Raw genomic sequence first — 57,671 nt, 5'->3', positions numbered from 1 at the left:
CCTCGAAGGGAACAATTGCATTGGTAACTGCGCCGCTGAGATCAAAATTGGAAAAAGTTAATGCCTGCTGGTGGGAATCGGATCTGGCGAGGTACAGCAGATCCTCTATGAGTTTAGTCATTCTTCCCGCCTCCAGTTTGATATTTCCAAGCCACTTGCCCTGGCTCTCTACGGTGTCACTGCGGTTGCCGAGGACTATATCCAGGTTCGTAGTTATAACTGCCAGTGGTGTGCGCAGTTCATGGGATGCATCTGCTACAAAGGCCTGCTGTTTTTCCCAGGCACTTATGATTGGTTTTAGGGATATGTTGGCAAGAAACAGGCTTATGATAAATACCAGTATGAGGCTTATTATACAGATCATGACTGATATCATTATTAGCCGGTGTAGTATTTCATTGTCGGAGGATCTGTCCATAAAGACTATTATGAAGCCATATTCTTTTGGAACTTTCAGATATCTTAGATTGTAGTTCTTATAGCTTATGCTGCCACTTGAATCACTGCTTTTAAAGATATTCGACAGTATGGCTTCATAGGAATTTTTATTGAGATTTGAGTTCTGAGATATTTCAATTATATTTCCACTGCTGTCCGTCTTCACAAAAAAACTTTCCATGGGGTTCATATTTCTGCTGTGAGGCTCAAGAGGAGGTATTTTATCCATTTCAGCTGTTTTAAGCATCTTTGTAAAGGATGAATGTGTGAAGCTCTTGTCCATCAGTATATATATTCCCGAAAATATAGTTATGAGTACCAGACTTGTAAGTATTAAATTAATTAAAACCAGTTCTATCTTCAATTTTTTAAACATGATCAAACCTCTTTCAGGCAGTACCCCATACCTCTTATTGTCTCAATTTTTACACTGCAGTTGATTTCCCTCAATTTTTTCCTCAAGTAGGAAAAATATACTTCTATATTGTTGTTCATCTCCACATTGGAATCAATGCCCCATACTCTGTCCAGTATTTGATCCTTTGTAATCACCTGGTTTTTATTTCGTGCCAGAAGTTCCAGAAGCTGGGATTCCTTTGCAGTGAGTTTCATTCTATTTCCATTGCATTCAATTTCACCTTTCATTGGATCGAAAATCAGGGAAGATAATTTTATATTGCCGTCCTGTATGAAATCCACGTGCCTTCTTCCAAGAGCCCTTATCCTGGCTAAAAGCTCTTCTGTAGAAAAAGGCTTTATCAGATAGTCATCTGCACCGTTGTCAAGGCCTTCCACTCTGTTGGAGATGGAATCCATGGCGGTTAGTATTATAACCGGAGTTTGAATTTTATTTTTTCTGATGTCTTTCAGTACATCTATGCCGTTTTTCCCGGGAAGCATTCTGTCAAGTATTATCACATCATATATTTGAGTTTCAGCCAATTCCTCCCCTTCGATTCCATCATAGGCCGCGTCTACACTGTAGTTGTTTTTTTTGAGAATATACACCAGGGCATCTGAAAGCATGACCTCGTCTTCAATTAAAAGCAATCTCATAATTTCACCTCTTTATAGTATGATTATACGATATGGCTTTCAAATTTTAAAGATGTATAGTTTGTTCAATTATTGATATTCAAATTTAATTTACATTTATTGTTGCTTTTTTAAGACTTTTTTAAGGTTAAAACTACAGAATTATAATAGATCAAATTCCTAGAAAACTGAGGTGAATAAAATGCAGCAAGATACTGTTTATTCTGTGGTGGTGCCCCTGTATAACGAGGAATTGGTGATAGATGAAAGTTATAAAAGACTTAAAGAAATTATGGATACCACCTCGGAGGGTTATGAAATCATATTTGTAAATGATGGAAGTCGGGATAGGACTCGTGAAAAGACGGAAAAAATATGCAGTACAGATAAGAATATAAAACTTGTTAACTTTTCCAGGAACTTTGGGCATCAGCCGGCTATAACTGCAGGTATGAGAGTTTCACAAGGAGAGGCGGTTATTGTAATAGATGCTGATCTCCAGGATCCACCTGAGGTCATACCTGAGATGATTGAAAAGTGGAAACAGGGATATGATGTTGTGTATGGAAAGAGGGCTAAAAGAGAAGGTGAATCTTTTTTTAAAAAACTTACAGCAGGAGTTTTTTACAGGCTTTTAAAGAGCATGACCAGTATTGACATTCCCGTGGATACCGGAGATTTCAGGCTTATAGACAGGAAAGTATGTGATGTTTTAAATTCCCTGCCGGAAAAAAACAGGTATGTAAGGGGACTTGTCAGCTGGATTGGATACAGGCAGACCTACGTGGAGTTTATAAGACAGGAAAGATTTGCAGGAGATACCAAGTATCCTCTTAAAAAGATGTTCAAACTGGCCTTTGACGGTATAACTTCTTTTTCCTACAAGCCCCTTGTAATGTCAGGCTATTTGGGGGGAATATCGTTTTTTATAGGGATAATCATGCTTATAATGGGCCTTATAAATTCTGCAGCTAAGGGCTTGGAGCTGATAAATTTTCAATTTCTAATATCCGTTGATCTGATTATGTTTGGAATTGTACTATTTTGTATAGGTATAATAGGCCAGTATATAGGACGTATTTTTGATGAATGCAGGGGAAGACCCAATTATATTATTGAAAACATAGTAAATAAAAGAGGTGAGTAGAAAAATATGAATCAGCTGATCAAAACCATGGATTCTATTTTCAATGGAAGACTTAAATTATTGAGCCGATTTTCTACCACCGGTGTGTTGAATACCATAATAGATTTTCTGGTATTTACCCTGTGTCAGAGTGTAGTTGGGTTATATTACACTGTAAGCCAGATCATAGGCTACAGCTGTGGGGTGATAAATAGTTTTGTATTCAATAAGAAATGGACTTTTCAATACGATAATCCGGATAAAAATATTGTCCGCGAAGTAATACAATTTGTTCTGGTAAATGTGTTATCTCTTTTTGTAACAGTTGTGCTTATGAAATTTTTGATAGACAGTTTTAATTTTAATGTATATGTATCAAAGGTAGTTATAACGCTTGCAGCCCAGGTGATAAATTTTGTGTCATATAAATTATGGGTGTTTAATTGAGGAGTGAAATTATGAAAAAGATAGAATTTACAAAAGAAAAACTTGCCTTATTTGAAGTAATGGCCGTATCTGCAGTATTGAATTTTGCAAATTTAGGTGTGGAAGGATACGGAAATGAATACTATGCAGCAGGTGTAAAAAGTATGCTCGTAAATTTCAAGAATTTCTTTTTTGTGGCCTCTGATCCAGGGGGATTTGTATCTATTGACAAACCTCCCCTGGGTTTTTGGATACAGACTTTATCTGCCAAGATATTTGGGTTCAGTGGATGGAGCATACTGCTTCCACAGGCTCTGGCAGGAGTAATATCCGTTGGGATTTTGTATTATATGGTTAAGAGATCTTTTGGAAAAGCTGCAGCCTTTATTTCTGCGCTGTGTCTTGCAATAACCCCTGTTTTTGTAGCAACCAGCAGGAATAACACTGTGGACAATCTTTTGGTGATGACGCTGCTTCTTGCCTGCATGTTTTTATCCAGAGCGGCAGAAAAAGGCAGATTTAAGTATCTTCTTATAAGTCTTGTCCTTGTAGGTGTGGGGTTCAACATAAAGATGCTCCAGGCCTATATGGTTATTCCTGCCCTGTATATTACTTATCTGATCTCTGCTGCCGCACCTTTGAAAAAGAGGTTAAAGCATCTTGTCATAAGTACTGTTGTACTTGCTGTAGTATCTTTTTTCTGGGCAGTTGTTGTGGATCTGGTTCCTGCTCAGAACAGGCCTTTTGTAGGCAGCAGTACTAATAACACCGTTATGGAGCTTATATTTGGACACAATGGACTTGAGAGGCTGAGCAGCAGCAGTGGAGGTATGGGCGGCGGACCTGGCGGAAACAGACAGGGAGGAAATATGGCTTACTTTCAGAGAAACAGAAATTCTTCAGATACGCAGAATGTGACCTCAGGAGCAAATGGAAGCGGCCAGGGCGGTGGAATGATGCAGGCACCGGGTGGATTCCCTGGAGGCTCCGGAGGCAGCTCTCAGGGCAGCAGCCAGCAAAATGGCAGTTCTCAGGGAGGCAGCTCCCAGAAAAATGGGGTGAATCCGGCACAGATGCCCCAGGGAGCAGGGCAGAATGGGGAAGGAATGCAGCAAAGACGGGGAAATGGCGGACCCGGCGGAAATGGTGGGCTTTCAGGAAATTTTGGCGGTCAGACTGAGGCTGGTATTACAAGATTGTTCTCCAAAAATGTGCTGTCCGATCAGATAGTGTGGTTCCTGCCTTTGTCCATATTGGGATTTATTGCAGCGGCAATAGTGGAAAAGCTGAGATTTCCTTTTGATAATAGAAGAAAATTGGATTTGGCATTGTGGATGCTGTGGCTTTTACCGGAATTCATATACTTCAGCTATACTAAAGGACTGTTTCACCAGTACTATCTGACAATGATGGCACCTCCTGCTGCAGCCTTGTCCGGCATAGGTCTTGTTTCTATGTGGAAGCTGTATAGGCAGGAAGGCGGAATAAAGGCGTGGCTGCTGCCGATATCCTTTATTGTAGAGGGAGCACTTCATCTGATGATGTTATCCTATTTCTATTCTTCCATACCTGCGGCAGCTAAAGGCATGATAATAGCTGCAGCTGTATTGAGCTTTGCATCCTCTGTGCTTCTTGTAATTTACAGGATAATAAAGAAGCATGATTTGAATCTTGGAAGAAATATAAATTTTGCAAAAGTACTTGCCAGCCTTGCTTTTGTAGGAATACTTGTAACACCTTTTCTGGGATCTGCAGCTGCTGTAACCCATGGCGTAAACGGGAGCATGCCTGCTGCCGGATTGGAGCTCTTGTCGAACACCGGATCCGGAAATTTCAGAATGGGGACTGCGGGAGGAAATAACAGCAGATATTCTAGTGAAAATAAAAAATTGATAGAATTCCTTGACAGCCATGTTAAAAATGAAAGATATGCTCTTGTGGCGTCCAGTTCCAACGCTGCTGCTGGCATGATAATCGAGAGCGGTAAAAGTATAATGCCTCTGGGAGGGTTCTCGGGCTCTGACAAAATACTTTCTTTGAATCAGTTCAAAGAGCTGGTGAAAAAGGGCGAAATAAGATATGTACTCACAGGTGGAATGGGAAGGGACTCACAGGATATAATGAGCTGGGTTCAGAAAAACGGCAAACTTGTTCCAGAAAGCCAATGGAAAAATACCACATCTACCGATACAAATGAAACCGGTGAAGCCAGGGAAGACAGCAGCGCAGAAAATGAGAATTTGGGAAAGAATGGATTTGGAGGAATGGAAATGAATTCCCAGCAGTTATATGATTTGAAAGGTACTGTAAAATAGTTTGTGTATATTAGTTGAATCTTTCTATAATAATGTTATAATTAAGTAAAATTTGATAATAAGTACGGGTTTGATATGATTGATTAAAAGGGAATCAGGTGAAAGTCCTGAGCTATCCTGTAGCTGTATTAGATGAATCTAATTTATATGAGCCACTTGGAAACTGGGAAGGCGTATTTTAGATGATGAATCTTAAGTCAGAAGACCTGCCTGTGCTTTGCACCTTTAACTCTACAGGCGATAGGGGGGGCTGTATATTAATGAGTTACTTTTACGGTAATGTGTAATTATATCTGATTGTAAATGATCCTTTTGCCAGCTTGGTTGAAAGGATCATTTTTATAAATGGAGGTGATAAAAATTATACAACTTATTGGAGTGAAAAGTGAATGTGATATTGAAATAAGGCAGAAGTTTTCCATTATACCGGCAAGGCTTGTAGACAAATTGAGGGACATATATGATGTTACAGGAAATGTGCTGATTTTAAGTACCTGTAACAGAACGGAGATATACGTGAACTCTGATTTACAGAGGGAAGATCTGATCTGTGCTGTATTTGATCGCCTGGGATGGGATAGAGAGCTTGAGAACTATATATTCTATGTAGAGGATAAAAATGCAATCAGACATCTCATGAAGGTGAGCTGTGGTTTTCATTCCAAAATTTTGGGCGAGGATCAGATATTGGGACAAATTAAAACCGCCTATAGTGCTGCTCTTAAAACTGGAACCATTAGAGGACAGCTTCAGAGGCTGTTCCAGAGTGCTGTAACCTGCGGCAAAAAATTTAAAAACACCTGTGAAATATATAAGATACCCGTATCGGTTCCTTCCATAGTGGTGAGAGAATCAGAAAAGAGAAAGATGAAAAAATATATGCTGCTGGGTTTTGGCGAAATAGGACAGCTTGTTCTTAAATATTTGAATTCTTTGAGTACGGAAATTGTATACGTGGCAGTTAGAAATCTGGATAAAGTGGACAAACTATATAAAAAATGCAGCTGGGTTAGATTTATAACTTTTGACCGGAGAAAGGACTATTATAAAGATGTGGACTGCATAATAAGCTGTACGTCTGCACCTCATACAGTAATTTCAAAGGATGAACTTCCTGATAAAAAATTGCTTATATTTGATCTGGCAGTGCCAAGGGATGTAGACAGGGATGTAATGACATTTTCAAATGTTGAGTTGTATGATATAGACCGTATAAGTGCTATTGATCAGAAAAATAAAATCATGAGAAAAGAAAAAATGGAAAAGTGCAGGAATATTATAGATGAGCACATAGATGAGTTTTTGAAGTGGCGGTCCCTGGATGAGATTTCTCCTGAAATACAGAAAATAAAGGAATTTGGCAGCCGGATATGTGAAAAGAGGATAAAGACCTTCAAAAATAAAAGATATACCAAGGACAATGAAAAACTTGTACAAACTATGATAGAGAGCACCGCCAAGGTGTATATAAATAGGGCCATAAAGGTTTTAAAAGAGGGAAAGCTTGAAGGCAGGGAAAAAGAATACATGAAACTTATAAATAAAATATTTTGTCAATGAGGAGGCAGATTAAAATGAGAAACGATGATATATTCAACGAGTCCAAATTATATATGCCCGGGGGAGTCAATAGTCCGGTGAGGGCCTTTAAGGATGTGCCGATGAATCCGCCTGTGATAAAAAGCGGCAGTGGGGCTTACATATACGATGAAGACGGAAATAAGTATATAGACTTTGTCTGTTCCTGGGGACCCATGATACTGGGCCATTGTGATGAAGATGTGGTGAAGGCCATAAAAGATACCAGTGAAAGGGCCATATCTTTTGGTGCCACTACAGAACTTGAACTTCAGCTTGCAAAATATATATGCACTACTGTGGATAATGTGGAAATGCTTAGAATGGTCAATTCCGGAACAGAGGCTACTATGAGTGCCGTGAAGCTTGCCAGGGGATATACGGGAAGAAATAGAATAATAAAGTTTGCCGGCTGCTATCATGGACATTTTGACGATTTTCTGGTGGAAGCAGGTTCTGGAGTTATGACGGAGGGTATTCCGGGAAGTGCAGGTGTGCCTGAGGACAGTATAAAAAATACTCTGGTAGCCCAGTACAATGATATTTCAAGTGTAGAAGATATTTTTAAGCAGCAGGGCAGTGACGTAGCTGCAGTTATAGTGGAACCTGTGGCAGGCAACATGGGTGTGATTCCAGGGGATGAGAATTTTTTGAAATCACTTAGAGCACTGTGTGATGAAAATGGGGCTCTTCTCATATTTGATGAAGTGATGAGTGGATTTAGGGTTGCCTATAAGGGTGCCCAGAGCATCTATAAAATAAAACCTGATCTTACAACTATGGCTAAGATCATAGGAGGGGGTCTTCCCTGTGGAGCCTACGGCGGAAGAAAAGATATAATGGAAAAGCTTTCGCCTCTTGGACCTGTGTATCAGGCAGGTACCATGTCTGGAAATCCCCTTGTAATGGCTGCGGGAATTACAACGCTGAGAAAGCTTCATGATCATCCTGAGTACTATGTACATCTCGAAAAATTGGGAAAGAAATTGGAAGATGGAGTGAGAAATATAGCTGAGCAGAAAAAACTGCCTGTAGTGATAAACAGGTGCGGTGCCATGTTTGCACTGTTTTTCACAGAGGATTCCAAAGTGAAAAATTACAGCGATGCCAAAAAATGTGATACAGGTATTTTTGCGAAATACTTCACCCATATGATAAAAAAGGGCATTTATGTTGCACCTTCACAATTTGAAGCTGTATTTTTGAATGTAAAACACACTGAAGAAGATGTTGACAGATTCCTGCAGGCATTTAATTCCTTTGAAATTTAAAATTGCATGTCTGCGTTGTCAAAGTGCAAATACCGGAAATCCACTAAATTCGGCATTTGCACTTTAATACAGTAGGTTTATTTTTTTATATGTCTTTTTCTTCTATGTCTTTCAGGTAGTCAATTAGATCTTCTCTCAAATCCTGTCTCTTTAGGGCATAGTATATGTTTGCTTCCAAAAATCCCAGTTTATCTCCGGCATCATATCTTCTGCCTTTAAAATTGTAGGCATACATGGGTTCTATTTTTGCAAGAGCTCTTAAAGCATCTGTCAGTTGTATTTCCCCGTTTTTATCCGGTATTGTCCTTTCTAGGATTTCAAATATTTTAGGAGTTGTTATATACCTCCCTAAAATTGCCATATTTGAGGGGGCTTCTTTGGCATCAGGTTTTTCTACCAGACTTTTTACTCTGTAAATTTTGTCACCTATTTTTGTCCCGTCTACGATGCCATACTTTGAAACTGCACTCTTTTTTACCGGCTGAACTCCTAAAATTGATCCTCTGTGCTTCTCGTAGCAGTCTATCAATTGCCTGAGGCAGGGTATTCTGTTGTCAACTATGTCATCTCCTAACATGACCGCAAAGGGTTCATCCTGTATAAAATTCTTAGCCAGACTTACGGCATGTCCTAGTCCTTTGGGTTCTCTCTGCCTTATATAATATATATCCACCATATTTGATATGTTTTGGACCAGCTTCAGCAAATCTGTCTTGTTGTTTTTCTCAAGCTCATCTTCCAGCTCAACTGATTTATCAAAATGATCTTCGATGGATCTTTTATTTTTACCTGTAATTATCAAAATCTCTTCAATTCCAGAAGACACTGCTTCCTCAACTATGTACTGGATAGTTGGTTTGTCTACTATAGGAAGCATTTCCTTGGGCTGTGCCTTTGTAGCTGGTAAAAATCTTGTACCCAATCCTGCTGCAGGAATTACTGCTTTTTTAATGTCCATATGAATGTTTACTCCTTTCCATACCTTTATTGGTTTCTCCTATATCAATTCTTGCCTTTTAATCTTAAAAAGTTCTTAAAAAACTCCTATCAAATGTAAATTGAATTTGAACAATGCCATTTTGTTTACAATTTGCTCACTATTGCCGGAAGTTGCTTGTCCCTGTCCATGAGCACTTTTACGAGATAGAAGAACAAAAGCACATTTAGCAGAGATATTCCGTCGGTTATTATGCTGTGGGAGTTGGAATTCATGCGGTTTAATGTTCCGAAGAGTATATAGTATATGTTGCCGTAGATGGTTATGGTATACCCCATGAGCAGTGTGAGGAATCTTTTATCCTTCAAGTATATAAATGCCAAAATGCACAGTGCAGTAGCTGGAAACAGATATCTTTCATGCATTCCTGTGGAAAAAGCAAAGACTCCAGAAATTTGAACAAGTGCACAGGAAAAGGCCAGGGTTCTGCTCTTCCGTCTGATATAAATTATCCAGGAAAGCACTGTAATTGTAATGATTGCGGCCAATCCCCAGATTTTATAACTGAATATTAGAAATGTATTTGAACTGTTTTCATAATTTGCTCCCATCAAGTTAAAGAAATTAAATCCGTTCACAGAAGCATAGGGGTATTCCGATATGGTATTTGAGTATAATTTAAAGATCCACATTATATTTTGGCTGGCGGAAAAGGGTATTATCACTGCTAGGGCAGTTATTCCGGCTGAAATTACCGATTTTATAAATATTTTCAAATCTTTTTTCCTTATGAGTTCAAAGAAAAGTACGGGAAGGAAGATGATTCCCTGGGGTTTCATAAGTACCGAGCTGGCAAAAAATACTGAAGAAAGTGCAGTTTTCCCTTCTGACAGCAGAAATAGTGAAAGTACAACGAGTAATGTAAAAAATGAATCCACCTGTCCCCACAGGGCCGAATCTATAAATACAGCCGGGCTGAAGATATAGAATATGCTTAGAAATACACTCATTTCTGCAGAAAGATATTTTTGGGCCAATTTGTATATTAGATAAGCTGTGGCCATATCCGCTGTTATTGAGGGCAGCTTCAGGAGCAGAATATAATATGGGTTTAATGAACTTAAACTTGCTGCTTTGCCTATAAAAAACAGTACGTATATATAGAGTGGAGGGTAGTCGCTGGAACTGGAATTTATGTAAAATTGAGAAAAATTGTTTGCAGCAGAAGACGCCCAGCTTTCAAACAGCCTCACATCTCCTCCGTATCCCTCCATAAAAGTCGACAATGTGATCTTGAGAAACAGACCCGTAAAGAGCATCGAAAAAATAAGCATTTTGGTATTTACAGATTTTATCTTCATATTTTTCTGTATGAAATTGCGATATATTACGATACACAGTGCAAGAAATACTGCCAGGTATACGGTGAGAAGCGGTGCAAACTTGTTATTTGAAGAATTAAATCCATTCTTACCGGAGTTTATCGTATTGTTGTGGTTATTCTGAGTGTTTGCATTGCTGCCGGGCGGCGTTTGCTTCACACTGTGGTTCCAGTTTTTATTTCCTGTCTGTCCATTTTGTCTATTAAATTGACTGAATTGTCCTGTCCTGTTTTGTGGATAGGAATTTGACTTGTAGTTTTTTACACTGTAGATGCATAGTAAAAATGATAATGACATTAAAAAAATTAGGATTATTTTCAATAGACTGTTTTTTGAAAAAATTTTTTTCATATATCTTGAAACTCCTTTCCTAAAATCTAGTATGGGAATATAATTATATATATCTTCTAGGATAAAGCTTAAAATAATCTTAAAAATAACCAGATGGTTGTTGATTCAGATTGATAGGACTAGCTTTCTTAACAGACTTGGGGGTTGGACAATTGGATAATTTAATATTTAGTTTTAACGTGATAATGCCTATATTTATTGTAATTGCACTGGGATATTTCATAAAGGAAGTAGGACTTATAGATGACAGGTTTATAAATACTGCTGTCAAATTTAATTTTAGAGTTGGATTGTCTACACTGCTTTTTGAAAATATATATGTCTCCAAATTGAGCGATATAGCCAACACTAAACTCATGATATTTGTATTTTTATGTATATTCGGTTCAGTATTGGTACTTTGGCTTATTGTACCGTTGTTTATTAAGGACAGGAAAAGGGCTTCTGCTGTGATACATACTATATATAGGAGCAATTTTGTGCTCCTTGGAGTTCCCATGGGAATGTACATGCTTGGAAAATCCCATATGGGACCTATTTCTCTTTTGCTGCCCATAGTCATTCCCACCTATAATTTTTTTGCGGTGCTGGTACTTGCGGCTTTTGACGAAAGAGGTGACAAAAGCGGTATAGGAAGTAAAATAAAGTATACTCTTGTGGGAATAGTGAAAAACCCGCTTATCATAGCATCGTTTCTGGGCATAGTCTTTCAGCTGTTTTCCATAAAACTGCCTTTGTTTATGGAAAGGGCTGTTTCCGATGTTGCTTCCCTTGGTACTCCTCTGGCCCTTATAACACTAGGTGCCCAGCTGGAATTTAAGAGTGTAAAGGAAAATTTGAAATACTCCATAACAGCTTCTGTGGGGAGGCTCATAGTAGTTCCCTGTATAGTTGTCACATTGGCGTTTTTAATGGGATTTAGAAAATATGATCTAGGTGCCATATTTATATTGTTTTCTTCACCTTCTGCTATTTCCTGTTATGTAATGGCTGAGGAAATGAATTCTGATTACAAGCTCACGGGAGATGTTGTGATCTTGACCACTTTTTTCTCAATGTTTACTATATTTATAGGCATATATCTGCTTAAAAGTCTGTCTCTTTTGTAGAATTTGAATAATTTTCCCTCGGTATGATATAATTTATGGTAAGTATGAGTAGGAGGAGAAACCTTATGGAAAAAATTGCACTTTTGACAGATTCTGCTTGTGACATAGATGATGAAACCATAAAAAAGTACAGCATAGAAATATTGCCTTTTAGGATTATATATAAGGATAGGGAATATATAGATAAAGTTGAGATCACTCCAAAAGAAGTATATGACAGCATGAAATATGAAATTCCAAAATCTTCTCTACCTTCAATAGACGATATGGAAAGTGTTTTTGACAGGCTGGAAAGGGAAAACTATACTCATGTGGTAGCTGTTACGATTTCCAGCGGACTTTCAGGTACATATAATGCTTTGAAAATGGTAAGCAAAAAACATAATAAACTGTCATCGTATGTTTATGATTCCAAATCCACTTCCCTGGGAGAGGGTATAGTTTTAAAAGAGTGTGGAAGGCTTTTGGATCAGGGCAGAAGTTTTAGTGAAATTGTAAACTGCATACCTGGGATAAAGAAGAGTATGCACTTTTTTTTCGTATTCGGCACTCTGGAGTATGCCAGAAAAGGAGGGCGTATAGGGAGACTGTCGGGTACAATAGGTGAGATTTTGGATATAAAGCCAATAGTGTACTTTGACGATGATCAGGGCATATGTTTTACCCGTCATAAGGTGAGGGGAAGGAAGAGATCTTTAAGTAAAATGATAGACATAGGTAATGATTTTTTAGCTAAATGCCCCTGCGACGTATATGTAGTTCACGGCAATGCCAGAGAAGAAGCCGAAAATATTTATAACAGGATTTCTGGACTTCCCAACGTGGAAAATATATACATGATAGGTCAGATAAGCCCTATAGTAGGTGTGTATTCAGGACCGGGAACTGTCGGTGTATGCTATGTAGAACGAAATGGGGAAAATCAGGTATATTGACAGGACATATCTAAATGATTATAATTAATAGCATAATTTAATATAAATCTTGAACTTATCAAGAGAGGTGGAGGGAACAGGCCCTTTGAAACCCGGCAACCAGTACGTCGTTGTATATTGGTGCTAAGTCCTGCAGCGGAAGCTGAAAGATGAGAATATATTTTGCGATTTTAAGTCTGAGGTATATCCCCAGACTTTTACTTTATTCTCAGATGTTATTTGATGTATTGATAATTTGAAAGGATGTGGCTGTAGTGCCTGAATTGAGCAGAAAATTAATTAATTTTACCGATTCTGTTATAAGAAGAATGACGAGAATATCGAACAAATATGGAGCAATTAATTTGTCTCAGGGTTTTCCTGATTTTGATCCTCCTAAGGAGATAGAGGAAGCACTTAAAATAGCAGCAGTCAAGGGACCTCATCAGTATGCCATTACCTGGGGCGCACAGAATTTGAGAGAAGCTCTTGCAGAAAAACAGTCCAGATTCATGGGACTTGACATAGATCCGGATACCCAGATTGTAATTACCTGCGGCAGTACTGAGGCTATGATGGCTTCTGTCATGACTGTCTGTGATCCGGGAGATAAGGTAATAGTATTCTCGCCTTTTTATGAAAATTATGCTGCAGATGCCATATTGAGCGGAGCTGAGCCAATATATGTTTCTCTTTATTCGCCTGATTTTTCTTTCAACAAGACTGAACTTGAAAATGCCTTTAAGCAAAGGCCGAAGGCCCTTATACTCTGTAACCCGTCAAATCCTTCAGGAAAGGTGTTTACACTTGAGGAATTGAAATTCATAGCCCGTCTAGCAGAAAAATATGATTCTTTCGTAATAACGGATGAAGTGTACGAGCATATTGTAATGGATCCCCATAAACATGTCTATTTTGCTTCACTTCCGGGAATGTTTGACAGAACCTTGAGCTGCAGCTCCTTTTCCAAGACTTATTCCATAACCGGGTGGAGAATAGGCTATGTTATAGGTGACGAGAGGGTAATAGAAAATGTGCGAAAAGTACATGATTTTCTTACGGTGGGGGCGGCGGCACCGCTTCAGGAAGCAGTTGTGGCCGGGCTTAAACTGCCTATGGAGTACTATGACTGGCTGAAGAATTTATATACGAAAAAGAGAGATTTGTTTCTCCAGGGATTGAGCGAGGCAGGACTTAAATATGTGAAGCCCCAGGGAGCTTATTATGTGCTCATAGATGTTTCGGAATTTAATGTAAAAAATGATTTGAAATTTTGTGAGTGGCTGGCAAAAGAAGTTGGAATAGGGGCGGTTCCTGGGTCAAGCTTCTTTAAAGAAGATGTGAATTATCTGATAAGGCTTCATTTTGCAAAGAAGGATGACACACTTTTAAAGTCCATTGAAAAGCTGAAAACCCTGAGGGAAAAAGCCAGATTTTATAAAGAGTAGTCCAGGTTATCCCCGTGAGTAATAAACAGAGTTCAAGGCTTAAATATCAAACCTCATCATCTGATATTTATGCTTTGAACTCTGTTTTTTTGTCGACTGTGAATTGTGCACTGTGCACTGTCAATTGTTCATTGTCAATTGTCAATTGAATAAATGTTGCAATTTTATTCTATTTGTTATATATTATATATAACAAATAGAATAGGAGGGTAGTTATGATAATTAAAATTGATTTTGAATCTGAAATGCCCATCTATGAACAGCTTAAAAGGAGTATTATAGAGGGAATAGCAGCTGGAGATCTGAAGCCGGGGGAAAGCCTGCCTTCTGTGAGACAGATGGCGGAGGATATAGGGATAAATTTGCACACCGTGAATAAAGCTTATAATATATTGAAATCTGATGGATACTTGAATATAGACAGAAGAACAGGAGCTGTTATAAATCAAAACTATCCTAAAAATAGTGAGGAATTTAATGAAAAGCTGGTGAGGGAATTGACCTATCTGCTGGCAGAAGCCTATTTGAGGGATGATAAATTGGAAGATATATTGAAATTATGTTCCGGTATATATCAAAAATACGATTTGCAAAATAAATAAAGGCAGGTGAATGTTAATGAAGGAAAATTTATTTTTATGTATATATTTGTGCTTTATATTTTTATTGATACTTGTCATCAACATGCTGACACCGAATTTTACCAGAAAGGAAATTGTATTTGGAGTAAGAATACCTGGAGATAAAATGGACAGTGCTGAAATCAAAGATATAAAAAGGCAGTTTATAAAAAATAATCTGATAATAGGGATTCCATTTATGCTGCTGTTTAGTTTTCTAAATTACAAATTCCTGAGTGCAGCTGTGATTTTGTTTACTGTTTTTGCCTTCGTCTTTATAGATTTTCTGGTATATATGATATCCAACAGGGCTGTTAAAGCTCTTAAATTGAAGAATTCCTGGTTTGAGGGAAAAAAGCAGGCTGTGGCAGTGGATGTAGGTTACTCCAGGGACAAGGGAAAAACTCTGGTATCGCCATGGTTTTTTCTGATTCCCGTATCAATAATTTTGATAAATATAATTTTGGGATATGCAAATTATGCACCTTTGCCCAATAGGGTGCCCACTCACTGGGATCTTTCAGGAAATATCAACGGTTATCAGACAAAATCCATATTTTTGATCTGGGAAATGCCTTTTACTGAAATGGCAGTGACTCTCATGCTTTTCATAGTGTATAAGATCATAGGCTGGTCAAAACAGCAGACAAATGTTTCAAACCCTGAAATTTCCGTGAAAAAAAACAGGAGATTCAGGAGAATATGGTCCATATACGCGGTGTTTTCTGCGGTAGCGGTGAATTTGATTTTGACTGTTGGAACCATTCAAATATTTGATATAATTGAAATTTCACACCTGTTTGTGCTCATTTTCACCATAGTCTTTGTCATATTTATAACTTTGATCAGCGTGGTGCTGTCTATAAAGATAGGACAGGGAGGAAGCAATATAGAAATAGGAAAACAGGACTCTGGGAAAATCGAATCTGAATTTACGGATAAAGATGATGATAATTTTTGGAAGCTGGCGAACACCATATATTACAACCCTGATGATCCATTCCTCTTTGTGGAAAAGAGGTTTGGCATAGGCTGGACAATAAATGCAGGGAGACCTGCAGGAATGGCCATATATATAGGTCTGATTGTATTTATAATAGCGGTTATAGGCTTTTCAATCTTTGCCCAAAATTAAAAACCGCCAATTGTGCATCATGAATTGTCAGTTGTGTATTGTGCGCTGTCAATTGCCCATCGTGCATTTTGTGCTGTCAGTTGTGCATTGTGCACTGTTCATTGAATAAAACTACCAGGGACGGTTATGTTCTAGCCATCCCTGTTCTTCCCAATATTTTTTATCAACAGCATTGAAGGTAAATTTTTTCTGGACAAAGCGCATAGCGTAAAAGAGGGCCTTTACTTTTAGGCTGGGTTTTACCTTACCGCATCTGTGCAGGATTTTATCGGATAATTTTTTTACATCCCCATGAATTTTTACTTTTTTCTTTTCACTTACACCCTCCCAGTCTACGGCGGCAACTGCCCTGCCGTAGGTAAATATCTTACCTGTTCCCCAGAAGGTCAAGCTGTCCACAATATCTTTAATTGTAGATTTCATTCCGCCGCCGGCAGCCGTTGAAATAACTAAGGCCATTTTGGAGAACATTGTCTTATTAGGACGGTGTACCATCCACTGAAAGCCGAAATGATCCAGTAATGTCTTCATCTGCCCGCTCACGTGAAATACATATACGGGACTTGTAAAAATAATTAAATCTGCTTTTTCAATTGCCTCTCTTATTGGATTGACTTGATTATAATGAGGACATGCTTTTTCACCTATAGTAAAACATGAACTGCATCCGCGGCAAAAATTTGGCATATCTTTTGGCAGAAAAAATTCTGTAATTTCACTTGTCTCCGGTTGTAGTCTTTCTAAAAATAGCTGGCAAATACTATAAGTACTTCCTCGATGTTCTGTACCGTATATCACTGCAATTTTCATAAGATTCTCCTTGTTTTATATATTGATTGATCTCAAAAACTATAAAGTGAGTTTACCAATATTACAGTTTAATTGCAAGCATAATTGTAAATTGTGTATTGTGAATTGTGAATTGGCAATGGTTGTGTTAGAATATTTTATATAATTAATCAAATATAATTTAAAATTATTGAGGTAGGGGGTAAAATAGGTGATATCTGATAAAATGAAGGAATATGTATCTAAAAGCTCCATAATAAGGGCTATGTTTGAGGAGGGAAAAAAGCTCTCTTCAATTTATGGAGAAGAAAATGTATTTGATTTCAGTCTGGGCAATCCCAATGTAAAACCGCCTGAATCTATAAGAGAGGCTGTATATGAAATATTGAGGGAAGAGCCTCCTAATTTAGTCCATGGATATATGAACAACTCCGGTTATGAAGATGTAAGGGCCAAAATTGCTGAAAATATCAACAAAAAATATAATGTGAAACTCACTAAAAACAATTTAGTAATGACCTGCGGGGCTGCAGGCGGATTAAATATTATTTTGAAAACTCTTTTAAATCCTGGAGATGAAGTTATTGTATTTTCGCCGTTCTTTGGAGAATATGAAAACTATGTAAAAAATTTTGATGGAAGGCTTGTCATTATACCCTCGGACAGTGAAACTTTTGAGCCCGATTTAAATGAACTTGAGGACAAAGTGAATTCCAGGACTAAAGCTGTAATAATAAATTCACCAAATAACCCGACGGGGGTTGTATATTCGGAAGAGCTCATTAAGGGCATGGCAGAAGTCTTGAATAGAAAACAGCAGAAGTTTAATACCAGTATATATTTGATTTCCGACGAACCCTATAGGGAAATAGTATATGACGGAGTGGAAGTACCCTATATATTGAATTACTACAGAAATTCATTTGTCGGATATTCTTACAGCAAATCACTTTCTCTTCCTGGAGAGAGAATAGGATATGTAGTCTGCAGCAGTGATGCAGATGATTTTGATAACATAATGCAATCTTTGAATGTAGCCAACAGAATCCTGGGATTTGTAAATGCGCCTTCACTGTTTCAAAGGGTCATTGCAAAATGTGTGGATTCAAAAGTGGATGTGAACATATACAAAAAAAATCGGGATCTTTTGTACAACCATCTTGTAAAAATAGGATTCTCCTGTGTCAAACCAGATGGTGCCTTTTATCTGTTCCCAAAATCGTTGATACCGGATGATGTTGAATTTGCACAGCGGGCAAAAAAATTCAATCTTCTTATAGTCCCGGGATCATCTTTCAAATGTCCGGGCTATTTCAGACTTTCTTACTGTATTTCATATGATAAAATAGAAAAATCACTGGATAGTTTTGATAAGCTAGGGGTCTGACCCCCTTCCAAAAAATGTCAGGGGGTCAGACCCCTAAAAAAGGGAGATAATTATTGTGAATGAGCAAAAAGAAGTTTGTGCTTTTATAAACTGTAATATAATTGATGGCAGATTTGAAAGCAATATGATAAATGAAGGTGTAATGCTAGTAGAGAATGTAGATGGTATAGGAAAGATAAAATCTCTGGGGAATAAAATGGAGGTTGGCATACCTAAGGACTGTAAGGTATTTGATTTAAAGAATAAATATGTGGTTCCTGGACTTATAGATGCTCATGTGCATCTTTTCGGGGATGGGAATCCTTTTACAGAAGAAGGTGTAAAGAGGACTCCGGATGAAAACCTAGAGTTCATGAAGTCATCTCTTGGAAAATATCTTCTCGAGGAGAACATGAAAAAAAATGCAATGGCAGCACTTCATGCCGGAGTGACTACTTTCCGAAGCGTGGGAGATCCACTTTACTATGATATAGAAGTTAAAAATGAAATGAAAAACGGCGGTCAAATTGGACCTGACATGTTATGTGCTGGACCTATGATATGCATAACCGGAGGGCATGGATATAAACTTGTATCTGAAGCTTCAGATTCACCCTGGGAAGGAAGAAAAAAGGTGAGAGAACATGTTTATAAGGGTACGGATCTTATAAAAATAGCTAGTACGGGCGGAGTTACCGATTCCAGGAAAATAGGCGAAGCAGGAAGAGTCCAGATGACCTATGATGAAATTGCGGCTGTATGTGATGAGGCCCATAGGGCAGGTCTGCTTGTGGCAAGTCACTGCCAGAGCACCAGAGGATTGAAGGAAGCTTTGAGGGCAGGAGTGGATACCATAGAGCACGGTGCTTCCATGGATGATGAAATAATAGAGCTTTTCAAACACAATCCTAAATCCTTGAGAGGCTACAGTGCTCTTATACCTACCTTTGCTCCGGCAATTTATACGTCGGAAATCAGCACTGAGTACACAAAGCTTGATGATGTGCAGTTTGCCAATGGCAGAATTATAAGGGATGAAATGACCAAAGGATTTAAAACTGCTATAGATGAAGGTATAAAAGTTGGACTTGGCACTGATGCAGCCATGCCTTTTGTAACCCACTATAATACCTGGAGAGAACTGCAGCTTCAGGTAAAATACGGCGGAGCCTTAAATGCACAGGCTATATATTTTGCAACTAAATCAAATTCTGAAATTCTGGGAATTGATAAAGAAGTTGGAACCCTTGAGCCTGGAAAATTTGCAGATTTTGTTATCCTGGATGGCAACCCTCTTGAAGATCTGAATTGTTTTGAAAAACCGCTGATGGTGGTTAAACGAGGAAATATTATAGATAATACAAGAGAGTATATAATACCTGAAGTGGAGAAGTTTGTAAAATAGGGTCAGACCCCCTGACAGAAAATGTCAGGGGGTCTGACCCTATTTTAATAAGTAAATACCATCTTGCCATCTCTCAGTGCAATTGGTTTTGACCACAGCCATGTGTTGGTAGTGCTGTCATCAAAATAGTAGAGTGCACCTTTGGTAGGATCGTAGCCGTGAAGCGCATCATAAGCTGCTTTTTTCGATTCCTCCGAGGCGGGTTTGTTTATCCAACCGTTCAATACAGGAGTGAATTGATAGTATCCACCTGATTTTTCATATATTACACCCTTTATAGTGGATGGGTATTTTGGATTGCGGACTCTGTTTAAAACTACAGCAGCCACACCGACCTTAGCTTTATAGGACTCGCTTTGTGCCTCTGCGTTTACCAGCCTTGCAAGTAGATCCAGGTCGCTTTGGCTGTAGGGTACTATAGCGGGAGGAGCTGCTCCTTTGAAGATGTACCCTGAAGGTATATTGAGCACCTGACCCGGATAAATATACTTGTCCACATTAGAGTTGGCGGCAATCAATGTATTTAAAGATATATTGAATTTTTTTGCTATTAAATAGAGAGTATCAGTAGCTTGTACAATATAAGTTTTCGAATTTACCTTTAAAATCTGATTTGGATATATGGTAGTTTGACTTAAATTGTTGTCTCTCATTATCGTATCCACACTGTTCTTGAACAACACGCCTATTTTAAATATAGAATCACCTGATTTTACTGTATAACTTGCTGCATGAACCTGGGTAAAAGATACAGCACAAAGAGATATTGCAAAAAGTATACTCCTCATTTTCTTGAAATGCATATTAGATTATCCCCCTTAATTTTGCCTACGGAGTTAGTTGACGGGTTCGGGACTGTGGGATACCCCTACTTTAAAAGAAAGATTCACCCCTAGATATTATCCCCCGCATTTCATCACTGAAATTTAGGCTTGTCTTGTTTGCTATTCTAACAGTATTTCCAGAAAATATCCATGTAAAATTAGTGGGAAACCTGGTAAATTAAACCAGGTTTTTAACATCTTAACTCTACAACTTAAATTCACCTATTGTCTTTGCAATATTCTGTGCCAGTGCTGCCAGGTTCTGTGATGAATCGGCAATACCTGAAGAGGCCTTGGTGACTTCTTCAACACTGCTCAATATTTCTTCAGATCCGGCAGCAGATTCTTCAGCTGTAGAAGCCGTATTTTCAACAGCTGAATTTATACCTGTCATCATTTCTTTCATTTGTTTTGAAGAAGTGTCCATGTGTTGTGACATGGTATTTATAAAATCAGCATCATTTTCATAGTGCACTCCCGTTTCCATCAGGAGGTTGTAATTGGGCTGGACGCTGTTTGACATGTAATCCAGAATCTCGTTGCCGCTGGAAGATAGATTTTTAAAAGCTGTCTCTACAGAAAGTACCATTTTATTTATACCCTCCACGGTATTGGAGGATTGTTCTGCAAGCTTTCGTATTTCCTCCGCCACTACTGAAAAGCCCTTTCCTGCTTCCCCTGCTCTGGCGGATTCGATGGCGGCATTTAATGCCAGCAGATTAGTCTGTTCTGCTATATTTCCGATTGTTTCCGACATGACTTTGACCTGTGAAACTGCCTCTCCCGCTTTTATAGCTTCTACGATTTTATTTTTTTTCTCATTGTATATGGCCTCTCCCTCTTTTATGCTCTGTGAGGCTTTTTCTTTTATATTTTTAGCACGTTCTTTTATCTCTGAAGAAGTTTTAGACGTCTTTTCAGCATCTCCCAGAAGGATGTCCACACTTTGTGCCATTTTCTGGGAAGATGTGCTTATCTGCTGGGTTACGCTGCTTAGATTTTGAGAACCCGTTGCTATATTTGCCGTAGACTCATTTACAGAATTCATCATTGAGGATATTTCTTCTGTAGATGCGGATAGTTCTTCGCTGGATGCACTCATTTCCTCAATGCTGTTATTTATCTGGCTGATTAAATCCCTTATATTATTTTTTGCATTGTTCAGATTGGTGGCGATATCTCCAATTTCATCTTTGCTGCTGGCCTTTAAAGACTGGCTTAAATCCCCCTTGCTTATTAAATCTGTAAAAGACAGTATCTTGTTGATTCTTTTTATGAGTCCGGCGGTGATCCTGTTGCCTAAAATTATTGCTGCAATTATTCCAATTAGAGTCAGAGCTATAATTGTATAGAAAGAAGTCCTGAATGTATTGTTAATACTTATATACTGCTTTTCGGCCTTTTCGTTTATAATTTTAATCAATTGTTCAATACTTTCAGTGAGTTTGTTTCTATAAGAAGCCGCCTGTTTGTTTAAAGTCATGGCATCATCGTATTTGTCCGAAGCCATGAGGTTTATAATATTATTGCATATGTTCAGCCATTCAGCCCTTTGCTTGTTTAAACTTGCCAACTGAGTTTTTTCCTCCGGTGTAAGATCTGATTTTTCATAAGTACTGATTATATTTGTATTTTGATTTTGTAATTCCTTCATAGCTTCAGCCGTATCTTTTACATTGTTTTTGTCCCTGCTTTCAACTAGATTTATTATCTCGAGGCGAAGCTTCATTGAATTGGCGTCAAATCTGTCTAAATTTTCTATAGATTTCAGATTGGCATTGTACAGTTCGCTGGATTTTTTATTTACCGTGTTTAAATTGATTGTGCCTATCATGCCTATTATTATGATAAACAAAGATGTCACTAGAAATCCTGTTAAAAGTTTTTTACCTATTTTTAGATCCTTGAACCATGTCATATTGATCCTCCTCTTTTTAGTTATGTGCAAAACCATGAACTCGTTTAAGAATACCTTACAACCTCAATTTTATATATGCCGTCTTGATTTTGCAATTAACTTAAATATAATTTAACAATAACTTAACTATAGTACCCATAATCATAACACTTTTAACTTACAAATTACACCTAAATTTTTCATATAACTACAAAAAATACTATAATATAGCTGTAACATAATTTAATTGCCGTAATACTATGTAATAAGAATTGTTTAGCTGTATCAAACCTTTGTTTTTATGTTACATAAAAACAAAGGAGGTGTTATATTGAGAAATTGGTGTATTCATTCCAGAAAAATTCCGATAAGTTTGAGACACTGCAAGTACCTGGGAGAAGGCCATAGTGGGCAGGTATACCTTATGCCCGATGGAAAAGCTTTAAAAATATTTAACAGTTCAGACAGCTGCAGGAATGAATATGATATATTAAAATCGGTAGAAAAAAGCAGGTATTTTCCGAAGGTTTATGAAGTCGGTAAGTATTATATTATAAGAGATTATGTAGGCGGAATGAATGTAGAAAAGTATCTGAAGAAATATGGACTGAGCAGGGAATTTGTCATAAAAGTGGCTGATTTGATAGACGACATGAAAAAGATGGGCTTTAAAAAATTGGAGATCAGGTTTCCCCACCTGTTTGTTCAGGAAGATGGATCTCTCATGGTAATAGACCCCAGAAAAAGCTACGAGCAAAATATACCTTACCCCAAATCCTTCTTGAAGAAGCTGAAAAAAATGGGAATGCTGGAGCAGTTTATAAAGATACTGGATGAAGAGAGGCCCTGCATGAATTGGGGAAAGTATGTGAAAATCAAATAAAAATGGACAAGCAAAGTAGCCGTAATTGCAAAGCATCCTTTGAACTTTTAGGTTAAATGCTGCAGCTGTAGATTATATACTATACCTCTGTTTACTGAATATTTAATGGAGAGTGAATAGTAAATCAGTATTTCTGGTTTTTACCGAAAATTCACCAAAATTCTACACTATTCACTCTGCAGTTTAGATTTGATGTTTGTACTTTATTTTTTCTGTTTATTGAAAAAGAGTTGAAATATTTGGACAAAAATACTAATATACTTGTATGTGATAAAAATTATAAATGAGGGTGTAAATATGAAAGTAATTTTTATTGTTCCGGCAGCAGATATAAGGAGAAATGCCATATATAGGTTTGGCGATAAAATTTATGGGCATTCCAATTCTATTTCAGGGCCGTTGATACTCGGGAGGATATTAAAAGATGCAGGATATGATGTAGAAGTATATGAGGAGCTGTATAAAGACTTGAATTTCAATAAATTTGAAAATGGGGATTTAATAATGCTCTACACCATGACCTCTTCTTCCACAAGAGCATATCACATTGCAGACTATTTTAGAAATGTCAAGCACAAGAGAGTGGTCATAGGGGGTATACATGCTTCCAGCCTGCCTGAAGAGGCCCTGCAGCATGCAGACCAGGTAGTGGTTGGAGAAGGTGAAAGGGTAATTGTAGACGTAGCCAGCGGAAAAATTAAGGACAAGATAGTTTATTCAAAATGCATAGAGAATCTGGATGAGATACCTTTCCCGGATTACAGTCTTTTAAAAACTCCCTGCAGGGCCGCCAATGTCATGACCTCCAGGGGATGCCCTTTTAGCTGCTCTTTTTGTACCACCTCCAGGATGTTTCATCCTTATAGAAAGAGGACTCCTGATAATGTCATAGAAGAGCTGAGGATGTATAAAAACCAGGGATTTAAATATGTAAATTTTGAAGATGACAATTTTACTGCAGACAAAGATAGAGCGAAAGAAATACTTAGAAAGATGATTTCAAATAACCTGGTGTTTAGAGAGACCTTTTTCTTTGGACGGACAGATATGGCAAACGATGAAGAACTGCTTCAGCTCCTTCATGATGCCCACCTGAACAGGGTGCTTATAGGAATTGAATCCCTGAATCAAAAATCCCTGGACAACATAAACAAGAAACAGAAGATTTCCGATATTGAAAAATGTGGTACAGCCCTTGTCAAGCACAAGATAAGACTGATAGCCAGCCTTGTACTGGGGCTTGATGATGACAGTAAAGAGGACATGGAAAGAGGAGAGAAATTCTGTGAGAGGATAAATGCCTATCAGTTCCAGCCGGCAATTTTGACCCCATTTCCCAACACGCCTGTTTATGAGCAGTATAAGAAGGAAGGCCGCCTGCTGGATAATGACTGGCAGTACTATGACATGATGGTTGTAAACTTCAAACCTAAAAAGATGTCTCCTTATGATCTGCAGAGTGAATTTTTTAGAGTGGCAAAATTGTTCTATACTTTTAAATCCTCTTTCAACATACTCAAGATCTTTGGATTTGTAGCCTGGATTAGGAGAATTGGACTGTGGATTGCGGTAAAATTTGGAGAAGCTCTTTTCAGGAAAAAATCCAATATAAAAGATGGAAACATATATAACAAAATAAAAGAGGTGTCCATTTAGATCTTTTTATTTTCAGAAAAATTTTTGCGGAAATAAAGGGCTTAGAGTAAATTGCTTTAAGCCCTTTTCATTTTTCAAGAGAATATATATCGGAAAACTCTATATTTATCTTTTCTACATTGGTTTTAAACAATTCATTGTTTTTCACGTCATTTTCCTTCACCAGTTCTGCCGGAAGTTCTATAAAAAATTTACTTCCCTTTCCTTCCTCGCTTTTAACACTTATTTTACCGTTGTGCAGATCTACCAGGCTCTTTACCAGATACAGTCCTATGCCGCTTCCCTCGCAGTCCCTTGAAAGGGAACGATTTGCCTGGCCGAAGCGTTCAAATATGAGATTCAGCTTGTCTTTGGGGATTCCCTTGCCGTCATCTTCTACGCTGATAAGCACTGTCTTTCCCCTGTCTTCCACATTTACATATATGTGTCCCCTGGAATCAGTATATTTAAAGGCATTTGACAGCAGGTTGAGCATTATACGCTCCAATTTGACTGGATCGAAGGCCATGATCTTCTCTTCTACATTTGTATCAAATATCAGCTCTATATCCTTGCTGTTTATATAGGAAGCCACTGATTGGGTGATGTCTTCCACCACGCTTACTATATTCTGATTTTGCCTGTTTATTTTAATAGCTCCCGAATCAAGCCTGGTTATGTCTAAAAGATTGTTTACAATTCTTATTAATCTCAGGCAGTTCTGCTTCATGGTTTTTAGGTAGAATTTGCATTTTTCAGTGCTTTTGCTGCTGCATTTATTCACATATATGTCCATGGTCTGGATGGCAACGAATATCACATTTATAGGAGTCTTGAGCTCGTGGGACATATTTACGAAGAATTCTGTTATGAGGGAATTGAATTCCCTGGTTTCATTGAGCAGTTTCAAGTTCTTTTCCGCAGTGTTTTTAAGGGTTTCCATCTGTTTTTCAGATGTCAGATCGAGAAGCAGTGTCATCACTGCAGGCTTACTGTCATAGACGAAAAATGAAGATGTATTTCTGACGGATATGGCATTCCCCTGACAATCCAGTATGTTTTCCTCCATGGTGACTTTTGACAGCTTTTTCTCTGTTATGTCGCTGTATTTTTCCTTGGAGGTCATTATACATTCCTTTGGGTAATACCTGTATAGTAATTTATCGTCCAGATCCAGCGCCCTGGAATAGCCAAGGAGTTTTGCAGCACTTTCATTGGCGTATATTATCTTTCCGCCTTCATGGACTATGACTGAGTTTATGGAGTTCTCAAAGAGCATTTCAAAACATACCTTGTTTTTCAGCAGGGAGGATTCCATATCTTCTCTTTTTATACTCTGTTCCTTTAGTTTGTGGCTCAGCAGGTTTAGCCTGTTGTCCTTGCTTTTATTGTTTTCAGCTTCTATGTCCACATAATATCCCAGCACCCAGGATATGAATATGAATATTCCCACCAGTATCAGATCCCTCTGGAAATATATATTTATGCCGTTGGAAGTGGGGGCGTACAGCAGATCCGCCGTAAGTACAAAAGTTGAACAGAAAAGCGAAGTTACAATGCCGTATCTGGAGCCGTACTGTATTACGGAAGACAGTATCAGGAGCAGAAACAGGTATTTGTATTCACTTTCGTAGGAGTTGGATATATATATGGGTATGGCGATAATGAGCGTAAAAAAAAGGGTCTCCATGAGCCAGGATTTTTTAAATACATTCGAAGAACGTTCTAATTTAGTATTGATTATTAATGAAGCCGCATAAATTGATAACATAATGCATAATATGAAAATAGTGTTATATAAATTGAAATAATTGTTATCTGAGTTAACTTTTAAAACTGAATAATATTGAGGCAAATCAATGCATATTATTATGACAGTGAATACAACTATGGCTATCTTTATGATGGACAGCATAACGGATATGCTGTTTGCAATGTATTTCATAGATAATTTCCTCCCAGGTATAAATGAAAAATTCAGATTAAAAAGTAAAAATTACCAATTTTTTAAATCAGTAATTTTTACCCTAGAGCTTTTTAAGTTTTTAGGCTATTTTCTCAAGCAGTCAGGTTCCTCTGGCTGATAAAAACACCACGTGCATGCCGAAGCTGAAACTGTAAATGCCATGAGTGTGCACACCAGTGCAGATAAAGTGATGAATAATTTTACTATTTTACCCTTCAATTGAATTCCCCCCTTTTTTCCTACTTTTTTAACATTGAATCGGCCTTTTTTAAAATTACTGATCCCCGGTCCGTCAGGGTGATGGACTGCCACAGGCAGCCAAAGCTTATGCAGTCTATGATTTTTAAATAATACAGTTGGTTGTTTGTATTATAAAGCAGGCAAAGTGCAATTATCATTATAGAAAATATTGTCAAGGTGATGATGGAGTCTTTTTTAAACATCTTTTTCATTTTTTTACTGGTAATGGGTTTTTGAGGGCTGTCTACCGGGGCCTTCAAAAATACTGTTACAAAGGCAGCCGCCATGCAGAATACACTCACTGCTGCAGTAGCCGGGAAAGAAAAACTGTAAAAAAATCTGTCCACCAGCAGTCCTGCAGCAGCAGCGGAAATTGTTCCGCTTATAATACATAGATTAGGAGATGAAGAATGAAAGCCGCCTGAATATTTTCTCAGTATGCTCATTGACACGGAAAATATGAGAGCTTCATACAGTACACCTAAAACTGCACCTGCTGCTATTACCCAGAATATAGAAAATATGGTCTGAAGCAGACTGATTGCCCCGTACACTATTATTTCCTCTTTTTCCTTGTCTGCTTTTAGAACAGTTCTGGCTTTTTTCCCCAGAGAAACTGCCAGCCTTTCAGTCAGGTACATTTTTAATTCCTCTTTTTCTTAATAGATAGCGTATTATGACAAGAAATAAAAATAACATTACCAGTGATGGAATACCCATAAGGGATTTTTTTATAGGTTCCATGGAATTTATATTTGTGCTAATGCCAAGCAGTTTGAGCATAAGCATATTTAAAAATTCACTTACTGAAAACATTAAAGACATAAACAAAGTTGCATATATAGAGATAAGCAATGGTATTCCTACAATTACCATAGCCCCTATAATTAAGATCATCAAAATTATGGTATGAACTCCAAAATATATTGGCAGCTCTCTTACGAGAAAAGAAACTATACCCAGCAAAATACTTATGAATATATATTTTTTTATATCAAGTGGCTTTTTAGCTATAATATGTATTCCCCAAACTACCAAAAGCATTTCGGGAATACTTCTTAAAAAAAGTTCTATCCAATTGATTCCGAGCATATTCAGGTCTCTCCTTTTGTTGTTATTTACAATCCATTCGACAAATATATACATTTTATGAATTTATTTCACATTGTTTAATTTATATTATTCTCCATAAAATATGAAAATCCTTCTTTAAATAAAAAAATATCCTATAAAAATATTTTATAGGATATTATATTTCATTTTACTGTATTTTAAGGTTTTTTTTTACAATATTTTGGATGATGATTATAGAGAGAAAAAGTATGATCAATGAGGGGAGGGTCAGTATGGATTTTTTAACGGGATTCATGTTGGTGAATACAAAAGATATATTGAAAAGACTGAGTATAAATTTGTTTAGAGTTTCAGCAATTATAAGTATAAACAGCATTATAAGGGTGCTGTATATGGAAGTGACCAGCGGGATTCCCTGAATTATCATGATACTTATTACTGAAATCGTTATAATCATGGTGTGGACACCGAAGTATATGGGAAGCTCTCTTACTAAAAAGGAATATAAACCCAGAATACAGCTTAGAATTATATAATTTCGCACGTTAAAAGATTTTCTAGCCAGTACGTATATTCCCCATATCATCAGCAGCATCTCGGGAATACACCTTAGAAAAATTTCTATCCATTGAAGTTTCAGCATTGCAAATGTCCTTTCCTGTAACTACATTATTTATATATTATAGTAAAAATTGTACATATTTGTACAATTTGTTTACGTTAAGAAATTCTACGTAAAATAAAAAAATCCTCCTTCTTGAAAAAGTTTTTTTTCGACTCCCGGGGGTCATGAACAAATTGTGAACTGATCATTTGGAATTATGTAATTCTGGACTTTGGACAAACTATTGATGTATAATCTTATTTATCCGAACGCTACCATTGCTAATACTTCCAGCTTCCTAAGCTGGAAGATAAGCACTGCTACGCGCCTGGATAAGGTGATTCTTAGGTTCGCAGTAATTTGCTTATGAGAAAAATTTTTTCAAGAACTTTAGAAGAGCCAATCCAGTGGCGTAACAGTTTTTAACCTATCATGTTGTAAACTGGGAGGTTTAGAACTGGCAGCCATCGGATAAGTTCTTCTTAGGTTCAGGTGGAGAAAAGTATTCCTTATAAGCAAACTCCACCTGAACCTAAGAAGAACTTGATTATTATTTTTATTACTAATTTATTATGGGAGAAAGATCAAGTGAATTTTATAAGAAAAGACGTATTTAAATTGGCAGTGCCTATTTTAACCGAGCAGTTGTTTGTCATGTCCCTGGGTGTGGTGAATACCATGATGGCAGGGCATATCAACAAGGAGGCAGTTTCTGCTATTGGTATGGTGGATTCCATCAACAATATATTTATTGCCTTTTTTTCAGCCCTGGCAGTAGGCGGGACTGTGGTAGTGGCACAATATGCCGGCAGAAAAAATATAAAAAGGGCAAATGAAGCAGTCAAGCAGGCACTTTACTCTGCTGTGTTGATATCTCTTGCAATTACCACTGCCATGTGGATATTCAGAAAACAACTTGTAACTCTGCTGTATGGTTCTGCAGATGTACAGGTTATAGATTATGCTTACACCTATCTCGAAATAACACTTTTAACGTATCCTCTTGTTGCACTGAACCTTTCCGCCAATGGCGTGCTGAGGGGAGCAGGCGATACCAAAACACCCATGAAAATTACTATGTTCATGAATGTGATAAACGTAATATTGGGATACTGCCTGATTTACGGCGTGCATATAAAAAACTTCAAAATTTCAAGTCTGGGAGTGGAGGGGGCTGCGATTGCCATTGCTGTGGCCAGAACTCTGGGTGCAGTTATGGTATTCATTGTTCTATTGAGAGGTACAGCCATCGTAAAGCTTGTTAAAGTAGCTCAATTTAATTTTGACAGGAAATTACTCAAACCCATATTTGGAGTGGGGATTCCCGCCAGTGTAGAATCCTTTTTGTTCAATGGAGGAAAACTTATAACTCAGATATTTATTGTAGACATGGGAACCATATCCATAGCGGCCAATACAATTACCAATTCCATAACAAATATGCTCAACATACCTGGAATGGCTCTGAGCATTGCGGCTACTGCTCTGGTAGGACAGTATATGGGAAGAAAGGACAGCAGCGGAGCGGAAGACTGTCTATCCTATTTGAATAAGGTTTCCACCATATGCCTTGTAGTTTTAGCACTTATTTCCGTACCTGCTGCAGGCTTTTTATCCTCTCTCTACACCACAGATTCCTCTATAGTACATTTGTGTGTGAATTTATTGAGAGTAAATGCACTGTTTATTCCGCTCTGGTCCATTGCCTTCGTCCTGCCTGCGGGGCTGAAGGGAGCAGGTGATGCCAGGTATACCCTGGTGACTTCCATCATAGGAATGTGGATTTTCAGGATAACTATGGGATATATATTGGGAATACCCCTAAAAATGGGTGTTATAGGAATTTGGCTTGGAATGTATATAGATTGGCTTGTGAGGGGAATATTGTACTATATGAGATTTAAAAAAGGAAAGTGGAAGAGCCTTGTGCTCATAAAATAATCAAGCCAGCCTCCGGGTACAAGCTGTCCTCGGGGGGCCGTGAACAGGCTGCGAGCGGAATGTTAATATATCGTAAATAAATTGTGAATAAATATTTAAAGTTTAATTAAAAAATTTAAAATTCAATTATAATTTATGCGGATTTTAGCGTTTTAGACGGTGAAAAATGTAGTATTATCTTTTTATTAATGTAATTTTTATACATAAAAAATAAAAATTGCAAAAATATTCTTATTATAGGTTTATTTTTAGAAAAAGAGGTGATATAATTAGCTTGTTGGATTATTTACATCTTAATTGCAATTTAAAACATTTTCATAAGTATTTAAGTTTAAGTCTCCACGGTGCATAATTAAGTTAAAATATATTTTTTTATAAACAGTTCATATAATACAATAATTATCAATATAATTTATGTATAGGGCAGTTTGTGTAATAAGAATATAATTATTAATGATATGGAAATGGGTGTGAGAATATGAAAAGTTTTAGTGAACAGGATAAAGGCAGGTATAGTAAAGTACAAAAATCTTCTGTACTAGACGTTTTTTGTGATGCCACTCTGGAAAAACAAGTTCAACAGCTTAAAAATGACGTAGAAAGAAATACTGAACTTTTAAACGAAAGCCAGGAGCTTAATAAAAAGATTACAGAATTCATATCTAATATTTCTCATGAATTAAAAACACCTCTCAACGTTATTTTTTCTGCGATACAAGTATTGGCACTGTGTAAGGATTATACAGACAAAAATTACATAAACAAGCAAAGCAAGTATCTGGAAATTATGAAACAAAACTGTTACAGACTTATGAGGCTCATAAATAACCTGTTGGATATAAGCAAGCTGGATTCAGGATTTATAAAATTAAATCTTCACAATAGAAATATTGTAAGCGTAGTTGAGGATATCACTTCTTCATTAGCTCCATATGTGGAAGACAAGGGAATCAATTTGACCTTTGACACCAATGTGGAGGAAAAGATAATGGCCGTGGATCCGGATAAAATGGAGAGAATAATTTTAAATTTGCTCTCAAATGCAGTGAAATTTACTCCCGAGAATGGTGAGATATACGTAGATGTTCTGGATAAAGGGGATAATGTATATATTAAAGTAAAGGATACAGGTGTTGGAATACCGGAAGACAAACTTCAGGTCATATTTGAAAGATTTGGGCAGGTGGGCAGAGATTATGTAGACAACAGCAAGGGCAGCGGAATAGGCCTTTACCTGGTAAAATCATTTGTAGAGCTCCACGGCGGTGAAATCAGTGTAAAAAGCACCTTGAACGTCGGAAGCGAATTTACCATAAGGCTTCCCGCCAAAGTTATAGAGGAAGAGTGCTGTGAAGAGAGCGATTATGGGAACAGAAAAGAACAGATTGGCATGGAATTCCCGGATATATACTATAAAACTTGATTTTGCAGGAATCTTGATTCCATCTTTATAAGTGATATAATATTCTGGTAAAGGTGGGGTGATGGCATGAGCAAAATTGGAGGGAACGGATGCGAAATACTGGTTCCCTTTAATGAGAGAAAACCGTTGAAAGAAATAGAGCATAGTATCACTAAAAGGTATAGAACCCATATATGGTCGAGATTTGTAAGGGCTATAAGCGAATATCATTTGGTAGAAGAAGGGGATAAAGTTGCAGTGGCAGTATCCGGAGGCAAGGACAGTCTGCTCATGGCAAAATTGTTCCAGGAACTGAAAAAACACTGGAAAGTGGATTTTCAGCTGGAATTTATTTCTATGGATCCGGGATATCATAAGAGCATTCGGGAACTTTTGGAAAGTAATTGTGAATATTTAAAAATTCCACTGCATATTTTTGAATCTGATATTTTTTCTGTAATAGATAAAATTGCCAGAGATTACCCCTGTTATATGTGTGCCAAGATGAGAAGGGGAGCACTTTATACCAAAGCCCGGGAACTTGGCTGCAATAAACTTGCCCTGGGACACCATTTCAATGACGTAATAGAGACAACTCTTCTTAATCTTTTATATTCTGGAAGCTTTAAAACCATGCTTCCAAAATTGAAGTCCAAAAACTTTGAAGGTCTGGAACTCATAAGACCTCTTTATTACGTGGAAGAAGTCTATATTCAGCGTTTTATACAAAACAGCGGTATATGGCCTCTTAATTGTGCCTGCATGGTTGCAGCAGAGAGAATAGGCAATAAGCGCTATGAGATCAAGGACTTGATAGCGGAGTTAAAGAAGAGATTTAAAGATATAGATAAATCCATTTTTCACGCGGCGGAAAATGTAAATTTAGACGGCATTCTCGCCTGGGAGAAAGATGGAGAGAAACATTCTTTTTTGGAAGATTATGATAGACAGTGAGTTGAATCAAATGATAAAGATATGGGGAAAGCTCATAAAACACAATAAAATAATCAAAGACAAAGTGGTCACAGCTGGCGGCGGGGAAAATTATCAGCAGGATCTCAAGAAATGTATAATTGTGCTCTGCAGTGAATTTGACATTGAAAAACCCTACTGGCTTCCCACCAACCTGGAGGAGTACAACAGGAGAGGCAAAACTATTTTTACACAGGATAATTTTATAGACAGATTCTCTTTTGACAAATTTGTCATAGAAGAACTTAAAACAAAAAATAAAAAACAGTGAAAAGCTGACAGCTGGGAGTATACAGCTCTTGTTGATTTTTAGCGACTGCCGAAAATCTTCATTTACTATACACCCTGCGCTTTTAACTTTTCACTTTAAATTGTGAATTGTCTAAGACTGTCCATTATCGAATATAACCACGAACTTTATGGAATATATATCTGCCAGTTCTCTGGCATTCGTACCCTCTTCCCTCAGTATTATATAGCTTATTCCTACATTTTCCAGTATTCCTGTCCTGTCCTGCATAGTGCCGGTGCCCAGCAAAAAGGTAACCCTCACTCTTTTCCCTATCTGAGTTCTTAAGTAACCTTGAACATAATTTATATCCTGTTGTATTGGAGAACCTGGGGCCATCTCGAAGCTGGTGGGTGTCGGGGTGATATGGGGTGCCTGAGAAGGCGTCTGCTGGTTTTGTCTTGCGTCAGAACTTTCGTCTGTTTCCTCAGGTGTTTCTTCAAGTGTTTCCTCCGGGGGAGGAGCTCCTGGCATTTCCATTTCAGGCATTATCTCCGGTGACATTGGCATAGTCCTGAAATAATCAGGGTAATTTGATATCATTAAAATACCTCCATGTTATATTGATTAATCTGGCTAAATTTCAATTGTCAATTAAAAATTAAATTGTGCATTGTCTAAGTTTGTGCGTACAGCTCCGTGGGGTTGTAAAAGCAGTGGTTTAATATCCTTATCTGAAAAGTTCCTACACCGTTATAGGGAAATATACCGGGACATGGGGCATAGGGATTAAAATACCATAGAGAATAACCTATGTTAAATAACCTGTTTCCTGCAAGTGCCCAGTCTGCTATGTCATAGTGTATTTGATCAGGAGGAATGGACCAGACATTTTGATTATTGGGTACGCCGTTTATTTCAGTACGCATGCAGTCGAATTGACCAGCCTGAAAAAGTACACGCCTGAGATCACCCTGGCCTATTCTATGATATTCCCCGTAGGGAACCCGTACCCTGTTCATGATAGTGGTAGCTACAGCCCTCATTCCGTTATCCCCTTCTCCGCCTGCTTCACACTTTATGATTCTGGCAAGGAGTTCTCTATCTGAGAAAGCCATAGACTTTCACCTCCATATTTTACTTACAGTATTATTTTATTTGGAAAAGTTTAAAAGGTTACAATTATTTACTTAAACTCTTATTTCCATCAATTACATGGATAAGAAATTCTTATATTGACTGTAAAAAAATTTTGTGTTGTTATATAATAAATTGTATATATTGATGATAATTGAAAGAGAGGTAAACTATATGGCGAATAAGAAAAGGTTTTTGAGCCCCCTGTTGACTGCGCTGGTGCTGTCACTGACACTTGGAGTTGGAAGTGTAGGTGTACAAGCAGATGACAGCAGTGATAATATAAACAGAATAGGGGGAAGCGACAGGATAGGTACTGCTGACCAGGTGGCGCTGGATCTCTTTGGAACTTCCCAGAATGTAGTTCTTGTAAATGGATACGGATATGCGGATGCAGTGAGTGCCACTCCACTGGCAAAACAGCTCAATGCCCCCATACTTTTGACAAGCGGGGAGGATGCTCTGGAATCCCAGGTATCTTCAACCATGGACAGTCTTCATGTGTCCAATGTATACATAGTAGGCGGCAGCGGAGTTGTATCCCAGTCCATAGAAGACAGTTTGAAGGCTAAATATGGGACGGAACACGTTCAGCGTATAGAGGGAACCACTGACACCACAAGAATGGGTACAAATGCAGCAGTTGCCCAGAAAGTGCTTGATAAGACCGGAAAGAAATCTGCAATCCTTGTAAATGGACAAGATGGATATGCGGATTCACTTTCAGTAGCTTCCGTTGCAGCACAGGAGGGATATCCCGTTTTATTTGCAAATAGCACGGAAGTACCTGATGTGGTTAAGGATATAGTGACTTCCAACAGCTTGAGTAATATAAAAGCTGTAGGGGGAAGCGGAGTCCTGCCTGAAGCTGTAGTGAATTCAGTAAATGGGACTAAAATCACCAAGGATTCCGATATGTTGAACAGATTTGCCACCAATCTGGCAGTCCTCAATTATTTTAAAAGCAGCCTTAAATTTGACAATGTGTATGTAGCAGCTGGGGGAGCGACAAGTAATCAGTTTGCAGATGCCCTGGTAGCCTCTGCAGCAGCAGCAAAGACCGATTCACCTCTGGTGCTCAGCGGAGTTGGTGCAAATCAGACTCAAATAGATAATGCCAGAGATTATGTATTGTCCAATACCGATCCGGACAATTCAAAGATAACCATAATTGGAGGAACGGCTTCCGTTTCACAGGCAATAGAAGACAGTTTTACTTTTTCTATAATAGGTATCGAATAAAAAAACCCGCTTTCGCGGGTTTTTTATTCGTTATTCAAACTTCATCTTTAGTTGTGAATTGTAAAAACTCTTCTGAAATTTATATAATAAATATGTTCATTTTATAATAAACATAGTCATTTGCGATATAGATGACTATGTTTATGACGAATGAATATGATAGGTGAGCATAAAATTAAACCAAAAAAAGCGGATTTTTAAATTTATTAACAATATAAAAAAAGGATTTTTATAGGTTATGTAGAATAATATATCAAATATATAAGTATAATTAACTAGCTTTATAAAAAGCATCCATATTTTAAGGAATATATTTCTTGTAAAACCTTAACTTACTAGGGATTGGACTATGGAAAAATTAGAAATGTTGTTGTATAATTGAAGTATGGGTTGGTCATTGCCAGATGAGAAATTATTTATCATAGGAGGTATACTGTAGAAATTATGGATTTATTATGATATAATCAAAATAAATTATGAGGAATACCATGTAAATAATAAATTTTTGTGAAAATTTATGTTAAATTGTACAATGTTACTAGTATGTACAATCCATATGTGGTATAATAAAGTCTGTTTTAAGGATGTTGACCAAGCAGTATTGGCATGGGAAAGATGAAATTTCACAGAGTACATAAAGTTAAAAATTGATTTGTACATGCTTATGTTACTTGGATTGGCATTTTAATAAAGTATATATTTTAAATATATATATATATATAAAAGAATTTTAATTAAAATTCACTTAAATCGAGGAGGGTATTACAATATGAGTAAGAAAAGTACAAAGGCACTTGCAAGTGCTGCTCTTATGTCCTTGGTTTTAACTACAGCTTTATCAGCTGGTCCAGTTAAAGCAGCTCAAGGAAAAGTAACTAGAGTAAGCGGTGCCGACAGATATGCAACAGCTTCCCAGGTTGCAACAGCAAACTGGGAAAGTGGAAGTGACAGCGTGGTATTGGTTTCAGGTGAAGGTTATGCAGATGCAGTTAGTGCTTCAGCATTGGCTAAGAAACTGGGTGCACCAATACTTTTGACTGAACCAGGTTCACTTAACGCAGATGCTCAGAAAGCACTTGATACGCTGAAACCAAAGAATGTATATGTTATTGGCGGAAATGCTTCAATTTCTCAGAGTATAAGAGATGGACTTAAAGACAAATATACTTTGACAGAATTGGGCGGAGCCAATAGATATGAAACAAATGCAGCAGTAGCTGATGAACTGGTTAAATTGGGAGTTGACGCCAGCAATGTATTGGTTGTTGGAGGAGAAGGATTCTCGGATGCCCTTTCAGTAGCACCAGTAGCAGCTGCAAAGGGACAAATACTGTTATTGGCAACCAATGACCAGGCTAAAACTCAGCCAGTAATAGATTTTGTAAAGAAAAACAACTCAAAGGCTACAGTTGTTGGAACTAAGAATATAATAAATGACACTATCTACAATGCCCTTGGAGCATCTTCAAGAGTAGATGGCGGCGCAGATAGATTTGCTACAAACATAAAAGTATTGAATAATTTCCAGGGTGACTTGAAGAGTGACAAGGTGTACATTGCAAATGCAAGCAAAGCTGCACCAGACAACCTCTATGCAGATGCACTGGTAGCTTCCGCAGTAGCTGGAAAATATTCAGCACCACTGGTATTAGTGGACAAAGATCCTTCAGGATCAACAACTAATCCAAATGCAACAGACAATGCAATAGCTTACTTGAAAGACAACACTACTTCCAGCACTGATTTCCAGGTAATTGGAGGAACAGGGGTTGTTTCCGAGAATACTGTAGAAGCAATCAATGAGATTTATAATCCAAGTGGAGATCAGGCAACTGAAGTTCAGTCTGTTGAAGCTGTTGGATTGAATCAAATTAAGGTTATATTTAATGGCGAAGTTGATTCAGATACAGCTGAGACGGTGTCTAATTATAAAGTTGATGGGACATCATTGGTAGAGCAGAGCGATACTGATACTGGTGATGTAGGTGAAGCTAATGTTGACAAGGAAGCGAAAGCTGTTCTTCAAGATGATAATAAAACAGTTTTAATAACTTTAGCAAAACCAAGACAACAATCTGATGATGTGGATGTGACAGTTAAAAAGGGAATATTGTCAGCGGATAAATCAGAAAATGTTCCTGAATTTACTCAAAGCGTAGATTTCAGTGATACTACAGCTCCTACACTTGAATCAGTATCTGTAAAAGGAAATAGTAAAATAACAGTTAAATTTTCAGAAGCTCTTGATTTAGGAACAATAAATGAATTAAAGAGTAAGTTTAAGATAAATGGTCAAAATATTGGAAGCCTTGGGTTAGATGAACAGTATTCGGAAATTAAAGATTCTGTTAAAGGCCCTGCTGATAAGGTATGGTCCGATGAAGTTGATTTCTATTTTAATTCAAAACTTGATTCAGGTAACAATACTTTGAAGATATCCGATGGAGATAATGATGGTGTATTAACAGATGCTGCAGGATTCCCATTTAAAGAAACTACTGAAGATTTTAATGTTGATTCAATAAGTGGAAGTCCGGAAATAACAAGTATAACAGCTGAAGATAGTGGAAAAGTATATGTTAACTTTGACAGACCAATGGATGAAAAGACAGCTAAAGTTAATGGCAATTATAAGATAAATGGAACTCAATTAACTTCCTCAAATAGTACGATAGACCTTAAGAAAGGTGATACTCAGGTTAAAATAAGTGGAGTATCAGGTTTACTTAATAAAAATGCAAATACTATATATATTGATGATAATGTAAAAGATGCTTATGGAAATAAAGTAGCAGATGATACTACAAAGTCGTTTGATTTGGATGAAGATGATACTAAACCAGCAGTATCGTCAGTTACATTATTAGATGATGATACTATACGTGTTAGATTTAGTAAAGATGTAAGAGCAATAGAAGCAACTGATAAATCTAACTATAAATTAGTGGATAAAAGTGGCACAAATATAAATTTGGATAATGCTAATTTTACAATTCCTGGGAAATCAGAAGGATATGTTGTTAAAGATACTGACTCAACTGATGTAGTTGATCTAAACTTTGATGATGATTTAACTGATAGTAAATATACTATAACAATTAAGAATATAACAGACACTTCATCAGACGGTAATCAAATGGATGAATATGTTGAAACAATTGATGGAGCTGAAGATGTAGCACCAGAAGTAGATACTATAACTACAGGTTCTAGTGATCGAAAAGTTGTTGTAAACTTTAGTAAGGAAATGGATTCAAGTTCTATCCAGGAACTTTCAAATTATAAATTCAGAAATGGTAATGGAGATTTAAAATCACTTCCAAGTGATACTGATATTTCCGTAAGTTCCGATAATAAAAGTGCTATTATTGAATTCCCAGATAACTATACTGTAAGAGAAGATGGTTATGTTGGTACTGTAGGCGATAATGATGTTATAGAGTTGGACGTTTTAGATAGTATTAAAGATATAAATGGAAATGCATTAGAGATTTCTGTCGCTAAACCTATATCTATAGCATCAAATATAACTACAGTAAATCCTAATTCTGTTAAAGTTTACTATGAAGATGGTAATGATGATGATTTAAAGGTAGATTTTAAATTCACAAAATCAATAGATGATTTTAACTATAAAGAATTTGCGGTTAATGGCGTACAGGCTGATACTGGATACAAAAATAGTGATGTAGTAACTTTAGTATTTAATACTGATGCTACGGTAGATGCTGTTAAAAATAAGGGGAAAGATGCTGTATTAACAATAATTAATCCTACTACAAAGGAGCCGGCTATTCGGGCAACAGATACAAAGGATGTATCAGGTAATCCAGTAGCTATACAAACAGATGCTGACACTGGAGATGCTGAGGTAGGAACAGTAACACCATATTTCTATAAGGCTGCCCCTAAAACTATTAAAGATGATTGGACAGCAACTGTAAATGACTCAGAAGCTGATGTTAACATAGTGTTTGATGCACCAATTTATAAAAATAGTGTTAGAACAGATGATTTTACATTCAGAGTTGGTGGATCGACTTTAGATGCTGATGATTTTGAAGTTACAAAGGCTGCTGATGCTGGTGATAAAAATACTGTTACGTTTAAATTTACAAAGTCTGACAGTATAGCTAAATTTAAAGCTAATAGGACAGTTAAGATAACAGCTAAGGAAACTACGTCCATTTCAGGTGAAAAGGATGAAAATGGCGATTATGCTTATTATGTTCCATCGTCTGAGGATAAGGAGACTGTAAATAAGACTATTTATGTAAATGATGTTACAGAGGGCGGTTACACAATTAATGAATCGGCTAGTGGCAATACATTGACTATTGCAAGTGGTGTAACTGGAACTGCAGATGGATTTAAGGCCGCATTTACAGATTTTGAAACAGTAACTGTGAAAAATGCTAGTAATAATGCAAAAGAAACAGATGAAACTCTTGTTACTGGAGATAAAGTTACGGCTACATTGAAAAATGGAGAAACTGTAATTTATACTGTAAATCAACTTTAGTTTATAATTATTTCTAAAGTCAAAGAACTGTCAGAAATGACAGTTCTTTTTTGCGTGTGCCCAATATGGGTACGTCAGCTTGACGATGAAAGTCCGTTATGGGACTAGGTAGCAGCAACCATTAGCCAAAGGCAAGGGTGTCCGTTGTGAAACGGAATTTGAAGGAAGTTGGAGGTAAAGTCTCAGTCTGAGGAATACAAACTACATACAAGGTTGAAATACGTTGGATGAGTTTGCGCAACAAAACAAAATCCGATACTGCCCGAAGTACACACAGTAAATGAAGCAGATATATGAGACGAAGGAGGTCGTTCTTACCCGGGGAGGTATCATGGGCAAGTTATGGATAGATATGAACTTAGAAATAACAACTTATGTGTTATGTGCATCTGAGACATGAGAAGTCAGCAGAAGCTATAGTACCAAAGGTAGAAAGGTAGTGAAAGGCATTTGGAAAGGGCTGAACAATAGGAGGTTTTGAAGAATAGAAAGAAACAAAGAGTACGTAGAAAGCAGACAACTTCATATTGAAGGCTGTTTCCATGAAGATAAAGTGAAACTTGAAGATATGGAAATCTGCGAACACAAGAAAGAACTATTGGCGTACTGTCAAAAACCATATTCTCTTTGTGTCTATAACTAATCTTAAACTTGAAAAAGCTGGGTTAAGTATCTTTACTTAAAAAATATACAGAATGGTACATAATGATATGAATAGTACGTATGGTAATGGTAGTAATGACACGTATGATTGGTGTTAAGGGACGCTAAATAAATTATTTAGCTCTTACTTGATTATTAAGTTTTAATCTGTAAAAAATAATAAAAATCCTAGAAGCATATTATAAGAAGATCTATTTACTTGATTTTAAGTATGTACAATATCAGAATTTTGATTGTATGGTTATATAGAGCTCAATACTGAATTTCAATAATTGCCATGAATATGCTTTATTATAGCTTAATGTAAGGTGTAAAATAAGGATGGGGGTGAGTATAGATGGCATTTACGATGAAACAAATTGACGGCATAACAGTTATCAATAACAGCGGTAAGGTTGTCTTTCATGCTAAGTATAATCCGAGATTTAATAGAGATAGTGCTTTTTTAAAAGATCCCGATAAGAACCTTTTTGAACTGTATCCTGGGCTCCAGCCTGAAGATAGCACCTTGGTTGAATGTGTAAAAAGTGGGAAACGTATTTACCGTGAAGATCAGAAATTTTGTGATTGTAATGGTAATTTGATTAATACTGACAATGTGACACTGCCTATTGTAAAGAGCGGCAGGGTGGTTGGGGCAATTGAGTTGTCCAAGGATATTACTTCTATTAATGATCTGGCTGGTGGTTGCAGTGATGAAGTTAATGTGGGGCATAAAGACGGGTAAAAGGGGGTCAGTCCCCCTTCCTTTTTCTGCTAAAAAAGATTATCAGGTTTACAGGTTTAAATGTGGTTTTCACCTCCAGGAATTATTTCTGCTCACAGATATTTTTAGTATATTTAACATCTTACTTTTATTACACTGTATTACACTGTAGATTATCATAGGATGTTTTGATAAAATAAAAATAGAAATATATAATAAGTTGTATAGGAACAGATGTTCTGGCAAATACTAATAATACAGTAAGATATTATTAGGAGGAGATGGTATGCCGGAAGATAGAGTTCATCATGAACATGACGTAGGTTACAAATATATATTTTCTCATAAGGAAACATTTCTGGAACTGCTGCGGGGATTTGTCAAAGAAGATTGGGTTGATTTAATCAAGAGTGAGGATCTGATACTTATTGACAAGTCATATGTACTTGAAGACTTCAGTGAGGAAGAATCTGATATTGTATACAAAGTAAATTTAGATGGGCGGGATGTTATATTTTACATCCTTCTGGAATTTCAGTCCAGGGTGGACTACAGGATGCCCATGAGACTGCTGTTTTATATAGTTGAGATATGGAGAGAAATTTTGAAGAACACCTCAAAGAAGGAAAGACGCAGAAAAGATTTTAAATTGCCCTCAATTATTCCCATGGTGCTCTACAATGGTAAAGGCAGGTGGACTGCTTGTAGAAATTTTAGGGATGTACTGAGTGGTGGTGAACTGTTTGGCGAGAATATAATAGACTTTAGGTATATACTGTTTGATATTTACAGGTATGATGAAAATAATCTCAAAGCCATGGCAAATATGGTGTCTACTGTATTTCTTTTGGATAAAGAGATAAGCAGGGAAGATTTGATAAGGAGACTCAGGCTGACAGTCTATGCTCTTAAAAAGATAACACCAGAACAATTTGATATACTTAAAACCTGGCTTAAAGGCATAATGAAGCCAAAGTTAGATGAAAAATCCAGAGTTGAGGTAGAGGAAATATTGGAAAAGGCCAGTCAGAGGGAGGTGAATTCCATGGTATCCAATTTGGGCAAAACTATAGAGAATATTGTGAGAGAGGGTAAAACGAAGGGACTGGAAGAAGGCAGGAAGGAAGGCAGAGAACAAGGCATAAAAGAAGGCATAAAAGAAGGTAGAAAAGAAGGTAAAAAAGAAGGTATAAAAGAAGGTAGAAAAGAAGGTAGAAAAGATGGGTTGCTTCAGGGATTGGAAAAGTTATTGGGTATTAAATTTTCTGATACTTCCTGTATTGGCAGAATAAAAAAGATAGATGATGAAGATGTATTGAATTCTGTGTTTGAGGATGCAGTTAAGAGCAATTCCATTGGAGAGTTTGAAGAAAAATTGAGGCGGAGAAAATTAAATTAATGATAGTATTGGCTGATTTCCGGATAAAACCGGAAATCTTTATTTTTCAAGCTGGGGACTGACAGATTTGATACTTCTGTGAAAATAGCCGATTACGGGTGGAAGAGCTCCAAAAATGTTGTAATTGCAGATGGGCAGGGGAATGATGCTTTTGCCGATGCTGTAGCTGGTACATCACTTGCATATTATCTCAAATGTCCCATACTTTTGACCAATATTGTGAGTACACCGGATATTGTAAAAAATGAAATCAAAAAGCTGGGAGCAGAAAATATTTACATAATGGGAGGAACCGGAGTCATATCGGCATCCCAGGAAAACAGCTTCAAGTCGGAAGGATACAATGTGACCAGGATAGCGGGGACGGATAGATTTGACACTGCCTGCAAAGCAGCGGACATATTGAATTCAAAATCAAAGATAAGCAAAGTGTATATAGTACCATCGGATAAATTCCAGTATGCACTTATAGCAGCACCTTATGCGGCAAGAGAGGGGGCAGCCATTTTGTTTACTGGTCCTGGTGATAAAAATATGCGGGCTGATGTAAATGGTAAGACCAGGAGTGAAATATTGAAATTGGGAGTAAAAAATGCAGTTGTGGTGGGTTCATATAATGTAGTTTCCTATGATGTAGAGGCACAGCTTGAAAATATGGGATTAAACTGCCTTACAATACATGGTACAACCCCTCAGAGTGTGGCATCAGGCTTTATGGATACAAACAAAGGCAGCGGCATTTCCATTTCCAGCGACAGCTTTTTTGCAGATGCACTTTCAAGCTCTGTCCTGACAGCCAGGCATAATTACAACCCTCTTCTCGTAAATACAAAACTCAGGTATACTCTGGATGATGTTTCAAAACCTGTATTGCTGTTCGGGGGAACTGGTGTGGTAAGTGACAGCCTGGGAAATTATATAAAGGATTCAGCCGGGGCACATGATATTTCAAATGATGAAATTTATCAGCTGCTTTCAGATTCACGGGCATCTCTGGAGGATGTCATGTATTCTGCTGACAATAAAGAACAGCTGGAAAATGTTATAACTTCAGATGACGGGACAAAATATGTACCAACTCCGGATCAGTACAGCAGTTATGATAAAGTGGAGAATTTCCTTTCAAAATATGGTACGGATGATTATGTTGCAGATGAATTGGATTCTCTGGGCGATTTTTATGGATATACTTTTAATGGAAATCCGGTGAGCGTCTTGGGAAATGTGGGAATAAATTTTTATAACTTTAGAAATGTGCTTGTAACCAGGGAAGATGTTGACTACACTACTATACAGGCCGTTTATAATAGGTATGATAGTTCTGGAATTTATGAGAAGATGTATGTGACCTTGAAATTTCAAAGCAATAAATGGAAGATTTCTAATTTGATTTACAAGTAGAACAGGGGACTGACCCCCACCCAATAATTGGGTGGGGGTCAGTCCCCATGGTAATTACTGTTAATGCTAAAAGAAATTTATGATTAAAAAAGGATTGGAAACATGAAATATTTAAAATCGACGATTCGTTGATTAATATGAAGACAAAAGGGGACAAGCTTATTATGAAGAAAAAATTATTGGTGTCAATCCTGGTAGTAATTGCTGTAATATGTGTTTATGGTGGATATAAGTACAACCAGTTTCAGCAGTTTGGCAGGTACGTAAAAGAGGCAAACCAGTGTGTCAAAGAGGAAAAATATACTCAGGCAATTGAACTTTACAACAAGGCACTGGCAAATAAAAATGATTATTCCGTTAGGGCAGGCCTTGAATCCGCCGAGAAATTACTTGCATCCAAGAATTCCTACCTGGCCGGGGAGAAGCAGATTAGTCAGAAAAAATATAGTGATGCTGTTGAAAGCCTGAAAAAAGTCTGGATAAAGGATAAAAAGAGGTATTTGAAAGCTCAGATTGACATTATAGAAAGCTACTATAATATAGGTAACATGGATTTGGCCGAAAAATACATAAATGGAATTAAAAATTCACTTGAAAAATCTGAACTGCCGCAGGTGATGAAGACCCTGTATGCAAGGGAAGGGGATTTTAACCTCAATAAAAATAATTTCAATGCTGTGAATTTTTATCAAAAAGCGTCTAAATATGGTTATGAACTCAATAAGAGCAATAATTACAAGACAGCTATATTTTCAGCTGCTGCAGACTCTTTCAATAAAGACTACCTTTACCCTCTGGAAAGGGACAAGTTTAAAACCTATCTTTGTAGTTTCGAGAACAAAAACTCTTACGACGATGTCATGATTGCTACAGAGCCGGTGGGAAGCGGTATGTACTCGGACTGCTATATCTATAGATTTGAAGGCTCAAATTGTACTCTGCTGTTTAAAAATGATGCTGGAGATCAATCTTTTAGAGTTTTTGACTATTTTAATTCCAGCCTGATGGATGGCTACAAGGTGATGTTTTCTTCAAAATACAGCCCTAAAAAATATTTGGTGGATATTAGTACAAGAGGTGACAATGCAGGTGAAAATTTTTATATGGGAGATTCACAGGGACCGCTTTGGAAACCTGTAGATATAGATAAAGATGGAATTCATGAAATAGAATCCACTGTATATTTAGACGGAACCAGCCATGGTGATTTTATAACGGATGCCAATACATATTTTCAATACAATACATCCAAAAAAAGCTGGAATTTTAAGGATTATTCCATTGAACAGGGTTCTTATGGCAAATATCCGGTAAGTAAATTGGGAAATGATTTTGATCCTGGTTTTAAAGTGAGTACCGGTGATCAGGCAGCAGATATTCTCAAATCTAAAATAGGAGGGTCTGATAATATTAAATTTAATTCCGAGTGCATAATTGGCAGGGACAGTGAGGTTCCCCAAAATGCCTGGGGCAAAGCGGCATATATATGTTTTGATGAAAATAACCCGGATACAAGCTATTGCATAGTAAAAAGTACTGGACAAATTTATGACAGGGGACTGACCCCCTGACAAAAAATGTAAGGGGGTCAGTCCCCTGTAGGTTAAAGAAGATTGGGTTAATTTAATCAAGTGTTCAGATAAAGACAGTACTTTCTTGAAAGATCCTGATAAGAGCCAGAGCCTTTTTGAATTGTATCCTGGGCTTCAGCCTCTCTTTTTATCAAAGGGAAACTGACCTCCTTATATTTATTAAAGTTCTTTCAACAATAGCAAAGATATGATAATATGTAATTACAAATACAGTTATTAAATTGCAAAGGAGTTCAGCCATGGCGGAAAAAATCAAAAATATTGAAGATGCTGTAATGAAAAGCGTACTGGATGTTTTCAAAGAAGATGCCCTTGAATTCTTCGGCATAAAGGCAAAAATAATTACTGCTGCCAGAACCGAGCTAAAAAACCTTCAAATAGATACTTCTTTTATGGACTACACGTTCTTATTGGATGATAATTTCTTTTTGCACCTTGAATTTCAAACTACCAACAGGAAAAATGACCTGGCAAGGTTTCTTGCCTATGATGCAGTTTTATATTACAAAGAGCACAGGCCTGTAAACACAATTGTGGTTTATTCTTCCAATATCAAAAAGGCCGAAACAAATATAAATACAGGATCAATAAAATATTCAGTCAGTGCTTTTTACATGAATTCTCTCGATGGCGGCGCAAAATATGAATACTTGAAGCATAAAATACAAGGTGGTGATATTTTAAACAGCAATGATCTATTGTCCCTTGTGTTTTTACCTATAATGGGCAACACCAAAGATAAAAACGAGAGAATACTGGAATCTATAAAATTGGCAAAAGAAATAAAAAACAGGCAAAACCAGATGAATTCCTTAGCTCTTTTGTACGCTTTTGCTGAAAAATTTGCAGAGGGCGGCGATATGGATAAAATTAAGGAGGTGTTTTCAATGACTGAACTTGGCAGACTACTGAGAGAGGAAGGTAAAGAGGAAGGTAGAAAAGAAGGCAAAAAGGAAGGTAGAAAACAGGAACTTATAAGGACATCTACCAGACTGTTGACTAAAAAATTTGGCATTTTACCTGATGATGTAAAAACCAAAATAGAAAATTCCGATACTACCGTGCTTGAGATAATTGTTGATGAGATACTGGACTTTAAGAAACTTGAAGACACATATAAATATTTCAAATAGAGAAATTGATATAAGGGGGTCAGACCCTCACCCAATTATTGGGTGAGGGTCTGACCCCCTGACAGTTATTGGAAAAGAAGCGCTGAAATAGCACTCCTTTTCTTTTTGCTTTGATTAAAGACATATTTGACTCTTATATAAATTCAAGCCATATGGTACAATATTCATATAATGCTAAAAAGGACTGGAGGTAGTAAATTTTATGAATAGAAATACCGTAAAAACTATAGGCGGTACTGCTGTATTTTCTCTTATAATATCTGCAGCTGTCCCTGTAGTTCCTGTAAAAGCTTCAGAAAATCAGCTTGTTCAGCTGGGGGGTACAGACAGCTATGAAACTGCGGCCGCTGTTGCAGACTCTAATTGGACTAGCAGTGATAATGTGATACTCGTATCCAGCGAAGGTTATGCAGATGCTATTAGTGCAGTAGTGCTTTCAAAACAGTTGAATGCACCGATACTTTTAACTGGAAGTTCCAGTTTAAACAGTACTACAAGTGATGAAATAAGTAAATTGAAACCGAAGAATATATATATAGTAGGCGGAGAATCGGTAATATCTGAGAGTGTGAGGACACAGCTGAGAAACAGTAATTATAATCTGATTGAACTTTCCGGTAAAAACAGGTATGAGACCAATGCTGCTGTGGCAGGGGAACTTGTGAAACTTGGAGTGGATCCCTCGGATGTCATGATGGTGGGTGGAAGCGGATTCTCAGATGCTCTTTCTGCAGCTCCGGCAGCTTCTGCCAGAGATGAAATACTTCTTCTTGGCGATAATGACAGCACTGCCATGTCTTCCGTAAGCAGTTTTGTGAAGAGCAACAATTCCAGGGTTACAGTTGTAGGTACAAAGAATATTATAGGTGAAAGTATTTATAATTCTTTGGGAGCAGTTAAGAGGATAGAGGGCGGCGCTGACAGATTTGCAACCAATCTCAACGTGCTCAGGGCTTTTGACGAAAACCTGAAACCGAACAGCATATATGTGGCCAACGCCAGCGGCGGAAGGTATGCTGATGCTCTCGTAGCAGCCTCTGTTGCGGGAATAAAATCTTCACCTCTGGTACTTGTAAACGGGGATGGAGATCTGCAGACCGAAGGTGCATTGAATTATATTAAATCGAAAGCTGGTTCTGATTCAGAAGTAAATGTAATATCGGAAAAAGGAGTTATTTCGGACAATACCATTTCGGATATAAAGAATGCAGCAGGTGGAACTGTAGAGGACAGTGACACGGTGAAATCTGTAACTGCAGTTGGCTTGAATCAGGTAAAAGTTGTATTTAATACTGCTGTTGACAAGAATTCTGCCGAGAGAACTGCAAATTATGAGATAGATGGAAACTCATTAGGACAATCTTCCGCATATCTCCAGGATGATGACAGGACTGTTGTAATCACCTTCAGGAATACATTTTCCCAGGGGAAAAAGGTCACATTTACTGTAAAAGGTAATATTCTCGATGATACTTCTTCTTCCAACATAGGCAAATATGAGAAGGATATTACATTTCAGGAAACCGGTTCTCCTTCCATAAGTTCCGTGGATGCGGTGGGAGGCAATAAACTGAAGGTCAGATTTTCCGAGCCTGTGAGAATGCAGGAAAGTGATCTGTCTTCCATGAAGATAAACAAGAGAAGCGTGAGAAACTACGGGCTTGATACTTCCCATACCGAGCTTGTAAATCAATCCGGGGACTGGGCAGACGGGGTTGATCTCTATTTTGACTCCATACTTCCCATAGGCGACAATACCTTTACCATGCCTGACGGCACGTCGGGAAGCAAATTTGACAATGGGGCCAATATTCCTATCCAGAGCCAGTCTAAAGGATTTACAGTTGAATCTGTATCGGGAAGTCCCAAAGTTGAAAGTGTTACCACAAATAATGCAGGGACCATATATATAAAGTACAACAGGGCAATGGATACTGACACAGCTCTTGAACCTTCCAACTATAAGATAAATGGGGATACTGTGGATGTGGATTCTTCCTATGTTACTTTTGATTCCGGATCCGGGGACAGCGTAGTGAAGATAAAGAATATAGGAAGCATGATGAATCAGGGCACTAATACCATTTTGATCAAGGATAACGTAGAGGATACCTTCCAGAATACAATCAGCCAGACTAGCATGACCCTTTACTATGGAAGCAGCAGCCAGAAACCTTCAGTTACATCTGCGAATATTCTGGATGAAGAGACTATAAGGGTTAAGTTTAACAAGGATGTGGTGAGAAGTTATGCCACAAATACTGGAAATTATAAGCTTGTGGATTCTGATGGAAATGATGTGAGTTACAAGCTCAACAATGTAAATACTATAACGGTGGATGGGAACAATAACAGGACCTTTGATCTCAAATTTGATGACAATACCTTGAACGGCTCAAAGTACACTTTGACTGTAAAAAACATCATAGACACAGAGGCAAAGCCAAATGTAATGGATACTTATACTGCTGTGCTTTCTGGTATGGACAATGAAGGACTTAAAGTTACGGAAATAGTAAAGAGGGCGGATAATTCCCAGGCTGTAGCAATGTTTTTCAACCGTACCATGGATGATGATTCCATATCCGACAAGTCAAACTATGTTTTCAGGGATGGAACCGGAGAAGTCAGAAATCTTCCGGGAGGGGCATCTGTAACATCTTCTTTTGACGACAAGAGCGTTACTATCGAATTTCCTTCAAGCTATAAAATAGACAGCAACGGCACTACAGCCAGGGATGTAATTCAAGTTGGAGTCAAGGATGTGGTTGATGAGAATGGAGATTCGCTGGATTTGGGCTCATATATCGGTGACATAAGCACCTCCAGCAGCAGCGGTCCTGGAATTATATCCGGTACTGCCGAGATGACTTTTATAGGCGATGATATAAGAGTGAAGGTTTCTCTTTCTGCGGCCCTTGATGTTTTTGTCATGGGTGACTTCAGGGTTGATGGAAACAAGCCTGACAGCGGCACTACTGTTGGAAATGATGTTATTCTCATATATAAAGCCGGCGTGAAAAATGGTGATAAGATAGAAGATATAAAGAATTCTGGTGAAAGTACCAGTGTGAGCATAGTGGGCAATAGTTCTGTGGATTCTGCAGGACGTAATATAAGGACAGGTTCCACTAAAGTCTATATACCTCCTATGACGAAATCCGATCAGTTTACAGCAACCAGTGCTTCAAATACGGATACTGTAAATGTGGTCTTCAACCAGGATGTGGATACCGCCATACAGAATCAATATGGAGATGATTTCGTATTTAAGGATTTGACTACAGGGAAAACACTCACTCCGAATGCCATAAGTGTTGATGGCAAAACGGTTATCTATAGATTCAGCAGCTCTTCCTTTGACAAGGGCGATACAGTCAAAGTGTCTGCCAGCGGCACTTCTTCTGCCATAAGCATAAGAAGTGAAAAGCATGACAATGCTGCATACACCACTTATTCGCCTTCAAGTGACGATATAGACGGATATAACATTACAGTGAAGTAATTGTTTGGGGTCAGACCCCCATCCAGTTAGTGGATGGGGGTCTGACCCCATAACAATATTTGGAAAAGGAGCGCTATTTTAGTGCTTCCTTTTCTTTCGTTTTGATTAAAGACACCTGCTTATGAGCATAATTTAAGACAAAAGAAGATGGTGGGAAGATGGGTTCATGATTTTTCTGTGAGTCCTTATTGTTGGTTGATTCCATAGCATGAAAAGAGTATAATATGATTAGAATGTTACTATAAGGAGTTGATACCATGCAGATTAAACCGTCCGCAAGCATCCGACAGAACTATAATGAAATTGCAGCTTTATGCAAATCTTCCGGTGAGCCTGTCTATCTTACAAAAAATGGTGAGGGCGACCTCGTGGTTATGGATATAGAAGCGTTTAACCGTCGTGAAAAAATGTTAAAACTAAGAGAAGAGCTGTTATCTGTTGAGGAAGATCGTGTGGCTGGTCGTACGGGAAGTACAACGGATGAGTTGGACAGCTATCTGGACAGCATTATAGATGAGGTGGAACATGGAAAAGAGACCTCAATATAAAATAGTTGTTTCAGACCGTGCCCGTCAGATGCTGGTGTGTCATGTCCGATTTCTGGCACAGAAAAGTCCAACAGCTGCCCGTAAAATAAAAAATGGCCTAATGGATGCCATTCGATCTCTTTACCAAATGCCGGAGCGTTTTCCATTTCTGTATGCTGAATTTATTCCTCCAAATAAATACCATAAGATGTTCGTAGAAAAATGGTATCTGATTTTATATCAGATTAAGGATCAGACGGTGTACGTTGACTATATTGTAGATTGTAGGCAGGATTATGGGTGGTTGGTAAAATGAGGGGTCTGACCCCATAACAATATTTGGAAAAGGAGCGTTATTTTAGCGCTTCTTTTTCTTTCGTTTTGATTAAAGACACCTGCTTATGAGCATAATTTAAGACAAAAGAAGGTGGTGGGAATATGGCTAGGGCAAAGAGAGAGTGGTTTCCAGGTGCACGGTATCATATAATTTGCAGAGGAAATCATAAAAATGATTTATTTAAAGATGAGAAAGATTATCAGGTCTATTTGAACATATTGAAATATGTGAAGAAGAAGTTGGGATATGACTTATACTGTTACTGCTTCATGACAAATCATGTTCATATGCTTATTGGGACAGAAGAAATGCATATAGGCAGGATTATGAAGAGAATAAATATGATTTACTCAATTTATTTTAATAAAAGATATAATCTCATAGGTCATTTGTTCCAGGACAGATATAAATCTAGACTGATAAAAGATGATGTGCATATGCTTGAGGCAAGCAGATATATACATTTAAATCCTGTAAAAGCCAATATGGTAAAAAATCCTGAAGATTACAAGTGGAGCAGTTATAGAAGTATTATAGGATTATCTGAAGAAAAAATAATTAATCCAGAAAAGATACTTTTTTATTTTGAAGATAGGGAAAACTATAAAAAATTTGTTGTATGGGGTCTGACCCCATGACAGAAAATGTAAATAAAAATGAACGAAAAAATAGTTGATAAAGTTGATAGATTTATATAGCAAAGCATGGATTATAGATTATAATAAAGGTAAAAGAGTATTTTAAATAGGAAATCATTTGACTTTTATAAAATGTTTCGATAATTGCTATAGGTACTTTTTATGGAGCGTATCTTATTAATTATTGGGGCTTTAATTATCTCCTAGAGGGAATAAAATAACTAATGGATTAATAAATGATATTATAGTGTTTTTATTGATAAAGGGGATGTGAATTTATGAAAAAATTTAAATCACTTTTTACTGTATTTTTAACTTGTGTAATAGTTCTTTTATGTGGTTTCTTTAATGAGAATGGGGCTGAAGCTGCACAGAATATAATAAGGCTTGGAGGATCTGACAGATTTGATACATCTGTGAAAATAGCCGACTATGGATGGAAAAATTCTACAAATGTTGTGATTGCAGATGCACAGGGGAATGATGCCTTTGCCGATGCCACCGCCGGTACATCACTGGCATATTACCTCAACTGCCCCATACTTTTGACTGATATTGAGAGTACGCCTGATGTTGTAAAAAATGAAATCAAAAATCTGGGTGCAAAAAATGTTTATATAATGGGAGGAACCGGAGTTATATCGGCATCCCAGGAAAACAGCTTCAAGTCGGAAGGATACAATGTGACCAGGATAGCAGGGACAGATAGATTTGACACTGCCTGCATGGCAGCGGACATATTGAATTCAAAATCAAAGATAAGCAAAGTATATATAGTGCCCTCGGATAAATTCCAGTATGCACTTATAGCAGCGCCCTACGCGGCAAGAGAAGGGGCAGCCATCTTGTTTACTGGTTCTGGTGATAAAAATATGCGATCTTATATAAATGATAGGACCAGGAGTGAAATATCGAAATTAGGAGTAAAAGATGCAGTTGTGGTGGGTTCATATAATGTAGTTCCCTATGATGCAGTTGCACAACTTGAAAATATGGGAGTCAGCTGTCTTACAATACATGGTACGACCCCTCAGAGTGTGGCATGGAACTTTATGGATACAAATAAGGGTAGCGGCATTTCCATTTCCAGCGATAGCTTTTTTGCAGATGCACTTTCGAGTTCTGTTCTGACAGCCAGGTACAATTACAACCCTCTTCTTGTAAATACAAAACTCAGGTATACCCTGGATGACACTTCAAAACCTGTGTTGCTGTTCGGTGGAACTGGTGTGGTAAGTGACAACCTGGGGAATTATATAAAGGATTCAGCCATGGCACATGATATTTCAAATGATGAGATTTACCAGTTGTTTTCAGATTCGCAGGTATCTCTGGAGGATGTCATGTATTCTGTTGACAATAAAGAACAGCTGGAAAATATTATAACTTCAGATGATGGGACAGAATATGTACCAGTTCCCGATCAATACAGCAGTTATGAGAAGATTAAAGATGTGATTTCAAGATATGATACGGATGATTATGCTGAAACTCAATTAGGTTATCTGAAGAATTTTTATGGATATACTTTTAATGGAAAAACCATGAGCGTTTTGGGGAATGTGGGGATAGGCTTTTATGACCTTAGAAATGTGCTTGAAAGCAGGGAAGATGTTGACAACACCACTATACGAGTTAGTTACAATAGTTATAGTAGTGGGGGCTCGAATGATTATGAGAAGATGATTGCAACCTTGAAATTTGAAAACAATAGATGGAAGATTTCTGATATAAGTTAAGTGAAGATTTGATGCTTATTGATAAGTCATATATACTTGAAGACTTCAGTGAGGAAGAATCAGATATTGTATACAAAGTAAATTTAGGTGGGTGGGATGTTATATTTTACTTCCTTCTGGAATTTCAGTCCAGGATGGACTACAGAATGACCATGAGACTGCTGTTTTATATAGTTGAGATATGGAGAGAAATTTTGAAGAATACTTCAAAGAAGGAAAGGTGCAGAAAAGATTTTAAACTGCCCTCAATTATTACCATGGTGCTTTACAATGGTAAAGGCAGGTGGACTGCTTGTAGAAATTTTAGGGATGTACTGAATGGTAGTGAACTGTTTGGTGAGAATATAATAGATTTTAAGTATATATTGTTTGATATTTACAGATATGATGAAAATAATCTCAAAGCCATGGCAAACATGGTATTTACTGTATTTCTATTGGATAAGGAGATAAGCAGGGAAGATTTGATTGAAAGATTGAGACTTACAGCATATGTACTCAAGAAGATAACTCCTGAACAGTTTGACATATTGAAAACCTGGTTGAAAAGCATAATGAAACCCAGGTTGGATGGAGAATCCAGAATAAAGATAGAGGAAATGCTGGAAAAATCCAGTCAGAGGGAGGTGGATTCCATGGTATCAAATTTAGGTAAAACTATAGACAATATCATAAAAGAGGGAAGAAAAGATGGATTGCTTCAAGGATTAGAAAAGTTATTGGGTATTAAATTTTCTGATACTTCCTGTATGGGTAGAATAAAAAAGATAGATGATGAAGATATATTGAATTCTGTGTTTGAGGATGCAGTTAAAAGCAATTCCATTGGAGAGTTTGAAGAAAGATTGAGACAGAGGAAATTAAACTAGCTGCAGCCTCAAACTCGGATTTAGTTGGAACTGCCGCATAATTCAATTATGAAGCAGTTCTTTTTGGTGTTTGTTTTAATGGCTGCAGTTATGGACATGGTTGGTGCAGCTGTGGTTGTTATCCTGATGATGATTGCATTTTATGTGGGCATCAAAATTTAAATTCCCTTCAAGATAATCCTTTACAGCATTATCAGAGCTGCCGCTGACGCCTCCAAAAAATTGGATGCCTTTTTCAGCCAGGGCATTCTGGGCACCTTCCCCTATACCACCGCAGATTAATATTGAAACTTCTAGGGATTTGAGTATGTTTACCAATGCTCCATGTCCATTGCCATTTGTGGATACTATTTTACTGTCCGTAATTTTATTGTTTTCTGTTTTATAAATTTTAAATTGTTCCGTCCTGCCGAAATGCTGAAATATTTGTCCATTTTCATAAGGTACTGAAATGATCATGAAATTTTCCCCCCTGTATTTTAAATCAAATTTTTATCTATTGCAAAGCTTTTTAGGACAGTGAATGCACCTGCACTTTTTAGTGGAATCACTGCAGAGAATGTAATTTCCTCCGTTAATGTGAAGTTCTTTTCCTTTTACTATGCATTCTGCCAATTTTGTTCTGGCACTGCTGTAAATTGACTGGACAGTGGTTCTGGCAATTTTCATCTGCCGGGCACATTGAATTTGCGTAAGCCTTTCGAGGTCAATAAGTCTTATGGTCTCAAACTCATCTACCGTCATATGAATTGTTTCAATGATATCTTTTGAAGAACTAAGGGGACCAAAATTTTGTTTTTCGGGAAGGCAGCATATCTGTCTGCATTTGGTTGGCCTCGGCATAAGCTCATCACCTTTCTTTTTGTATAGTAAATGACATATGTCATTTATAATTTAATTATAAATCATTATTGGCATATGTCAATAATAACTGTCCCCATCGGTCGTGAATAAATTGTGAACAAAATAAACGGGCAAGACAGGGTAATGATATTTGAAAGGCTGTTGAAGAAAAAATCCAGGCATACACCTGTAACAAAAACATACATGTGTATGCTTTTGTTACATAACCCGAAGCATATTTAGATATCAAAATTTGAAATTCAAAATAGGCAAATTGCATCTGAATATAAGAATCATTTGACTTTTTATGAGAATAATATATGATATAATAAAATCAATAGAGTAGGATGGTTGATGAATTTGGCGGATGAGAAAGTAAAGTGGCATCCGGCCTTTGCGGCAGCAGTACAGCTGGAATTAAAGGAATATAGAAAATATTTGGAATTTATAACAGAATATCAGCTGACGGATGAACCACTTAGAATAGATATATAGATAATATAAAAGATCCACTGTATGCGGTCATAATGGATGTACTGTTGAAAATGAATCCTAATGAAATACTGGAGGTGTATAAAAGTATGGGAATGCCAAAAATAAATGAAGGCAACATGGAATTTTTGCTGGATATGATGAAAAAACTTGAACTTGATAAAAAACTTAAACAGGAAGGACTAAAAGAAGGCATGGAAAAGGGGATGGAAGAGGGCATAGAGAAGGGTATGGAAAAAGGTATAGAAAAGGGGATGGAAGAATGCATAAAAAAGTTAATATTGAAACAGCATAAAAAGGGACTTTCAGTAGAATATATAGCGGATATAAATGATATTGATGTAGAGTATGTAAAAAAAATCGTAAAATGATCTGATTCTTGGTAAAACAGAACAGGATAATATATAAACAGGACTGCCGGAGATGAAAATTGAACTGACCCCCATAAGTTAGACCTAAAAATCTAACTTATGGGAGGTCAGTTTTTTATTAGAGCTGGAATTTGTCTTCCACAAAAATTAACAAATTGTAAAGTTTAAAAAGGAACTTGAGGTTTTTTGTAGAATATTTTAGAAAAAATGAAAATATGAATAAAACAGGTATATACAAAACAACTTAAATTGCGAACTTTAAGTGGACATAATAGTAGTGGGTACACTTTGAGTTATGGAGGTACAAAATGGAAGATGAAGTAAAATATTTGATAGGAAATTTGAGTACTGCTTGTAACAAGATTGAGGAAAATAAAATAACTGAACAAAAAATTTTTACACTGAAAAATGAATACAATAAAAAAATAACTGGTGAAGATGAAAGGGTTGACAGGATATTTTAGAAAAATTAAGCGGGTATGATAAAAAAATTAATGAGATTGAGCATTATTGCCAGATGAAAATAGACAACCTGGAAAAAGAAAATTCTAAATTGAGAAAAAATGTACATGAATTTAACAAAAAGGGCGTAATTCTCCTATCTTCTATAAGTGGGAGATGAATAGTCCTTGTTATTTTAGGTTCGATGCCTAAAATAATAACTACTTGACGAATTATTATATATGATGTATTCTAAAATCAGTGGTAAATATATAAATGAGGTAAAATAAATGGATTTAGATACAAATAATCATTCAGTATTTTTGCTAAATTATCATTTGGTATTGGTTGTTAAATATAGGAGAAAAGTAATAAATGATAAAATATCAAATAGGCTAAAGGGAATATTTGAGTATATATGCCCTAAATACAATATTACTTTATGCGAATGGAATCATGATAAAGACCATGTACACCTTTTGTTTAGAGGATCACCAAATACAAATATATCAAAATTTATAAATGCTTATAAGAGTGCCGGCAGCAGACTTATAAAAAAGGAGTTCCCATCAATAAAAAAACAATTATGGAAAGAGTACTTCTGGAGTAAAAGTTATTGCCTTATAACAACTGGTGGTGTTCCAATTGATATAGTTAAGGAGTACATTGAAAATCAAGGAATGAAATGAGGTGAAAATGTGTTAAAAGCTTATAAATACAGGATTTACCCGAACAAAGAACAAAAATTGTATTTTGCTGGAACTTTTGGCTGTGTCAGATTTATATATAACCAAATGCTGGC

Annotated in this window: 52 protein-coding genes and 3 riboswitches (1 of these 55 running past the window's edge); of the genes, 37 read left to right on the top strand and 15 right to left on the bottom strand. The window is 37.1% G+C overall.

What is annotated here, in order from left to right:
* A protein-coding gene (locus LN736_RS05360) for a sensor histidine kinase (protein ID WP_229981146.1) crosses the window boundary here: on the bottom strand, nt 1-814 show its 5' portion. The gene continues 407 nt to the left of window position 1, outside the view; 814 of the gene's 1,221 nt are visible here — the first part of the coding sequence; its start codon is at nt 812-814; its stop codon lies beyond the left edge, outside the window.
* 2 nt (nt 815-816) lie between these two features.
* The gene (locus LN736_RS05355; protein WP_150355544.1) at nt 817-1,494 is read right to left on the bottom strand and encodes a response regulator transcription factor; all 678 of its coding nucleotides are present in this window, start codon (nt 1,492-1,494) and stop codon (nt 817-819) included.
* A gap of 181 nt (nt 1,495-1,675) precedes the next feature.
* Here LN736_RS05355 and LN736_RS05350 point away from each other — a divergent pair, with 181 nt between their 5' ends.
* From LN736_RS05350 to hemL, 5 genes are all read left to right on the top strand, one after another.
* Nucleotides 1,676-2,620: a glycosyltransferase family 2 protein gene (locus tag LN736_RS05350; RefSeq protein ID WP_229981145.1), complete on the top strand. Its 945-nt coding sequence runs from the start codon at nt 1,676-1,678 to the stop codon at nt 2,618-2,620.
* A 6-nt stretch (nt 2,621-2,626) separates the two neighbouring features.
* Complete coding sequence (locus tag LN736_RS05345) at nt 2,627-3,046, top strand: GtrA family protein (protein ID WP_150355542.1); 420 nt, start codon at nt 2,627-2,629, stop codon at nt 3,044-3,046.
* An 11-nt stretch (nt 3,047-3,057) separates the two neighbouring features.
* Nucleotides 3,058-5,340 (top strand): glycosyltransferase family 39 protein, encoded by a 2,283-nt coding sequence (locus tag LN736_RS05340; protein WP_229981144.1) that lies wholly within the window; start codon nt 3,058-3,060, stop codon nt 5,338-5,340.
* Nucleotides 5,341-5,389: 49 nt separating this feature from the next.
* A riboswitch (cobalamin riboswitch) is annotated at nt 5,390-5,568 on the top strand.
* Nucleotides 5,569-5,685: 117 nt separating this feature from the next.
* A complete protein-coding gene (gene hemA, locus LN736_RS05335; protein WP_229981143.1) occupies nt 5,686-6,900 on the top strand; it encodes a glutamyl-tRNA reductase in 1,215 nt (404 codons plus the stop codon).
* Nucleotides 6,901-6,914: 14 nt separating this feature from the next.
* Nucleotides 6,915-8,189, top strand: coding sequence for a glutamate-1-semialdehyde 2,1-aminomutase (gene hemL, locus LN736_RS05330; RefSeq protein ID WP_229981142.1), 1,275 nt, complete (start codon nt 6,915-6,917; stop codon nt 8,187-8,189).
* A gap of 85 nt (nt 8,190-8,274) precedes the next feature.
* Here hemL and galU read toward each other — a convergent pair whose 3' ends face one another.
* Complete coding sequence (gene galU / locus LN736_RS05325; RefSeq protein ID WP_179978491.1) at nt 8,275-9,147, bottom strand: UTP--glucose-1-phosphate uridylyltransferase GalU; 873 nt, start codon at nt 9,145-9,147, stop codon at nt 8,275-8,277.
* A gap of 125 nt (nt 9,148-9,272) precedes the next feature.
* Entirely contained in the window at nt 9,273-10,859 is a 1,587-nt protein-coding gene (locus tag LN736_RS05320) for a glycosyltransferase 87 family protein (protein ID WP_229981141.1), read from the bottom strand.
* A gap of 152 nt (nt 10,860-11,011) precedes the next feature.
* Here LN736_RS05320 and LN736_RS05315 point away from each other — a divergent pair, with 152 nt between their 5' ends.
* From LN736_RS05315 to LN736_RS05295, 5 genes are all read left to right on the top strand, one after another.
* Nucleotides 11,012-11,968, top strand: coding sequence for an AEC family transporter (locus tag LN736_RS05315; RefSeq protein ID WP_150355537.1), 957 nt, complete (start codon nt 11,012-11,014; stop codon nt 11,966-11,968).
* Between the two features lie 65 nt (nt 11,969-12,033).
* On the top strand, nt 12,034-12,903 hold the full coding sequence (locus tag LN736_RS05310) for a DegV family protein (protein ID WP_229981140.1): 870 nt from the start codon (nt 12,034-12,036) through the stop codon (nt 12,901-12,903).
* A gap of 52 nt (nt 12,904-12,955) precedes the next feature.
* Nucleotides 12,956-13,059, top strand: a riboswitch (SAM riboswitch).
* 98 nt (nt 13,060-13,157) lie between these two features.
* Complete coding sequence (locus LN736_RS05305) at nt 13,158-14,330, top strand: pyridoxal phosphate-dependent aminotransferase (protein ID WP_229981139.1); 1,173 nt, start codon at nt 13,158-13,160, stop codon at nt 14,328-14,330.
* 215 nt (nt 14,331-14,545) lie between these two features.
* Entirely contained in the window at nt 14,546-14,932 is a 387-nt protein-coding gene (locus LN736_RS05300) for a GntR family transcriptional regulator (protein ID WP_229981138.1), read from the top strand.
* A 16-nt stretch (nt 14,933-14,948) separates the two neighbouring features.
* Nucleotides 14,949-16,085, top strand: a complete 1,137-nt coding sequence (locus tag LN736_RS05295; RefSeq protein WP_229981137.1) for a DUF1648 domain-containing protein — start codon at nt 14,949-14,951, stop codon at nt 16,083-16,085.
* A 111-nt stretch (nt 16,086-16,196) separates the two neighbouring features.
* On the opposite strand, the gene LN736_RS05290 is transcribed toward LN736_RS05295, so the two are convergent.
* Complete coding sequence (locus LN736_RS05290; RefSeq protein ID WP_229981136.1) at nt 16,197-16,895, bottom strand: flavodoxin family protein; 699 nt, start codon at nt 16,893-16,895, stop codon at nt 16,197-16,199.
* Between the two features lie 190 nt (nt 16,896-17,085).
* On the opposite strand from LN736_RS05290, the gene LN736_RS05285 reads away from it, so the two are divergent.
* Entirely contained in the window at nt 17,086-18,261 is a 1,176-nt protein-coding gene (locus LN736_RS05285; protein WP_179978495.1) for a pyridoxal phosphate-dependent aminotransferase, read from the top strand.
* 55 nt (nt 18,262-18,316) lie between these two features.
* On the top strand, nt 18,317-19,645 hold the full coding sequence (locus tag LN736_RS05280) for an amidohydrolase family protein (protein ID WP_229981135.1): 1,329 nt from the start codon (nt 18,317-18,319) through the stop codon (nt 19,643-19,645).
* A gap of 44 nt (nt 19,646-19,689) precedes the next feature.
* Here the strand turns inward: LN736_RS05280 and LN736_RS05275 are convergent, their stop codons facing one another.
* Nucleotides 19,690-20,448, bottom strand: coding sequence for a cell wall hydrolase (locus LN736_RS05275; RefSeq protein WP_179978496.1), 759 nt, complete (start codon nt 20,446-20,448; stop codon nt 19,690-19,692).
* A gap of 7 nt (nt 20,449-20,455) precedes the next feature.
* Nucleotides 20,456-20,588, bottom strand: a riboswitch (cyclic di-AMP (ydaO/yuaA leader).
* 86 nt (nt 20,589-20,674) lie between these two features.
* Entirely contained in the window at nt 20,675-22,387 is a 1,713-nt protein-coding gene (locus LN736_RS05270) for a methyl-accepting chemotaxis protein (RefSeq protein WP_229981134.1), read from the bottom strand.
* Nucleotides 22,388-22,697: 310 nt separating this feature from the next.
* Here LN736_RS05270 and LN736_RS05265 point away from each other — a divergent pair, with 310 nt between their 5' ends.
* Nucleotides 22,698-23,249: a protein kinase family protein gene (locus LN736_RS05265; protein ID WP_229981133.1), complete on the top strand. Its 552-nt coding sequence runs from the start codon at nt 22,698-22,700 to the stop codon at nt 23,247-23,249.
* A 297-nt stretch (nt 23,250-23,546) separates the two neighbouring features.
* Nucleotides 23,547-24,905, top strand: a complete 1,359-nt coding sequence (locus LN736_RS05260) for a B12-binding domain-containing radical SAM protein (protein WP_229981132.1) — start codon at nt 23,547-23,549, stop codon at nt 24,903-24,905.
* Nucleotides 24,906-24,972: 67 nt separating this feature from the next.
* Here LN736_RS05260 and LN736_RS05255 read toward each other — a convergent pair whose 3' ends face one another.
* The 4 genes from LN736_RS05255 to LN736_RS05240 all read right to left on the bottom strand — a co-directional run bounded on the left by LN736_RS05255 (nt 24,973) and on the right by LN736_RS05240 (nt 28,182).
* Nucleotides 24,973-26,829 carry a sensor histidine kinase gene (locus LN736_RS05255; protein WP_229981131.1) on the bottom strand — a complete coding sequence of 619 codons (1,857 nt, stop codon included), beginning with the start codon at nt 26,827-26,829 and terminating at the stop codon, nt 24,973-24,975.
* A 105-nt stretch (nt 26,830-26,934) separates the two neighbouring features.
* Nucleotides 26,935-27,069, bottom strand: coding sequence for a cyclic lactone autoinducer peptide (locus tag LN736_RS05250; RefSeq protein ID WP_179978500.1), 135 nt, complete (start codon nt 27,067-27,069; stop codon nt 26,935-26,937).
* A gap of 20 nt (nt 27,070-27,089) precedes the next feature.
* Entirely contained in the window at nt 27,090-27,731 is a 642-nt protein-coding gene (locus LN736_RS05245; protein ID WP_179978501.1) for an accessory gene regulator ArgB-like protein, read from the bottom strand.
* Entirely contained in the window at nt 27,718-28,182 is a 465-nt protein-coding gene (locus LN736_RS05240) for a hypothetical protein (protein WP_229981130.1), read from the bottom strand. The genes LN736_RS05245 and LN736_RS05240 overlap by 14 nt, the downstream gene beginning before the upstream one ends.
* Before the next feature lie 254 nt (nt 28,183-28,436).
* On the opposite strand from LN736_RS05240, the gene LN736_RS05235 reads away from it, so the two are divergent.
* The 5 genes from LN736_RS05235 to LN736_RS05215 all read left to right on the top strand — a co-directional run bounded on the left by LN736_RS05235 (nt 28,437) and on the right by LN736_RS05215 (nt 33,354).
* Nucleotides 28,437-28,583: a hypothetical protein gene (locus LN736_RS05235; RefSeq protein ID WP_190972280.1), complete on the top strand. Its 147-nt coding sequence runs from the start codon at nt 28,437-28,439 to the stop codon at nt 28,581-28,583.
* Between the two features lie 773 nt (nt 28,584-29,356).
* Entirely contained in the window at nt 29,357-30,709 is a 1,353-nt protein-coding gene (locus tag LN736_RS05230; protein WP_229981129.1) for an MATE family efflux transporter, read from the top strand.
* Between the two features lie 478 nt (nt 30,710-31,187).
* Nucleotides 31,188-32,132: a sensor histidine kinase gene (locus LN736_RS05225; RefSeq protein ID WP_229981128.1), complete on the top strand. Its 945-nt coding sequence runs from the start codon at nt 31,188-31,190 to the stop codon at nt 32,130-32,132.
* Between the two features lie 66 nt (nt 32,133-32,198).
* Nucleotides 32,199-33,065 carry a tRNA 2-thiocytidine biosynthesis TtcA family protein gene (locus tag LN736_RS05220; RefSeq protein WP_179978505.1) on the top strand — a complete coding sequence of 289 codons (867 nt, stop codon included), beginning with the start codon at nt 32,199-32,201 and terminating at the stop codon, nt 33,063-33,065.
* 10 nt (nt 33,066-33,075) lie between these two features.
* Complete coding sequence (locus LN736_RS05215) at nt 33,076-33,354, top strand: hypothetical protein (protein ID WP_229981127.1); 279 nt, start codon at nt 33,076-33,078, stop codon at nt 33,352-33,354.
* A gap of 111 nt (nt 33,355-33,465) precedes the next feature.
* Here LN736_RS05215 and LN736_RS05210 read toward each other — a convergent pair whose 3' ends face one another.
* Together LN736_RS05210 and LN736_RS05205 are read right to left on the bottom strand one after the other, a co-directional pair.
* The gene (locus tag LN736_RS05210) at nt 33,466-33,915 is read right to left on the bottom strand and encodes a hypothetical protein (RefSeq protein WP_150358890.1); all 450 of its coding nucleotides are present in this window, start codon (nt 33,913-33,915) and stop codon (nt 33,466-33,468) included.
* A gap of 74 nt (nt 33,916-33,989) precedes the next feature.
* On the bottom strand, nt 33,990-34,430 hold the full coding sequence (locus LN736_RS05205; protein ID WP_150358889.1) for a cell wall hydrolase: 441 nt from the start codon (nt 34,428-34,430) through the stop codon (nt 33,990-33,992).
* A gap of 193 nt (nt 34,431-34,623) precedes the next feature.
* Between LN736_RS05205 and LN736_RS05200 the strand changes: the two genes are divergently transcribed.
* From LN736_RS05200 to LN736_RS05140, 13 genes are all read left to right on the top strand, one after another.
* Nucleotides 34,624-35,691, top strand: coding sequence for a cell wall-binding repeat-containing protein (locus LN736_RS05200; RefSeq protein WP_229981126.1), 1,068 nt, complete (start codon nt 34,624-34,626; stop codon nt 35,689-35,691).
* 769 nt (nt 35,692-36,460) lie between these two features.
* Nucleotides 36,461-40,213: a cell wall-binding repeat-containing protein gene (locus LN736_RS05195; RefSeq protein ID WP_229981125.1), complete on the top strand. Its 3,753-nt coding sequence runs from the start codon at nt 36,461-36,463 to the stop codon at nt 40,211-40,213.
* Between the two features lie 1,000 nt (nt 40,214-41,213).
* Nucleotides 41,214-41,603, top strand: a complete 390-nt coding sequence (locus LN736_RS05190) for a transcriptional regulator (RefSeq protein WP_229981124.1) — start codon at nt 41,214-41,216, stop codon at nt 41,601-41,603.
* Nucleotides 41,604-41,868: 265 nt separating this feature from the next.
* A complete protein-coding gene (locus LN736_RS05185; RefSeq protein ID WP_229981123.1) occupies nt 41,869-42,981 on the top strand; it encodes an Rpn family recombination-promoting nuclease/putative transposase in 1,113 nt (370 codons plus the stop codon).
* 51 nt (nt 42,982-43,032) lie between these two features.
* Nucleotides 43,033-44,382 carry a cell wall-binding repeat-containing protein gene (locus LN736_RS05180; RefSeq protein ID WP_268253777.1) on the top strand — a complete coding sequence of 450 codons (1,350 nt, stop codon included), beginning with the start codon at nt 43,033-43,035 and terminating at the stop codon, nt 44,380-44,382.
* 164 nt (nt 44,383-44,546) lie between these two features.
* Nucleotides 44,547-45,953, top strand: a complete 1,407-nt coding sequence (locus LN736_RS05175) for a tetratricopeptide repeat protein (RefSeq protein ID WP_229981121.1) — start codon at nt 44,547-44,549, stop codon at nt 45,951-45,953.
* Nucleotides 45,954-46,213: 260 nt separating this feature from the next.
* Complete coding sequence (locus LN736_RS05170) at nt 46,214-47,107, top strand: DUF4351 domain-containing protein (RefSeq protein WP_229981120.1); 894 nt, start codon at nt 46,214-46,216, stop codon at nt 47,105-47,107.
* A gap of 202 nt (nt 47,108-47,309) precedes the next feature.
* Nucleotides 47,310-50,612, top strand: coding sequence for a cell wall-binding repeat-containing protein (locus tag LN736_RS05165; protein ID WP_229981119.1), 3,303 nt, complete (start codon nt 47,310-47,312; stop codon nt 50,610-50,612).
* Between the two features lie 257 nt (nt 50,613-50,869).
* Nucleotides 50,870-51,160 (top strand): type II toxin-antitoxin system Phd/YefM family antitoxin, encoded by a 291-nt coding sequence (locus LN736_RS05160; RefSeq protein WP_229981118.1) that lies wholly within the window; start codon nt 50,870-50,872, stop codon nt 51,158-51,160.
* Entirely contained in the window at nt 51,138-51,455 is a 318-nt protein-coding gene (locus tag LN736_RS05155) for a type II toxin-antitoxin system RelE/ParE family toxin (RefSeq protein WP_150358109.1), read from the top strand. Before LN736_RS05160 ends, LN736_RS05155 begins: the two co-directional genes overlap by 23 nt.
* 122 nt (nt 51,456-51,577) lie before the next feature.
* Entirely contained in the window at nt 51,578-52,114 is a 537-nt protein-coding gene (locus LN736_RS05150) for a transposase (RefSeq protein WP_150358108.1), read from the top strand.
* Between the two features lie 278 nt (nt 52,115-52,392).
* The gene (locus tag LN736_RS05145) at nt 52,393-53,853 is read left to right on the top strand and encodes a cell wall-binding repeat-containing protein (RefSeq protein WP_179978514.1); all 1,461 of its coding nucleotides are present in this window, start codon (nt 52,393-52,395) and stop codon (nt 53,851-53,853) included.
* Between the two features lie 11 nt (nt 53,854-53,864).
* Complete coding sequence (locus LN736_RS05140; protein WP_229981117.1) at nt 53,865-54,722, top strand: Rpn family recombination-promoting nuclease/putative transposase; 858 nt, start codon at nt 53,865-53,867, stop codon at nt 54,720-54,722.
* Nucleotides 54,723-54,797: 75 nt separating this feature from the next.
* On the opposite strand, the gene LN736_RS05135 is transcribed toward LN736_RS05140, so the two are convergent.
* Both LN736_RS05135 and LN736_RS05130 read right to left on the bottom strand, forming a co-directional pair.
* The gene (locus tag LN736_RS05135; RefSeq protein ID WP_229981116.1) at nt 54,798-55,181 is read right to left on the bottom strand and encodes a NifB/NifX family molybdenum-iron cluster-binding protein; all 384 of its coding nucleotides are present in this window, start codon (nt 55,179-55,181) and stop codon (nt 54,798-54,800) included.
* A 33-nt stretch (nt 55,182-55,214) separates the two neighbouring features.
* Nucleotides 55,215-55,565: a DUF134 domain-containing protein gene (locus LN736_RS05130; protein WP_229981115.1), complete on the bottom strand. Its 351-nt coding sequence runs from the start codon at nt 55,563-55,565 to the stop codon at nt 55,215-55,217.
* Nucleotides 55,566-55,919: 354 nt separating this feature from the next.
* On the opposite strand from LN736_RS05130, the gene LN736_RS05125 reads away from it, so the two are divergent.
* The 5 genes from LN736_RS05125 to LN736_RS05105 form a co-directional block, all read left to right on the top strand.
* The gene (locus tag LN736_RS05125) at nt 55,920-56,060 is read left to right on the top strand and encodes a hypothetical protein (protein WP_229981114.1); all 141 of its coding nucleotides are present in this window, start codon (nt 55,920-55,922) and stop codon (nt 56,058-56,060) included.
* Nucleotides 56,061-56,146: 86 nt separating this feature from the next.
* Nucleotides 56,147-56,428 (top strand): hypothetical protein, encoded by a 282-nt coding sequence (locus LN736_RS05120; protein ID WP_229981113.1) that lies wholly within the window; start codon nt 56,147-56,149, stop codon nt 56,426-56,428.
* 308 nt (nt 56,429-56,736) lie between these two features.
* Nucleotides 56,737-56,892, top strand: a complete 156-nt coding sequence (locus tag LN736_RS05115; protein WP_229981112.1) for a hypothetical protein — start codon at nt 56,737-56,739, stop codon at nt 56,890-56,892.
* A gap of 267 nt (nt 56,893-57,159) precedes the next feature.
* On the top strand, nt 57,160-57,558 hold the full coding sequence (gene tnpA, locus LN736_RS05110; RefSeq protein WP_179977325.1) for an IS200/IS605 family transposase: 399 nt from the start codon (nt 57,160-57,162) through the stop codon (nt 57,556-57,558).
* Between the two features lie 9 nt (nt 57,559-57,567).
* On the top strand, nt 57,568-57,671 hold a 104-nt coding region (locus tag LN736_RS05105), incomplete at its 3' end, for a helix-turn-helix domain-containing protein (RefSeq protein ID WP_229981193.1).

This window comes from Clostridium aromativorans, assembly GCF_020908015.1.
Lineage (GTDB): Bacteria > Bacillota > Clostridia > Clostridiales > Clostridiaceae > Clostridium_B > Clostridium_B aromativorans.
This window is presented reverse-complemented; position numbering and strand designations above follow the sequence as displayed.

Coding starts and splice junctions, on each gene's coding strand:
- LN736_RS05355 (WP_150355544.1), bottom strand. CDS start 1,494: ATGAGATTGCTTTTAATTGAAGACGAGGTCATGCTTTCAGATGCCCTG.
- LN736_RS05350 (WP_229981145.1), top strand. CDS start 1,676: ATGCAGCAAGATACTGTTTATTCTGTGGTGGTGCCCCTGTATAACGAG.
- LN736_RS05345 (WP_150355542.1), top strand. CDS start 2,627: ATGAATCAGCTGATCAAAACCATGGATTCTATTTTCAATGGAAGACTT.
- LN736_RS05340 (WP_229981144.1), top strand. CDS start 3,058: ATGAAAAAGATAGAATTTACAAAAGAAAAACTTGCCTTATTTGAAGTA.
- hemA (WP_229981143.1), top strand. CDS start 5,686: ATGGAGGTGATAAAAATTATACAACTTATTGGAGTGAAAAGTGAATGT.
- hemL (WP_229981142.1), top strand. CDS start 6,915: ATGAGAAACGATGATATATTCAACGAGTCCAAATTATATATGCCCGGG.
- galU (WP_179978491.1), bottom strand. CDS start 9,147: ATGGACATTAAAAAAGCAGTAATTCCTGCAGCAGGATTGGGTACAAGA.
- LN736_RS05320 (WP_229981141.1), bottom strand. CDS start 10,859: ATGAAAAAAATTTTTTCAAAAAACAGTCTATTGAAAATAATCCTAATT.
- LN736_RS05310 (WP_229981140.1), top strand. CDS start 12,034: ATGGAAAAAATTGCACTTTTGACAGATTCTGCTTGTGACATAGATGAT.
- LN736_RS05300 (WP_229981138.1), top strand. CDS start 14,546: ATGATAATTAAAATTGATTTTGAATCTGAAATGCCCATCTATGAACAG.
- LN736_RS05295 (WP_229981137.1), top strand. CDS start 14,949: ATGAAGGAAAATTTATTTTTATGTATATATTTGTGCTTTATATTTTTA.
- LN736_RS05290 (WP_229981136.1), bottom strand. CDS start 16,895: ATGAAAATTGCAGTGATATACGGTACAGAACATCGAGGAAGTACTTAT.
- LN736_RS05275 (WP_179978496.1), bottom strand. CDS start 20,448: ATGCATTTCAAGAAAATGAGGAGTATACTTTTTGCAATATCTCTTTGT.
- LN736_RS05270 (WP_229981134.1), bottom strand. CDS start 22,387: ATGACATGGTTCAAGGATCTAAAAATAGGTAAAAAACTTTTAACAGGA.
- LN736_RS05260 (WP_229981132.1), top strand. CDS start 23,547: ATGAAAGTAATTTTTATTGTTCCGGCAGCAGATATAAGGAGAAATGCC.
- LN736_RS05255 (WP_229981131.1), bottom strand. CDS start 26,829: ATGAAATACATTGCAAACAGCATATCCGTTATGCTGTCCATCATAAAG.
- LN736_RS05245 (WP_179978501.1), bottom strand. CDS start 27,731: ATGTACCTGACTGAAAGGCTGGCAGTTTCTCTGGGGAAAAAAGCCAGA.
- LN736_RS05240 (WP_229981130.1), bottom strand. CDS start 28,182: ATGCTCGGAATCAATTGGATAGAACTTTTTTTAAGAAGTATTCCCGAA.
- LN736_RS05235 (WP_190972280.1), top strand. CDS start 28,437: ATGGATTTTTTAACGGGATTCATGTTGGTGAATACAAAAGATATATTG.
- LN736_RS05225 (WP_229981128.1), top strand. CDS start 31,188: ATGAAAAGTTTTAGTGAACAGGATAAAGGCAGGTATAGTAAAGTACAA.
- LN736_RS05220 (WP_179978505.1), top strand. CDS start 32,199: ATGAGCAAAATTGGAGGGAACGGATGCGAAATACTGGTTCCCTTTAAT.
- LN736_RS05215 (WP_229981127.1), top strand. CDS start 33,076: ATGATAAAGATATGGGGAAAGCTCATAAAACACAATAAAATAATCAAA.
- LN736_RS05210 (WP_150358890.1), bottom strand. CDS start 33,915: ATGATATCAAATTACCCTGATTATTTCAGGACTATGCCAATGTCACCG.
- LN736_RS05205 (WP_150358889.1), bottom strand. CDS start 34,430: ATGGCTTTCTCAGATAGAGAACTCCTTGCCAGAATCATAAAGTGTGAA.
- LN736_RS05200 (WP_229981126.1), top strand. CDS start 34,624: ATGGCGAATAAGAAAAGGTTTTTGAGCCCCCTGTTGACTGCGCTGGTG.
- LN736_RS05195 (WP_229981125.1), top strand. CDS start 36,461: ATGAGTAAGAAAAGTACAAAGGCACTTGCAAGTGCTGCTCTTATGTCC.
- LN736_RS05190 (WP_229981124.1), top strand. CDS start 41,214: ATGGCATTTACGATGAAACAAATTGACGGCATAACAGTTATCAATAAC.
- LN736_RS05185 (WP_229981123.1), top strand. CDS start 41,869: ATGCCGGAAGATAGAGTTCATCATGAACATGACGTAGGTTACAAATAT.
- LN736_RS05175 (WP_229981121.1), top strand. CDS start 44,547: ATGAAGAAAAAATTATTGGTGTCAATCCTGGTAGTAATTGCTGTAATA.
- LN736_RS05170 (WP_229981120.1), top strand. CDS start 46,214: ATGGCGGAAAAAATCAAAAATATTGAAGATGCTGTAATGAAAAGCGTA.
- LN736_RS05165 (WP_229981119.1), top strand. CDS start 47,310: ATGAATAGAAATACCGTAAAAACTATAGGCGGTACTGCTGTATTTTCT.
- LN736_RS05160 (WP_229981118.1), top strand. CDS start 50,870: ATGCAGATTAAACCGTCCGCAAGCATCCGACAGAACTATAATGAAATT.
- LN736_RS05155 (WP_150358109.1), top strand. CDS start 51,138: ATGGAAAAGAGACCTCAATATAAAATAGTTGTTTCAGACCGTGCCCGT.
- LN736_RS05150 (WP_150358108.1), top strand. CDS start 51,578: ATGGCTAGGGCAAAGAGAGAGTGGTTTCCAGGTGCACGGTATCATATA.
- LN736_RS05145 (WP_179978514.1), top strand. CDS start 52,393: ATGAAAAAATTTAAATCACTTTTTACTGTATTTTTAACTTGTGTAATA.
- LN736_RS05140 (WP_229981117.1), top strand. CDS start 53,865: ATGCTTATTGATAAGTCATATATACTTGAAGACTTCAGTGAGGAAGAA.
- LN736_RS05135 (WP_229981116.1), bottom strand. CDS start 55,181: ATGATCATTTCAGTACCTTATGAAAATGGACAAATATTTCAGCATTTC.
- LN736_RS05130 (WP_229981115.1), bottom strand. CDS start 55,565: ATGCCGAGGCCAACCAAATGCAGACAGATATGCTGCCTTCCCGAAAAA.
- LN736_RS05125 (WP_229981114.1), top strand. CDS start 55,920: ATGAATTTGGCGGATGAGAAAGTAAAGTGGCATCCGGCCTTTGCGGCA.
- LN736_RS05120 (WP_229981113.1), top strand. CDS start 56,147: ATGGGAATGCCAAAAATAAATGAAGGCAACATGGAATTTTTGCTGGAT.
- LN736_RS05115 (WP_229981112.1), top strand. CDS start 56,737: ATGGAAGATGAAGTAAAATATTTGATAGGAAATTTGAGTACTGCTTGT.
- tnpA (WP_179977325.1), top strand. CDS start 57,160: ATGGATTTAGATACAAATAATCATTCAGTATTTTTGCTAAATTATCAT.